The organism is Rhizobium terrae, from assembly GCF_003425685.1.
GTDB lineage: Bacteria > Pseudomonadota > Alphaproteobacteria > Rhizobiales > Rhizobiaceae > Neorhizobium > Neorhizobium terrae.
This window is the reverse complement of sequence record NZ_QJKM01000024.1, coordinates 1-53653: the sequence shown is the minus strand read 5'-3', so window position 1 is coordinate 53653 and position 53653 is coordinate 1. Positions and strand designations below refer to the sequence as shown.

The window sequence follows — 53653 nt, the reverse complement described above, 5'->3', positions numbered from 1 at the left end:
TGGTCGATCCAGACGGTGACCAGGATGACGAGGCCGATGATGATCTGCTGGGTGAAGGCGGAGACGCCGTTCATGTTCAATCCGTTGCGCAGGATGCCGATCACGAAGGCGCCGATCGCCGTACCGGAAATCGTGCCCACCCCGCCGATCAGCGACGTGCCGCCGATGACGGCGCTGGCGATCGCGTCGAGTTCGTACATCACGCCCTCGTTCGGCTGGGCGGTGACGAGGCGCGACATCAGCACGCAGCCGGTGAGGCCGGCGAGCGTGCCGGAGAGCACATAGGTGAAACTGACGATGCGGCTGACATTGACGCCGGAAAGCCGCGCCGCATCCGCATTCGAGCCCACCGCATAGATATGCCTGCCGAGCACGGAACGATTCAGCATGAAGGAAACGGCAAGCGCGATTAATATCATCAGGATGACCGGATAGGGGATGCCCGGAAAGACGACCGTCGGAAAACCGTCGTCGCCGATATTGACGATCCTGAGCAGGGAGCCGTTGCCGAGTTCGCCGAAGGATTCGCCGAGACCCGAGACGGCCCGCGCGCCGGTGATCTGCAGCGCCACGCCGCGGGCGATCATCATCATGCCGAGCGTGGCGATGAACGGCGGCAATTTCATCTTCGTCACGAGCAAGCCGTTGATGAAGCCGCAGATCGAGCCGGTCAGGATGCCGATGATCATGCCGAGCCAGACCGGCATGCCGTAATCCTTGACCGCAAGTGCCGCGACCACGCCAGCGAGCGCCAGCACGGAGCCGACCGAAAGATCGATGCCGCCGGTGATGATGACGCAGGTGGCGCCGATGCCGAGAAAGGCGATCGAGGTGACCTGCAGCGCTACCGTCATGCCGTTGTCGATGGTGAAGAAGGCGCTGCTGGTGGCGGAAAATACGGCGATCAGCATGAACAGGCTGCCGAGCGCCGCGAATTTCTGGATGATGTCCTTCTTTCGGTCGCTGAGCGCGCCGCTCTTCTGCTTGGAGACTTCGGTGATCTCAGCCATGGGCATTCCTCATTGCGCCCGCTGGCCCGTAGCCGGAGGCGTATCGCATGATCTCTTCCTGGGTCGTCTTTTTGGTCTCGAGCACGCCGGTGATGCGGCCCTGATGGAAAACCGCGACGCGGTCCGTCATGCCGAGGATTTCCGGCAATTCGGAGCTGATCAGCACGACGCCGATGCCGTTTGCGGCAAGTTCGTCCATGATCCGGTAGATGGCGAGTTTGGCGCCGACATCGATGCCGCGCGTCGGCTCGTCGAAGAACAGAACCTTCGACTGCCGGAACAGCCATTTGCCGATGATGATCTTCTGCTGGTTGCCGCCGGAGAGGAGCCGCACCGGCTGTTTCAGCGACGGCGTGCGGACGTTGAGGAGATCCACATACTCCTTGGCGACCTTGGCATGTTTGGCAAAGTCGATCAGCCCGAACCGGTTCGACACTGCTTCCGTGTTCGCCAGCGTCATGTTGGCGTCGACCGGCATCTTGATCGCCAGCCCCTGCGCCTTCCGGTCTTCGGAGAGATAGGCGATGCCAGCGGCGATTGCGTCGCGCGGGGAGGTGATCGACAGCGCCTGACCGTGCAGGGTGACCATGCCGGCATCCAGCGGATCGGCGCCGAAGATGGCACGGGCGACTTCCGTGCGCCCGGCGCCCATCAGCCCGGCAAAGCCGAGGATTTCGCCGCGGCGGAGCGTGAAGGAGACATCCCGGAAGACGCCGGCGCGGGTAAGCCTCTCGGCGGATAGGATGATTTCGTCGCCCGGCACCGAGGTACGATCGGGAAACTTCTCCTCCAGCGACCGGCCGACCATTTTCGAGACGATCGCATCGATGCTGGTCGCGGAAAAATCGTCGGTCGAGATGTAGCGCCCGTCGCGCAGCACGGTGACACGGTCGACGATCTCGGCCATCTCGTCCAGCCGGTGCGAGATATAGACGATGCCGACGCCCGAAGCCTTCAGGTCGCGGATCACCTTGAAGAGGAGCCGTGTCTCCTGCTCTGTCAGCGAGGAGGTCGGCTCGTCCATGATCAGCACTTCCGCGTCGAGCGACAGCGCCTTGGCGATCTCCACCATCTGGCATCGGGCAACCGAAAGGCCCCGCACCGGCCGGTCGGGGTCGATGTCGACTCCCAGACGGTCGAGGCAGCGTTTGGCATCGGCGCGCAGCTTCCTGCGGTCGACGAGAAAACCTTTTCGGGGTTCGCGGGCGAGATAGATGTTTTCCGCTACCGAGAGGTGTGGGATGAGGTTGAGTTCCTGATGGATGATGGCGATACCGGCCGCTTCGGATTCCCGCGTCGAGGAAAACTGCCGCTCGGCACCCTTGTAGACGATGGTTCCGGCGCTCGGCTGATAGACGCCGCTGATGATCTTCATCAGGGTCGACTTGCCCGCGCCGTTTTCACCGCAGACTGCGTGCACTTCACCGCGGCGCAGGTCGAAATGCACGTTGGAAAGCGCCCGGACGCCCGGAAATTCCTTGCTGATATTGTCGAGCCGAAGGAGAGGGACATCACCGGAAGCCGGCACGCCGTGGCCGCTCGCCATGGCGGCGCCATGCGCAGTCTGACGGGCATCGGCCGACCGATTTTCCATTCTTCCTCCCGTCCTTCCCCCTTGGGCACTCCAGCCCCAATCTGCCGACGGCTCCTCCCGCTGGCCTGACCAATCCGTAAACCGACACCATAAACTGGTCAAGCCAATTTTTATCGAAGGAGAGCGCGTAGAGCGCAATGCCTGCTGCGATGGCGAGGAAATCTGCAAAAAATGTTGTATTTCAACCCGGTGATTTACATCTTGCTCTCCAATATGACCATGTTATGGTAAGGCCACATTCTTGGGACTTCGAAAAAATCCATGAACAATACGATCAAGGCGGCGGAGCCGAGGCGGCTCTATCAGCAGGTGGCCGACCAGATCCGCGGGCTGATCCAGAGCGGCCAGCTCGTGCCGGGGGCACGGCTGCCGGCAGAGCGAGAGCTTGCTCAGCAGCTCGGCGTGTCGCGCCCGTCGCTCCGCGAGGCGCTGATCGCGCTCGAAATCGAAGGCAGCGTCGAGATCCGCATGGGTTCGGGCATCTATGTGACCGCCGAGCCCGACCGCCGCCAGTGGCAGACCGGTTCGATGGGCGAGAGCCCGCTGGAATTGATGCAGGCGCGCGCCACCGTCGAAGGCGCGGTGATCCTTCAGGCCGCGGCGAAAGTCACCGCCGACATGCTGAAGGCGCTGGGGCAGGTGCTCGACCAGATGCGGGTGGAGATCGCCGAGGGCCGCAAGCCCCTCGATCTCGATCGGCTCTTCCATCTGACGATCGCCAACCAATCCGGCAATTCGGTGCTGGCGCATATCGTCGGCGACCTTTTCGACGAACGGCACAGCCCGCTTTCGGCGCAGATCCGCGTGCGTTTCGAAACGCCGGAGACCTGGAGTTCCGCTCTTGCCGAACACGAGGCGATCTATGCGGCGCTCGAAGCCCGCAACCCGCTTCTGGCGCAGGCGATGATGCATGCGCATCTGGAGGAATCCAAACAGCGCTGGATGAATCACGAGACGCGCTTGTAAGGCCGGATCGTCTCGGGAGGACTTGAACATGGACATTGCAGCTACATCGCCCGTCATCATTCTCAATCCGGCCGACGACGTCGGCGTGGCGCGTCGTTCGATGCAGGCCGGCAGCCCGACCGGGTATGGCGATCTCGTCGCCCGCGAGCTGATTGGCCGCGGCCACAAGGTAGCGATCAAGGCGATCCCCGCCGGGTATGAGGTCAAGAAATACGGCCAGGTGATCGGTCTTGCGACTCAGGATATTGCCGCGGGCAGCCATGTGCATCTGCACAACCTCGCCATGTTGCCCTCCGAGCACGAGCACCAGTTCAGCATCGATATCGAGGAAAGGGGCATGTTGCCGCTTGCCGAGCGACGCACCTTCATGGGGTACGACCGCGGTCATGGCGGCGCCGGCACGCGCAATTATATCGGCGTCATTTCCTCGGTGAACTGTTCCGCCACAGTGTCGCGCTATATCGCCGATTATTTCAATCGCATGGGTGGGCTCGACGGCTTTCCGAACGTCGATGGCGTCGTGGCGCTCACCCATGGCGGCGGCTGCGCACTGAACTCCAAGTCGGAAGGCTATCGGCTCCTGATCCGCACCATCCAGGGTTATGCCAAACATCCGAATTTCGGTGGCATCCTGATGATCGGCCTCGGCTGCGAGACGAACCAGATTGCGCCCATCCTCGAACATTACCGCATGGAAGAGGGCGACCGGCTGCGCACCATGAACATCCAGCAGCATGGCGGCACGAAGAAGACCATCGATGCGGCGATCGCCATCATCAAGGACATGCTGCCAGGCGTGAATGCCGCGATCCGCACGCCGCAGCCGCTGTCGAAGCTGAAGCTCGCGCTCGAATGCGGCGGCTCGGACGGTTATTCGGGCATTTCCGCCAACCCGGCGCTGGGTTACGCCTCCGACCTGATCGTCCGCAACGGCGGGACCACCGTGCTCTCCGAAACGCCGGAGATCTACGGGGCCGAACATCTGCTCACCCGCCGCGCCGTAACCCCGGACGTGGCGCAAAAACTGCTGCAGCGGATCGACTGGTGGCGAGATTACACTGCCCGCAATGGCGACGAGCTGAACAACAACCCCTCGCACGGCAACAAGCTGGGCGGCCTGACCACGATTCTCGAAAAATCGCTCGGTGCCGTCGCCAAGGGCGGTTCGATGCCGCTGAAGGCGGTCTACGAATTCGCCGAGACGGTGACCGAGCCGGGTTTCGTCTTCATGGATACGCCCGGCTACGATCCGGTGGCCGTCACCGGCCAGGTGGCGGGCGGCTGCAACGTCATCTGTTTCACCACCGGCCGCGGTTCGGTCTCGGGCTTCAAGCCGGCGCCGTGCATCAAGATCGCCACCAACTCCGAAATGTATGAACACATGAAGGAGGACATGGACCTGAACTGCGGCGGCATCGTCACCGGCGAGGAGACGATCGAAGAGTCGGGGACAAGGATTTTCGAGGATGTGATCGCGGTGGCTTCGGGCAAGAAGACGCTGAGCGAGATCTACGACTACGGCGACAACGAATTCGTGCCGTGGCAGGTCGGGGCGGTGACGTAAAGGAGGGGCGCCTGCTCTGCGACCTTTAGGTTGGGTATAGGCAGCGAGCCAGCCCGCCGTCATCTTCGGCATTGTGCCGCGGATCTAAGCCATTTCAACACATTAGGTCGTGCAGATCCTCGAGACAGGCCCGAGGATGACGTAGAGGGCGTTGCGCCGCTCCTAAAAAACAATAAAGGCAACGGTCTGCACCGCTGCCTTTATTCTTACCTTGGGCCTCAAGCCGCCTTACCGGATGACCATCTGCTGCGGTGCGCCAGGCTTGGCCGGCTGCTGCACCTTGACCGGAGCATGCTGCTGCGACGAGGTGCCGAACAGCTTGTCGCGTTCGCGCCACAGGGCGGGGATCGACAGGAGGGCTATCGCGACGAGGGCTATCGCGGTCTTGGTCAGTTCGCTGAGCTCCGGCGTGCGTCCGTCGAAATAATAGACGAAATAGACGATCGCGACGTGCCATACATAGACGTAGAGCGAGTGGCGGCCGAGGAGCTGCAGGTATTTGATCGAGAACACCCAGGTGATGCCGGCGGCGATCTTGCGCACCCAGGCGGCCGGATGTTTCGGTCCGGCGACGATCAGCCAGGTGACGAGCACGGCGACGGCGGCGAAGTTCAACAGATAGACCGGGCCGAAATCGGCGCGGATTTCCATCGAGGCGAACTTGCCGATCATATGCGGCGGCATCAGCTCATGCGCGGTGATCAGGCGCAGCGGCAGGAAGAACATGACGAGCAACAGGGCAGCCTTCGGGATGAAGGTATTTTCCGGCGACAGGATCTTCGTCCAGTCGATCTTGCCCGAAGCCGTCAGCGCACCCAATACCAGGGCCGAATAAAACACGATCTGCCAGCCGAGCAGGTTGAACGACACACGGATGCCCTGGTCGTCGGCGCCCATGATCATCTCGTTGATCGGGGCGGTGACGAGCTGCTGAAGGCCGAGCTGGGCTGCCATCCACAGCATCACCGAGCCGGCGATGACATAGTGCCACTTGTCCTCCAGCACGAGCTTCACCAGCATCGGCGCAAAGAGCATGTAGACGATGTATTGCGGCAGGATATCCATGAAAGTCGGCTGGTATAGGAAGGTCGCGATCGACGCGAGACGCAGCGGATCGTCGAAGTTCGTATAGCCGAGCCAGTTGAACCAGATCGTATAGGCGCCGGGCAGCAGCATCTGCGCGGCCAATACAACCAGCACGATGCCCATCGCATAGCGATATAGTTCGAAGGCACGCGTGTAGATCGCCGTGCGGCCGGCCGCATAGCCGTTCTTCAGCATCTTCTTGGCATAGACCATGCCGATCAGCAGGCCCGACAGGAAGACGAAGCCCTGGGCGTCCTCGACGAAGGCGAGCTGGTTGTGATTGATCTTCACCAGGAAATAACCGCCGGCAAAGATGAGGTGGTTCAGCACCATGAACACGAGAAAGTATCCTCGCATTCCGTCAATGATATCAAAGCGTTTCATCGGTCGCGGTCTCCATCTCTGCCGGTCCCGATAGCTCTCGCCGCTCGGTCCGTAAGGCCTCTTCGGGCCAGGAAGTCACGCGCCTAAACGTTGCTGGAAGCCGGACGGTTCCGCCAGAGATAGGGGTGAACACAACCTTCTTAGGCAGTTTAGGCAACACGAAGCGTAAACTGTCCGTGATGACTCTCAGATGAACGGGGGGATAAACGGAATGTGATAAGCATGCTACCTATTCGGCCGCGACGCGTTTCAATCCTGCAACCTGTGTGAGGTAGGCGCGCATCGCCGCGGGCTTCACCGGTTTGTGCTGCACGCCGATGTCGTACCGTTCCGCCTCGGCCCGGACCTCGGGCGTGCGGTCGGCCGTGATGATCAGGGCGGGAATATCCGCCTGGTACTTCGCTCTGAGCTTCAGGATCGCCTCGATGCCGTTGCCGTCGTCAAGGTGATAATCGGCGATGATGATTTCCGGCGGCGGTTCGCGGCCGGCGACGATGTCGTCCAGCGCCGCGATCGAATCCGCCTGGCCAACGGTGCAGCCCCAGCCGGTGATGAGCAGCGCCATGCCTTCGAGAATTCGCGGCTCGTTGTCGATGCAGAGCACCCTGAGCCCGTTGAGCGGCTGCGAGCGTTTGCGGCGCTGCGGTTCGCCGACAGCGCGGGGCGCCTGCGCCATCGACACGTCCATCGGCACTTCGACGCGGAAGATCGTGCCGCGGCCGGGTGTCGAGGCGAGTTCCACCGGATGGCTGAGGACCCGCGAGATGCGGTCGACGATCGAAAGCCCGAGCCCGAGCCCCGTCGCCGTCCGGGCTCCTTCGTCCAGCCGTGCGAATTCCCTGAAGACGGTGCGGAACTTCGAGGGCGGGATGCCGATGCCGGAATCGAGCACTTCTATGACCACATGTTCGCCGCGCCGGCGCACGCCCACCAGCACCTTGCCGTCGATCGTGTATTTGATCGCGTTGGAGACGAGGTTCTGGATCAGGCGGCGCAGGAGGTTCGCGTCCGACCGCACCCGGAGCGAGGTCGGCATGACGACGAATTTCAGGTTCTTCTCGCGCGCCATCGGGGCATAGTCGGTCTCGATGCGCTTCATCAGGTCGTCGAGCGCCACCGACGTGATGCGCGGCTTCATCGCGCCGGTGTCAAGCCGCGAGATGTCGAGCACGGCGCCGAGAATGGCTTCCACCGATTCCAGCGCCGAATCGATGTTGCGCACCAGCGGGCCGTTGGCGTCGGAGCCACCGAGCCGCTCGACCAGCGCGGAGGAATAGAGGCGCGCGGCGTTCAGCGGCTGCAGGATGTCGTGGCCGGCGGCGGCGAAGAAGCGGGTCTTGCCGATATTGGCCTCGTCGGCGGAGGCCCGCGCCTCGCCGAGTTCGCGGTTGACGCGCGTGAGTTCCGCCGTGCGCTCGCTGACCCGCTGCTCCAGCGTCTCGTTGGCCTGCTTCAGCGCCTGGTCGGCGGCGACGCGCTCGGTAATGTCGGTGAAGGTCGCGACGATCCCCTTGTCGGGCATGGCGTTGGAGCGCACTTCGATGATCCGCTCGCCACCGGAGAGCACCAGCGAGAAGGGGGCATCGAGCGTATGGAAATGCTGGATGACGTTCGCCTGCTCGCTCTCGGCGATGTCGCCGCGCTCGCAGAGCAGGGCGACGATATCGGCAAGCGGAAAACCCACCTGTCCCACCTGTTCCGGCAGGTCGAGAAGGCTGCGGAAACGCCTGTTCCAGATCGTCAGCCGCTCGGAATTGTCGAACACCGCGATGCCCTGGTCCATCTGCGAAAGCGCCGTCTGCAGCATGTCCTGGTTATATTGCAGCGCCTCGCTTGCCTGGTCGAGCAGCCAGGCGGTGTCCGCATTGGTGTCCTCCGCCTTCTGCAGGATGAGCGACAGCACGAGGCGGGCCGAGGACGAACCGATCGCGCTGCCGAGCAGCTGTTCGGAAAAATGGATCATCGCCATGTCGGCGGGCTGTTCGTCGCGGAAGGTCCGTCCTGCGGTCCTTTCATAGTTGGAGAAGGAGCGCCGCATGCGTTCCTCGCCGAGATAGCGGGCGATGGCCGCCTTCAGGTCGCCGACGCTGACGCGGGTCTTCCAGCCTCGGGTCGCAAATTGCGAGCGAAGGTGCCGTTTGACGAAGATACCGGCCTGGATGCGCTCGACGGGCCTTGGGTTTCGCGATAGCGAACCGAGCACGAAGGCGAGCGTATTGAGCGTCAGGCTGAAGATCGTCGCGTTGACCAGCGGGTCGGTTTCCGGGCCGGTGAAGATGCCGGTGCCGGGGAACAGGAAGTTGAGGACCGCCGCCGCCACATGCGAATTGTCCGGCCCGCCGAGGCTCGGCACGAAGAGCAGATAGGCCCAGGCGAGGAAGCCGAAGGAAAGGCCGAGGATCGCGCCGCGCGCATTGGCCCGGTGCCAGATCAGTCCGCCGAACAGTGCCGGCGCCATCTGCGCGATCGCCGCGAAGGCGAGCAGCCCGATCGAGGCGAGGCCGGACTGGCTGTCGGCCATCCGGTAATAACCGTAACCGAGGATCAGCACCGCGAAGATCGCCAGGCGGCGGATATTGAGCAATGTGCGGGTGAAATCGGCGCGCTGGCCGGAGCGGGCGGCCATCAGACGCTGCCTGAGGAAGATCGGGATGGCGATGTCGTTGGAGATCATGATCGACAGCGCCACGGATTCGACGATCACCATGGCGGTCGCCGCCGAAAAGCCGCCGATGAAGGCGATCAGGGAGACGACCTTGAGCTCGCCGTGAAGCGGCAGCGTCAGCACGTAGAGATCTGCGTCGCCGATGCCGCCGAACGTGATGAGGCCTGCCATGGCGGCGGGCAGCACGAAGAGATTGATGGCGATCAGATAGAGCGGCAGAAGCGCGCCGGCGAGTTTGCGCTCGCGCGTCGTGCGGTTTTCGACCACGGTCACGTGGAACTGCCGCGGCAGCATGATGATCGCGAAGGCCGAGAGCCCGATCAGGATCAGCCAGCGGCTGAGCGGCGTCTCGTAGGCGAGGGCCGAGCTGACCAGCAGGTTTTCGGAGGCCTTGGAGAACAGGTCGGCCGGGCCGTCGAAGAGGATGAAGAGGACCGAGAAGCCGACGGTCGCGAAAGCGAACAGCTTGACGACCGATTCCATCGCCACGGCCAGGATCAGCCCGTCCTGATGCTCCGTCGCATCCGTGTGGCGCGTGCCGAATATCACCGCGAAACAGGCCATCAGCAGCGTGACGATCAGCGCGAGATCGATGAAATAGAGATTGCCGCTGCCGATGCCGTAATCCGACGGATTGACCATGGCGGCCACCGAACTGGAGACCGCCTTGAGCTGCAGTGCGATATAGGGAATGGCGCCCACCAGCGCGATGACCGCCACGATCATCGCCACGGTGGAATTCTTGCCGTAGCGGGCGGCGATGAAATCGGCGACCGATGTCAGCTTTTCGGCCTTGGCAAGCTCCACGATGCGCCTGACGATCGGCATGCCGAGGGTAAAGGCGAGGATCGGACCGATATAGATGCCGGTGAACTCGATCCCTCTTTGCGACGCGAGCCCGACACCGCCGAAATAGGTCCAGGAGGTGCAATAGATCGCCAGGCTCAGCGCATAGACGACCGGCCTGCCGCCCTTGGGCACGCCGAAGAGACGGCTTCGCCGGTCGCCATAGCTCGCCACCGCGAAAAGCAGCAGCACATAGGCGAAAGCCGAAACGAAAATGATCCAGCCTGGAAGCATGTCTCCTCCCCGCAAAAAATTGCGGCAGCGTGAACATTAGGGGAAAAGCATGGGCTTGAAAATCGGTCGCTTCTCGTCAAAAAGTCCAATAGACGATCGCGTTTAGGCCTTTTGAAGTTTGCGTCTTTTCAGCTTCGGCCGATGCGCTATGTTGGGTTGCGACGCTCATGAACCCGGGGGTAAGACCATGTCAGTTGTCAGCGAATTCCGCTCCTTCATCGCCAAGGGCAATGTCATCGACCTCGCCGTCGGCATCATCATCGGCGGCGCCTTCACCGGCATCGTCAACTCGCTGGTCAACGACATCGTCATGCCGATCGTCGGTGCCATCACCGGCGGCGGCTTCGACTTCTCGAACTACTTCTTCGCCCTTTCCGGCAACGTCACGGCATCGACGCTCGAAGAGGCGCGCAAGCAGGGCGCGATCTTCGCCTATGGCAGCTTCATCACCGTCTTCATCAACTTCCTGATCCTCGCCTGGATCATCTTCCTGATGGTCAAGGGCGTGAACAGGCTGCGGATGATGGAAGAAAAGAAGCCGGCCGAAGCGGCCCCCGCTCCGCCGCCGGCCGATATCCAGCTTCTGAGCGAGATCAGGGATATCCTGAAAACCAAATAACCCTACCGGGCGGAGTGATCTTTTGATCACGCCTGTTCGATTCATCAGCGGAATCGATTGCGGGCTCACGCATAATCATGGGATTCCCGGCTCTCCTTGCGGTAAGAGGGGTAAAACAGACCAAGGGAATCCCGATGTCGATCATCACCAGTCTCAGCCCCCGTGCCGTCGCGGCGCCCGAAAGCGGCATCGTCGAGGTCATCACCTATGCCCGCGGCCGTGAAGGATTGATTCCGCTCTGGGCCGGCGAAGGTGATCTGCCGAGCCCGGATTTCATCAACCGCGCCACGACCGAGGCGCTGATGGCCGGCGAGACCTTCTACACCTGGCAGCGCGGCATTCCGGAACTGCGCCAGGCGCTGTCGGATTATTATGCGCGGCATTTCTCGGTCTCGCTGCCGGCCGAGCATTTTTATGTGACCGGGTCCGGCATGCATGCGATCATGCTCGCCGTCCAGGCCGTCACCTCGCCGGGCGACGAGATGGTCTATCTTTCGCCCACCTGGCCCAACATCATCTCGGCGATCGAGATTTCCGGCGCCCGGTCGGTTGGCTTGCCGCTCGATTTTGTCGGCGGCCGCTGGTCGCTCGACCTCGCCAAGCTGGAAGCGAAGATCACGCCGAAGACGAAGGGCCTGTTCATCAATACGCCCGCCAACCCGACCGGCTGGGTCGCCTCGCTGGACGACCTCAAGGCGATCCTGGCGCTCGCCCGCAAGCACGGCATCTGGATCATCGCCGACGAGATCTATGCCCGTTATTATTACGGCGGCGCGGCCCGGGCGCCCTCCTTCCTCGACATCATGGAAGAGGGCGACCGTATCATCTTCGCCAATTCCTTCTCGAAGAACTGGTCGATGACCGGCTGGCGCGTCGGCTGGCTGGTCGCTCCGCCGGAAATGGGCCAGGTCATCGAAAATCTCGTGCAGTATTCAAACTCCGGCGTCGCCCAATTCCTGCAGCGCGGTGCCGTCGTGGCGCTGAACGATGGCGACGATTTCGTGCGCGCCAATATCGGGCGTGCGACCCAGGCGCGCGATATCCTCTGCGATGCGCTGATCGCCACCAACCGGGTCGAAACCCTGAAGCCGGAAGGCGCCATTTACGCCTTCGTCAAGGTGGACGGCATCACCGACAGCCGCCGGGCAGCGCTCGATATCGTCGACAAGATCGGCGTGGCGCTGGCGCCGGGATCTGCTTTCGGCAAGGGCGGCGAACTCTTCCTGCGTGCCTGTTTCCTGCGCGATCCCGGCCAGGTGGAGGAGGCGGCCGGCCGTCTCTCCGACTATATCAAGCGACTCTGACCCGTTCGGGGACGCAATCGGTAAAATTCGAGCGAATCCTTCAAGACCAGGTTTGCCGTATCGAAGGATAAACCCGGCGGAAACCCCGCCGGGTAAGCATTGCTGAAGCAGCCCTGTGTTTTTCTCCTGCAAAACATAAAGAGCAGGGAAGAATAACATGGCGGTTCTGGTTACGGGCGGTGCAGGTTACATCGGCAGCCACATGGTCTGGGCTTTGCTGGACGCGGGCGAGGACGTGGTGGTTCTCGATCGGCTTTCCACCGGTTTCCGCTGGGCCGTGCCCGGCGCGGCGCGGTTTTACCTGGGCGATGTCGGCGATATTTCCATCCTGAAACAGATTTTTGCCGAAAACGATATCGACGCCATCCTGCACTTCGCGGGCTCGATCGTCGTGCCGCAGTCGGTCGCCCATCCGCTGGATTATTACGAGAACAACACCAGCAAGACCCGTCTCCTGGCCGCCGCCGCGATCGATGCCGGCATCCGCCATTTCGTCTTCTCCTCGACGGCCGCCGTCTATGGCGACCAGAAGGACGATACGCCGGTGCTCGAAAACGTCACGCCGCATCCGAAGAACCCCTATGGCCAGTCGAAGCTAATGTCGGAGATGATGCTGCGCGATGCCGCGGCCGCCCATGACTTCCGCTTTGTGGCATTGCGTTACTTCAATGTCGCCGGTGCCGATCCGGCGGGCCGCACCGGCCTTTCGACGGAAGGCGCCACGCATCTGATCAAGATCGCCTGCGAGGCGGCCCTTGCCAAGCGGCGCCGCGTCGATGTCTACGGCACGGATTACGCCACGCCGGACGGCACCGGCATTCGCGACTATATTCACGTCACCGACCTGGTGAACGCGCACTTGAAGGCGCTGAGTTATCTGCGCCGCGGCGGCGAGCCGCTGATCGCCAATTGCGGTTACGGCAAGGGTTATTCCGTGCTCGAAGTGCTGGACGCGGTGATGCGGGTGAGCGGCCGCAAGTTCGAAATCAACTACGGCCCGCGCCGGCCGGGGGATGCGGCGAGCGTCATCGCCAATTCCACTCTGGCCCGCCGGCTGCTCGACTGGAAGCCGCGCCACGACGATCTCGACCTCATCGTCGAAACCGCGATTGCCTGGGAACGGGGTCTTGCCGGCCGCAAGGCGGAGGAGCCGAGGGCGCTGCAGAACCGCCTTGCCGCCATGCGGTTCTAGCGCAATTCCAGCAAAAGTGGGAACGGTTTTTGCGTCCGGAATTGCGTAAAAACAAAGAGATAGAGCATTGGAGGCGACTCCGTTTTCGCCGGATACTCTAGGCGCGGGATCACTAAATCGGCGGAGAAGATCTCTTTCATCATGCTTGGCCTCGGGCTGGATCCGAGGACAACGACGTAGGGTCTGTGGAGAGACCAAAACCAGCAACACCCGACCTTTTTGTTAAGAGCAGCATTCGGCCGCATGGTATTTTTAAGCATTTGGCGATAGAGCACGGGCAGATTCCGACCGGTATTCCATGCGTCCTATTGTTCTTTCTGCCGTCCTCGCGCTTCTGCCCTTTGCGGCCTCGGCCGAAACCGTCACGGCCTTTCCGCCAAAACCCGCAGCGCCCGTCCAGGCGATGGCGCCGCAATCGCCTGCCGCGCCCAAACGTGCCGGCGCCGGCCCGAAGCTTGTGGAGCCGCATCTGAACGTGGCGCGCTCCGGCATCGCCGCCCGCCCGCGTGTGGCACTTACTTTCGATGCCTGCATGGGGCAGGCCGACGAGCGCATCCTTCAGGTTCTGGTTCAGGAGCGCATTCCGGCGACGATTTTCGTCACCGCCCGCTGGCTGAGGACGAACCCGCAGGCCGTTGCGGTCTTCCTGCAGAACCTCGATCTCTTCGATATCGAGAACCACGGCCAGAACCATGTGCCGGCGGTCGATACGCCGACGCTGATCTATGGGATTGCCGCTGCCGGCTCACCCGAAGCGGTGCGCCAGGAAGTGGCGGGCGGCGCCGAGGCGATGCTGGCGGCCGGTTTTTCCCAGCCACGCTGGTTCCGCGGCTCGACCGCCAAATACGATGCGTCCGCCATCCACCAGATCCGCGCCATGGGATACCGGATCGCCGGTTATTCGGTGAATGGCGACGGCGGCTCGCTGCTCGGTGCGGAGGCCACGGAAAGGCGGATCGCCTCGGCCAGGGACGGCGACGTGGTGATCGCCCACATCAACCAGCCGACCCATGCGGCCGGCGAGGGCGTTGCTCGTGCGCTGCTGGCCCTGAAGCGCCGGGGCGTGGAATTCGTCCGTCTTTCGGAAGCGGCAGGCATCGGCGACGACGATACGACCCGGTGAGGGAGCTCACCGGGTCTGCGGCAGGCGCGCATCGACAAAAAGGGAGAGCCGTTGCCGGCCCTCCTTCATCAATCAGCACTTTATCTTCGGTTACTGGACGACTTGAACGACCGTGCGGGTCTGCGGGTCGACGATGACGCGCTGTTCGTTGACGACCGCATAGGCGTATTTCGGGCTGTCCGGAACCGGGGTCAGCACGACCGACTGCGGGATCGGCTTGCCGACCACGATCTTTTCCTTGACAACGACTGGCGAGGCCGGAGCCGGAGCGGTTTCGACATAGCTCACCACGCGCTGCGGCGGGGGATCGATGGCCGTGCCGGCGACGGCGCCCACCACGCCGCCCACTGCGGCGCCGACCGGGCCGCCGACGATCGCGCCGGTCACGGCGCCGCCGGCCGCACCGTTGACGGTGCTCTGCTGGGCGGAGGCGGCAGGGGCAAGAATGCCGAGGACTGCAGCGGAAAGAACGATGATCTTGGTCTTCATGAGAGTTCTCCTTGGGTTATGTTCGGAGCGATCGCAGCCTGCGCGTCGCCCGCTTTGGGTTGAGTTCGAATGTCCGATCGAGGCTGTCATTTCGTCGTCGGCGGGGGGGCCTCGACCTTCGGCAGGCTGACGTCGATGTTGACGTCGCGGCCACCGAGATAGCCTCCTTCGAAGAGGAGGAACCCGCCTGCGATGATCGTGATCAGCAGAATGACCGCGACGGCCCAGCCGCCGCTGCCACCCGTGTGGATCACTGTCGGTTCCCGGTCGCTCATGGTGTTCTCCTGTTGTTCGGCCGTCAGCTGGTCAGGATGTAGACGACTTCATGGGTCGACGGTTCGACGATGATGATGCGGCCGTCGGCCAGCACGAAGTATTCGTAGCCGCGATAGGCCGGCACGATTTCGACGATGCGCGGCGGCAGCGGGTGCAGCTCCACCGTGGTGGGAACGGCAACGCCGACGCTCACATCGACGTCCACATCAACCGGCTCGACCTTGTTCTGGACGAGGATGTTGCGCACCTCGGTCCGCTGTTCGGTGGAGATGTTGATGCTGCCGGTGGTCTCGTTCGAAGGCCGATCGGTGGCGGCCTGGTTCGTGTCGTTCTGAGGCGCGCCGCCGTTCGTCGTGCTATTGTTCTGGCGGGCGCTGTCGGTGGTCGTTGCCGGGTTGCGGGGGTCCTTATCCGCCGCACCGCTGCTGTTTGCAGTGTTGGAGCCGTCCGTCTGGCCGGATTTTTCCGCCGGCTGCTGCTGCGCGCTGTCGCCCTGCTTCTTCAGGCGCGGATCGGCGCTCTTGCCTTCGGCATTCATCGAACCGCTGCCTTGGGCCGAGCCCTGGCCCTGCGGCTGCTGAGTGGCGGCACCCTGCGACGGTTGGGCCTGGTTCTGCATGGAGCCGCTTCCGGAAGCCGCGCCGCCCGAAGAGGCGCCGGAGCCTGCGGCGCCCTGGCCGGGAATGATCGGCGTGGTGGCGCCTGCGCCGCCCTGACTGCCGCCCGAACCCGAGGTCTGGGCAAGGGCCGGTATGACCGAGAGTGTCGATCCTGCAAGAAGCGCAATCGCGAGCGTCTGTTTCGTAGAGAGTTTCATTGCTTGGGTTTCCTCATCTTTTCGTTTTTTCGTTTCGCTTGCGAGGCTCTGCTGAGCTGCAATACGTCCTCCCAACGTCACCTCCGGATGGTCGTTCCGGGTGTCGGGCTTCAGTCGGGCCGAGGCCGGACTTCCGGCCCGATGCGCTTGGGCCTTTGGTCCGATGAGGCAGGCGCAAAGGTCCCGGGGGGCGTGAAACCGAGGAACTCCGGCGTTAGGATGGGGTTGATCCTGGTCTTATCCAGGAGGTTCCGCCATGGACAACAGCGTTTTTCAGGCCCGCTGGCTTTTGATCCCGGTCGCCGGACTTTTCGTCTTCGTTACCACCATCGGGGTCATCGCGGCCTGAAGCCGCCGCGAAAGCTGAGAACCGGATCCTGCGCGATCACATCGGTCCCTTTCCGCGCAGAACCTTGCCCGCCGATCGCCGCGCGCGGTCGGCGGGGCCTTTCGAAGTTAAGGGACAAGGCCCGGCGCTCCGCAGGGAACCAACCGGTCGAACGAGGGTTTCCTCCCCGATGCGCGGCTCGGCCGGCCCAGGAAATGAGGATGCCAGGAGTTGGAGATGCCCACATGTAAACTGTCCTTTTTGAACGGTGCGTTGCTTGCGGCCACTTTCGCGGTCATGCCGTTCAAGATGGTCGTTGACAGCCATCATGCGCCTCGATTTGCGTCGCTTGCTGCTGCTGCGCAGGAAAGCAACGGCAGCGGGAACGGAAATGGCGGCGGCAATTCGGGTGCCAGCGATAACGGCGCGGGCAACGGTTCCGGCGGTTCCGGCAATGGTGCCGAAAGCGGCAACGCCGGAGAGGGCTCCGCGAACGGCAGTGCGGGAGGGAGCGGCTCCGGCGGCGCCAATAACGGCAGCGGCACCGCCGACGGATCTGAAACAGGCAATGGCAATGCCGCCGGCGGCGCAGATACTGGCAACGCTGGTGCAGGCGGCGCCCCGGGCGATCCGGGCAATGGAGCCGGAACGACCTCGGTCGGCGGAGCCGTGACCGATCCGGCAGCCGGCTCCGGCACGTCTCCCGGCCCTGACGTCGCTCCCGGCCCTGACGTCGCTCCCGGCCCCGGCGTCGCTCCCCGCGTGGGGCCGACCACTCCCTCGCTATCGAGCTTTCCGCCCGCGCCCCCTCCGCCCGGCGCCGAGGTCAATTCGCGTGGAAACTCGATCACCGTGCGCCATCACAACGGCACGATCGAAAGAATATCGCAGGGCCGTTATGAAATGCGCGATTCCCGCTCCCGCACCATCGTCAACCGGCAGGCAACCCCGTCGGATGCCTCAAGGCTGCAGTCGTTCGGTCGCTGATCGGTCTGCAGCATCGCGGAGCGCCAGCGCCGCTTCCGTCCGGTTCGTCACCTTCAGCTTGGAGAGGATACGCGTCATGTGATGCTTGACGGTCTTCTCGTGGAGGTCGAGTTCCCGCGCCACGCGTTTGTTGGAAAGGCCCGAGGCGACGAGGTTGAGCACTTCCTGCTCGCGGTCCGTCAATTCCGACAGGGGGTCGGGTCGTTCCGGCGTGTCGGCACCGGAAAGGCCGGCAATCAGCCGCGCCGAAAGGGCGGGCGAGACATAGCTTTCTCCCGCGGCCACGGTCCTCACCACGTCCGCAAGTCCCCGCGAACCGATACCTTTCAGGACATAACCCTTGGCGCCCAGCTTCAAGGCCGTGGCAATGTCGTCGCTCGCTTCCGACACCGTCAGCATGACGATCTTGAGGTCGGGGCACTCCTCCAGCGCTTCGCGGATCGCCTCAAGGCCGTTTCCCGGCATCGAGATGTCCATCAGCATGACGTCCGGGCAGAGATCCCGCACGATGCGCAGCGCGTCGTCCCGCGACCCGCCTTCGCCGACCATGTCGAATTCGGCGATCTCGCTGAACGAGCGCATGACGCCCTCCCTGAAGAGCGGATGATCGTCGACGACCGCTATCTTGATCCCAGTCATTAAGCCTGCTCCATTTCCTGCACGTTCAGAGACATCCGCACGGTGGTGCCGTGCTTTGATGTCGAGATGTTGAATGTCCCGCCGAGGCTTTCGATCCGTTCCCGAAGGCCGGCGAGGCCGATCCCCTCCGGGCGCATCGATGCCGGATCGAAGCCCGGGCCGCGGTCGGCCACTTCGATAACGACATGGCCTCCGTCGAAGATCTGGCGGACGCTCTGGTCTGCGCCGCCGCCATGCCGGAATCCGTTGTTGAGGGCCTCCTGGACGAAGCGGTAGATGCAGATCTTGGCCGACGGCGAAAGCGGACGCGAACGGTCGGCCATCGACAGCGCGACGTCGAGGCCGGTGCGCTGCCGGTGCGCATTGACGGCGCGCCTGAGCAGGTCCGGCAGTTCGGCGGTTTCGATCTGCGGCAGCACCAGGCCGCTGCAGATGCTGCGGATTTCGTCCATCGCCTCGTCCAGCCGGGCCTTGATCGTCGTCACCTCCTCCTCGCGTTTTCCCGGTGGCGTGCCGGGATCGGTCAGTACGTCGCTGTCCACGCGGAGCGCCGCATAGGCGACGAGTTGCGCCGGTCCGTCATGCAGGTCGGCGCCGAGCCGGCGCAGATAGCTCTCGTTGAGCGCGGTTGCGCGCTGCGAGGCGCGTTGCGCCCGCGCGTGCAGCGCCTTGTTCTGGGCGAGCAGTTCGGAAAGTTCGGCGATGCGTTGCGTCAGGGCCTGCCGCTGGTTGTCGATCGTCCGGCTGCCGCGGAAGACGATCGCCGAGAGAAGCAGGAAAAAGGCGAGCGTCACGCCGGCGACCGCGAGCCAGCTTCGAAGCTGTGCTTGATAGAGGCTTTGCTGAAAACCCTCCGCGACCTCGTAGAACTCCGAGACCGCGACGACTTCGCCGGACCAGGGCTGCAGGATGGGGTTGTAGATCTCCAGAAGCGGTACGCCGGAAGCCCGCTCGAATTGGCTTTCCGGATCGTTGGTCAGTCCGAACTGCGCCACCATCTGTCCCGAAAAGGCGTTCTTCAGGTCGTCGCCCGGTTCGAACCGCTTGCCCACCATGGTTTTGTCGGTGGCGTAGAGGACCGTGCCGTCCAGGCGCCAGAGCCGGAAGGAAACGACCTTGCCGCCGAGCGCGCCCTGGCCGAACGTCTCGTCGAGCGCACGTGTGGTGATGTCGTCGAGCGTCTTGGTGGTCTTCATGTCGGGAAGCAGCGGCGCGATGATGCTGTCGACATAAAGCGCCGTCGAGGCGGCGGAATTGCGTGTGACGGCGGCTTCGATCAGGCTGGCGACGTAAGCGCCGACCAGCATCATTGCGGCGAAGGACACCATCCCCCCGGCGAGCAGGAATTGCCTGGCAAGCGATTGATTGTTCCAGCGATCGAAGATTCCACGCAGCTGCAAAAGGGCACCAGTCATCGTTGTCCGAAGGCTCGCAAAGCGAACCGATGCCCGGCAACGCACAAAGGTGCCAACCCGTTGCATTGGCGGATCAAATTATCCGACACTCGGAAAACATGCCTCAGCCGCAGGACATTTTAAGCGGAAGGACCGTGATGTCGGGAGGAAAAATGGTGCTGCTAGAGAGATTTGAACTCTCGGCCTCTCCCTTACCAAGGGAGTGCTCTACCCCTGAGCTATAGCAGCTTTCGGCCGGCGCGAAGAACCCGCGTCGTCGGCAGCGGCCTATTGCCATAGGTTCACCCATAGCGCAAGCAGCAAATTCCAAGTTCTTGCCGCGCAAATGCAGAAAACGTCGCTTCCGCTTTCGTTTGCGAGGCTTTTTGGTTATGGAAAACCATGGCGAGTAACGACGAACTGCCCGATTCGCATCGAAAAGAGGTCGCAGAAGCCCGCGGCGACCGCGCCCGCAAGGCCGCGGAGGCCCGCGAGGCGGAGCGCAAGGCCAAGGCTGCGGCCAAGCTTCGCGAGAACCTCATGCGGCGCAAGACGCAGGCGCGCGCCCGCCGGGCCGGCAGCGCGGACGAGACGCAAGGGCTGCCTGCCGCAAAAACGGACGAATCATCCTGATCTGTTTTTTGTGGACAGCCCATATGGATAACCCAAGGAAGCGGCGGCGGATTTCGTCCAACGACTGACATTCGCGCTTGCACGAGAAAAGTGAGAACTTATGGATCGCATCAGAATTTCCGGCGGCAATGAGCTGAGGGGCAGCATTCCGATTTCCGGAGCGAAGAACGCCGCCCTTCCCCTGATGATCGCGTCCCTTTTGACGAGCGACACGCTGACGCTCGAAAACGTGCCCCACCTCGCGGATGTGGAACAGCTCCTGCGCATCCTCGGCAATCACGGTGTCGATGTCGCCGTCAACGGCCGGCGCGAGCGCCAGGAAGAGGGTTATTCCCGCACCATCAACTTCACCTGCCGCACCATCGTCGATACGACCGCGCCTTACGAGCTGGTCTCGAAGATGCGTGCCAGCTTCTGGGTCATCGGCCCGCTGCTCGCCCGCGAAGGCCAGGCCCGCGTCTCTCTGCCGGGCGGCTGCGCCATCGGCACGCGTCCGGTCGATCTTTTCCTCGAAGGCCTGCAGGCGCTCGGCGCCACGATGGAAGTCGATGGCGGATACGTGAACGCCACGGCTCCCAAGGGCGGCCTTGTCGGCGCCCGTTACGTCTTCCCGAAGGTTTCGGTCGGCGCGACACACGTGATGATGATGGCCGCGACGCTGGCGAACGGCACGACGGTCATCGAAAATGCCGCCCGCGAGCCGGAAATCGTCGATCTTGCCAAATGCCTTACCGCCATGGGCGCGAAGATTTCCGGCGCCGGCACCAGGACGATCACCGTCGAAGGCGTTGCCTCGCTGTCCGGCGCCCGTCACCGCGTCCTGCCGGACCGCATCGAGACCGGCACCTATGCCATGGCGGTCGCCATGGCCGGCGGCGACGTCACGCTGGAAGGCACCGAAGCGGCTCTTCTCGACAATGCGCTCGATACGTTGCGCATGGCCGGCGCCCACATCACCGAGACGGCAACCGGCCTGCGCGTCGTGCGCAACGGCAACGGCATCCAGCCGGTCGACATCACCACGGAGCCCTTCCCGGGCTTCCCGACCGACCTGCAGGCGCAGTTCATGGCGCTGATGACGCGTTCTTCCGGCGTTTCCAACATCACCGAGACGATCTTCGAAAACCGGTTCATGCATGTGCAGGAACTCGCCCGCCTCGGCGCCAGGATCTCGCTGTCCGGCCAGAAGGCGAGGGTGGAGGGCGTGCCGCGGCTCAAGGGCGCGCCGGTGATGGCGACGGACCTTCGGGCTTCCGTTTCGCTGGTCATCGCCGGCCTTGCGGCCGAAGGCGAGACGATGGTGAGCCGCGTCTACCACCTCGACCGGGGTTTCGAGCGGCTGGAGGAAAAGCTCACCCGCTGCGGCGCGATGGTCGAGCGCGTCAGCGACTGATTTTTTCAAGCGTCGAGATTTGCCAGGGACGGCAGGGCCCACCCTTGCCGTCCTTTTTTGCGTGACTATGTTGCTTGGGCATATCATTTCCCTTCCGCCTCATTTCCTGATCCGGCTTTTTACGGAGATTTCCCATGGCCGATGTTTCTTCCCCTGTCTGGTTCATCACCGGCTGTTCGACCGGTTTTGGCCGCGAACTCGCCAAACTGACCCTCGAGCGGGGTTGGCCGACGGTCGTGACCGCCCGCGGCAAGGATCGCGTCGCCGATCTCGCCGGAGGCAGGGACAATGCGCTGGCGCTCGATCTCGACGTCACCGACATGGGCCAGATCACCGCCGCGGTGAAGGCCGCGGAAGAACGGTTCGGTCGTATCGACGTCCTGGTCAACAATGCCGGTTACGGCTATCAGGCCTCGATCGAGGAGGGCGTGGAAGATGAGATCCGCGCGATGTTCGACGCCAACGTCTTCGGCCTCTTCGCCATGACCCGCGCCGTGCTGCCGGGCATGCGCGCCCGCCGCAGGGGCCACGTCATCAACATCACCTCGATGGCCGGCTTCATGGGGCTGCCAAGTTCAGGTTATTATGCCGCCAGCAAACATGCGGTCGAAGGTTTTTCCGATGCGTTGAGCATCGAGGTCGCGCCGCTCGGGCTCAAGGTCACCTGCGTCGAGCCCGGCGGGTTCCGCACCGACTGGGCCGGCCGCTCGCTGAAGCAGACGCCGAGCAGGATCGCCGATTATGCCGACACGGCCGCCGCGCGCATGGCCGCCACGGCCGCCTACAGCGGCAAGCAGCCGGGCGATCCGGTGCGCGCCGGGGAGGCGATGATCGCCGCAACGGAGGCCGAGGAGGCGCCGCGACACCTCATCCTCGGCGCGACCTGCTACAACAGCGTCACCGCGAAGCTGAAGGAACGGCTGGCGCAGATCGAACTCTGGAAGGAAATCAGCCTTTCGGCGGATTTTCCGAGCTGAAGCATGTCGCGCAAAGTATTGAGCCGTTTTGCGCCACCGACATGCGTAAAGACAAGAACCTGAAGCGTGGCAGGCGAATCTGAAAGATCGCGCCACGCTTGGCCGCCCCGGAGGAGCCAGGGCGGGGATGAATTGTGGCCGTCCGGCTTGTCCGGACGAACGTTTTCAACCACTTGGCATTTTTTCCATCCCCACATCGTCCCCGGTTTGGCGGCCTCTGTCATAATCGTCTCGTCATCGGATGGGAGCCGGGTTCGCGAACCGGTCGCCTCCTCGGGTTCTGAGAAGCCGGTTCCGGTGATGGTCGCAATGGATGGCGGCGGAGGGCTCGGAAATCCTCCTTGAAACCATCCGGAACGATCGGGGCAGGCAAGACCTTGATCTGCATACCTTGAATACCCGCCTGCCCCTCCCAGCCTCAACCGCACCGGACCGACGTCCGGCGCGGGCAAAGGGCGTTCTTTCGGTTTGGCGATGCCGGTTATCCAGACTCTGTTGCTTCTGCCCCTCCGGCATCCTATTTCCAGTCTCAGGAACATTTGCGTGGACACGCATTCTGGATGGATAAGGGAACCGATGACCGAGCTGAAGCTGCTTGCCCTGGATACGGATGACCTGGGCGTGATCTCCGCCCATATGCAGGACGCGGTCTTCAAGGTGGGCGACGTCCACTGGTCGCCCGCCGAACGGAATTTCGCGCTTGCCGGCAATCGGTTCGTCTGGGAAACCGCGGTCCGCAAACGCAAGGGTTTCGAGCGCCGCCGCTCCGCCCTGGTGTTCAAGCGCGTCGAGGCGGTGCGTTCCACCGGCATCGATCGCAACAACAGGGACGAGGTGCTTTCGCTTCTGGCGGTCACCTTCACCCAGAAGGGCGAAGGCCCGGAAGGCACCGTGGAACTGGTGCTTGCCGGCAATGCGACGATCGCGCTCGATGTCGAATGTATCGAAGTGGCTCTTGCAGATGTCGGCGGCGCGTGGGAAACCGCGTCGAAGCCCCGTCATCCATAGGATCCCCGGCATACGGCCTCCGGATCCCGAACGGGATCGCATCTTCGTGTGAGTTGGAAGGAATATCCGCTTGGCAATCTGGCTTGAGCAGGCATCGCAGGATTTCGAGGAAAGATTTTCCGCTTTCCTCTCGACCAAACGGGAAGTCTCCGAAGATGTGAACGCGGTGGTGCGTGCCATCATCGACGACGTGCGTGCCCGTGGCGATGCGGCTCTGATCGATTATTCGGCCCGGTTCGACGGGGTGGATCTTTCGAAGGCCGGTATCCGGGTTAGCGAGACGGATATCGACGCCGCCGTCGCCGAAACGGATGCGGCGGTCCTCGATGCCCTGAAATTCGCCGCCGAGCGTATCGAGCGCCACCATGTCCGCCAGATGCCGAAGGACGATATCTACGAGGATGCGATCGGCGTTGGGCTGGGCTCCCGCTGGACGGCGATCGAGGCAGTCGGCCTCTACGTTCCGGGCGGCACCGCAAGCTATCCGAGCTCCGTGCTGATGAACGCCGTGCCGGCAAGGGTCGCCGGCGTGCCGCGCGTCGTCATGGTCGTGCCGGCCGGCGGCGGCAGCATCAATCCGGCCGTGCTGGCCGCGGCCCGTATCGCCGGCGTCACGGAAATCTATCGCGTCGGCGGCGCGCAGGCCGTGGCGGCGCTCGCCTATGGCACCGAAACAATCGCGCCGGTCGCCAAGATCGTCGGCCCGGGCAATGCCTATGTCGCTGCCGCCAAGCGCCAGGTTTTCGGAACGGTCGGCATCGACATGATCGCCGGTCCGTCCGAAGTGCTGGTGATCGCCGACGGGGAAAACGATCCGGACTGGCTGGCGGCCGATCTCCTGGCCCAGGCCGAGCACGATGCCGGCGCCCAGTCGATCCTGATCACCGACGATGCGTCGCTCGGCAAGGCCGTCGAAGCCGCCGTCGAGCGCCAGCTGAAGACGCTTTCCCGTTCCGGCACCGCCGCCGCCAGCTGGCGGGATTTCGGCGCGGTCGTTCTCGTGCCGGACCTTCGGGCCTCGCTGCCGCTCGCCAACCGCATTGCCGCCGAACATCTTGAGCTTGCGGTTGCCGATCCCGATGCGCTGCTGCCGGGCATCCGCAATGCCGGCGCCATCTTCATCGGCCGCCATACGCCGGAGGTCATCGGCGATTATGTCGGCGGCTCCAACCATGTGCTGCCGACCGCGCGTTCGGCGCGGTTCTCCTCCGGCCTTTCGGTGCTGGATTTCGTCAAGCGCACCTCGATCCTGCGCCTCGGCCCCGATCAGCTCCGCCAGCTCGCCCCTGCGGCGATCACGCTGGCGCGCTCCGAAGGCCTCGATGCGCATGCCCGTTCCGTCGCCATTCGACTTAACGACGGGGGCTGACGGATGGCGGGAGGTGACTACCGGCTCTCTGACGTCGTTCTGGACGATTCGATCGGGCGCTCGACGCCCGACGTGGAGCATGAGCGGGCGGTCGCCATCTTCGACCTGATCGAGGAAAACCGCTTCGAACCCGCCGGCCATGCGGGCGGCCCCTACAGGCTGAAGCTTTCGCTGGTCGATTCGAAGCTCATCCTCGCCGTCACCACCGAGGCGGGCGCCGACGTCGTCACCCACATCCTCTCGCTCACCCCCTTCCGGCGGATCATCAAGGACTACTTCATGATCTGCGAGAGCTATTACGAGGCGATCCGCTCCTCCACCCCGAGCCGCATCGAGGCGATCGACATGGGCCGGCGGGGCATTCACAACGAGGGCTCGCAGACCCTGATGGACCGGCTGAACGGCAAGATCCATATCGATTTCGATACGGCGCGGCGGCTTTTCACCCTGGTCTGCGTGCTTTATTGGCGCGGCTGACCATGGAGAGCGCCGTTCCGCCCGAAGGACATGCCGGGAGTGCGGGCGCCAGGCGGCCAGGTGCCGTCCTCTTCATGTGCGGTTTCAACGTCATCCGTTCGCCGATGGCCGAGGCCATTGCAAAAAACCTCCTGCCGCACGATATCTATGTCCAGTCGGCCGGGGTGCGCTCCGGCGAGCGCGATCCTTTCGTGGATGTGGTGCTGGAGGAGGTCGGCTTGACGATCGGCCGGCACCAGCCGCGCGCACTGGAAGAACTGGAAGACGATTTTTTCGATCTGATCGTGACGCTGACGCCGGAAGCCCATCACGCCGCGCTCGAACTGACCCGTTCCAACGCGATCGACGTGGTATACTGGCCGACCATGGATCCCACCGCCGTGACCGGCACGCGCGACCAGATGCTGAATGCCTATCGCGAGGTGCGCGATCATCTCTGGCGGCTGATCGACGAGCGCTTTTCGGGCCTGCGCCGGCACCCGGCGGAGACGGCCTGAACGGACTTTGAGAATCGTTCCCAAGCGAGGTTCACAAAGCGGACATGATTGTGTAGTTTCCGCCCAAATTTCCGGGCGGCGGATATCGTTTCGCCGGTCCCGCATCCAAAACAGGAAGAAAACCCTTAGATGGCAAAAGAAGAAGTCCTTGAATTCCCGGGCATCGTCACCGAACTCCTGCCCAACGCGACCTTCCGCGTAAAGCTCGAAAACGAGCATGAGATCATCGCCCACACCGCCGGCCGCATGCGCAAGAACCGCATCCGCGTTCTCGCCGGCGATAAGGTGCTCGTCGAAATGACGCCCTACGACCTGACCAAGGGCCGCATCACCTACCGCTTCAAGTAATCTCATCCTTCGCGGCGGGCTCTCATGGCGCTGGAACAAAAGCTGATACTGGCCTCCGGTTCTCCGCGCCGCCTCGATCTCCTCAACCAGGCCGGCATCCGGCCGATGCGGCTGATGCCGATGGATATCGACGAGGCGCCGAAGAAATCCGAACATCCGCGCTCGCTCGCCCGCAGGCTTTCCACCGAGAAGGCCGAGGCCGCGTTTGCCGCGGTGAAGGGCGATCCGGCCTGGCGCCACAGCTATATCCTCTCGGCCGATACGGTGGTCGCCGTCGGCCGGCGCATCCTGGAGAAGACCGAATATACGCAAGAGGCTTCCGCAGCGCTGAACCTGCTCTCCGGCCGCGGCCACTGGGTCTATACCGGCATCTGTCTCGTCACGCCGGGCGGGCAGTTCCGCCAGAAGGTGGTCGAGACGAAAGTGCGCTTCAAGCGGCTTTCCATCCGCGAGATCGAGAACTACATCGCGTCCGGCGAATGGCGCGGCAAGGCCGGCGCCTATGCGATCCAGGGCATTGCCGGATCCTTCGTCCAGAAGCTGGTCGGCTCCTACAGCAATGTCGTCGGCCTGCCGCTCTACGAGGTGACGACGCTTCTTTCCGGCGAAGGCTTCGATGTCGCGGCCGCCTGGCCGGAAGGCTGAAATCAGGATCGAGGCCGAATCCCGGCCGGGCCTGATACCCGAAGATCCAAACGGCTCAGGGCAGGGCGCAAAGCCGATCCAGGGCCGATCCTGGGCCAACCCGGGACAGCCGGCCCGTTGGACATCGCTGGCGACCGCAAATATCCACGCCCTTCCAGAGAAAGGAGTGCTTGGCACATGGCATCCGAACCCATCAAGACCGGCGGCAAGGTCGAGCCGCTCAGAAAAACGAGGCCTTGCCCCGAATGCGGCAAGCCGTCCGCGCGCGAACATTATCCCTTCTGCTCCGACCGCTGCCGCACGCTCGATCTTTCCCGCTGGCTGAACGGCTCCTACGCCATTCCCGTCGCCGAAGACGAAACGAAGGCGGGCGGGGGCGACGAGCGCGAATAACGTCGCTGCGCATGTCGGCGCCCGCGCCTGCTGTTTTTGTTGGGGAATTTGCGACTTTCGCAAACCTGTCAAAAAAGTGGGCGAGGGTGCTGGACATGGCCGAACAAGATGTTATAACCCCGCTCGCTTCCGGGGGAGATACCCCCGCCGGCTTTCGCCGGAAGGCTTTTGGAGCCTCGATGCCCGGATAGCTCAGTTGGTAGAGCAGCGGATTGAAAATCCGCGTGTCGGTGGTTCAAATCCGCCTCCGGGCACCATATTTTCCTAGCAAGTTCAATTACTTACGGCGCGGTACGGTAGCGAAGGCGCTGTAACTTCAGGTGTGTCTGACGACCTATACCGTTTCCATACCGTTTTCGGTTTCATGAGGCGGTGCCAGTGTTTGTCCACAAACTTGAGACCTCAGGCCATACCGTTTTCCATACCGTCGCCATCTGAGCACGGTCATCTGCAAGATTCGAGACGTCCCTCGTTGACTTGCGATCGTCCTCTCACTCAGATCGGGGACATCATCCGACCCGGGAGCGGCGAGAAGAATGGCAAAACTGAATTTCAACGTGCGCGGCTTCATGTACCAGTCAGGCATCGATTGTCTTCGAGATAGTTTTGCCGCAGCCGCCAAGGGTATCCAAGATCAAATACGGGAAGAGTCGGAGGCTTGGGACAGCCAGTCTGGCGACTATGCGGAGGAGCCTCAGTGCGCGGAGGACGGATCAACGCTCTTCGATCCAGGGGACATCTATAGCTATAAGATGGAGGTCCTGCAGGAGGCTTATGCAGAACTCCGGAAGGCATTCGCTATCACGATCTATCATTACTGGGAACGTCGGCTCCGGGTATATGCCAACCTCCCTAATGGAAACCATAAGAAGCTGACGGCGGCATCAGAAAGCCTCGGCTATGCGATACCTCCCGAATTCGCCCGGGTACATCGCCTCGCAAACGCTCTGAAGCACAACAACGCAGAGTGCTTGAACAAGCTGCACCTCGTTTGGCCGGAAGTCAGCGGCGTCTTGTTTAAGGCTGAGGGGAACCGCGACTGGTACTCGGGGATAGAGCTCGACGACGACGCCGTTTACCATCTGCTCGATCTGACCAAGTTAGCGGGACCATCGGTCAAGAAACTAGAGAGTGAACCGAAGAGCCTTGCAACGACTCCCTGTTCCTGACGTCGCGTAAAAGACTCCGCTTGACTCTGATCGCTACGAGAACAAAATAGGAACAAATTCGTTGACGCGGATAACATTCCTATGGAGGCTCTGATGGCTCAGCAACTCGCACTCGACATCCCCATCGTTAAGACTGACACCCAGTCACCCGAGTCGGTCGATCTGGCCGTATCTGTACTCAAGGCAGCAGGCGGGGATCCACTCGTTGCGATCCGCTCTCTGCTCGCCGACGCCGATTTCCTCAGGGACCAGCTCTGGATCGCATCCAGCCTGATGTCCAAGGGAATCGGTCGAGGCTGGAAGCCGCAATACGAGCGGGTCTCGTGAAACACCGCCGCGGCATCGACATCGTTCGCGATGGCGCCGATGTCGGCTATACCGTCGGCGAAGGCAGCCGCCGCGGTGGATCCGAGCCGCCTGAGGCTCCATACCGTGTCGAAGTCTGGTCGGACGCGCCTGAGGCTGGCGGCCAGCTCTTGGAGACGATATCCCGCTCGACCGTCTTCGCGGTGTCCGTCGCCGCTCTCAAGGCAGCCGTTCGCGAGCGTCCAGGGAAAGTCCTCGTCCATCTGAATCAGCGGCACCGTATGACGATCGCGCTTGCCCCGGATCCACCTGTCCCGGAGTCCAGGCGGCCGCTCCTCAGTTGGGGTCGGCCGCCGAAGAAACTCTTGATCGACTTCCTGAATGGTACTTCCTCGTCGGCACCTGTCCTTCATGCCGCAGGAGTGGCCCTGTCGAACGCAGGGATGTGATCCGAGTGCTCGGACGGAAGGCCATCCTCAAAGCGATCCCCGCCAAGCTGAGATGCCAAGGCTGCACGAACAAGGTCGGCAACAAGATGGTAGCGAAGAAGCTGCCGCGCTGAACTCACGGATATCTCCGCGAGTACGATCGCACTCTCTTAACTGTTCCTGGAGATCTGGGGCTCCCAAACGAATCGGGTCCGTGTACCGATGATGTCCCGAGTTCAGAAGGAGTGCCGCGAATGACGATCTTTACCTCCCGCGATCCCGCTGCCCGCGCTGCAGGCGAACTCACCCTCCTCCTCGGCGGCCTCGCGTCGACCATGTCGGCCGCTCACGCTGCAGGCAAGCGCGCAGCCGATGAGCGCAAGGAGCGCCGCGCTGCATATCAGTATGCCACCGAGCTGATCGAAGCCCGAGGTCGTGCTGATGATCTCGGCCGCGTTGCTATGCGAGCCGTCCGTCATGTCGCATCTCTGGAAGCCGAAGTCCGCCGTCTTCGGGTAGCTCTCAGCCAGCGCCAGGCACATATCGATCGCAATCGTGGAGCTGCCTGATGAATCCGAAGACAGATCTCTCCGATGAAGCGATGGCGGTGCGCTGGGGGCATGTCCTGAACGAGATCCCTGAGCTGTGGGACGCCCTCAGGAAGTTCGAAATCGAAAACCGCCCGGCGGTGGTTGCGGGCGGCTTCAACGTGAAGTCCGACGTGATCTCAGTGAACCGTGGGTCCAGGGGTATGCTTCGGTTCAAGGTTGGGAACGCCCGGAGCATGGAACAGCTCGCGGAAGTGCTTCGCGACTAGCTGCCGCTTCCACTCTTCATAGTCTTCTTCATCAGCGCTCGCGGTCGACAGGACTGCGGGCGCTTCTGCTTCGGGTCGAGGTTTGCGATATGCAGGCTGGACGCTCCGAGCCTGAAGGCTCCTTGCACACGCTGCCTCCGTAGACATCCCAAGCAAATCGAGATCCTCGTCGGAAAGGTTGAGGAGCCAGTCCTGGCCCTCGAGGTCGAGCACAGATAGATCCATCGTCGATCGTGTGTCCTCGTCGGCCCGGGCGTAGGCTTTGACGACATCCGCAGGCGACATTTGCTCCATGATGGCATCTATCGCTTCTTCGGTTTCGCGAGCGGATCTTGCCTCATCTTCGACGTCGCCCGTGCTGATGTTCTCAAATCCTCCCGTCTGCGGTGGCGACGCGAGCCCAAGGAATCTCAGCAGCGGGCCGAAAATTGCGGCAAGCCACACGAATGGATTCAGTAGATCCAGTAGCGATTTCGGTTTCGTTTGCATTCGACATCTCCTGTTGTGTTGACACCAGGATCTCGTCGTCGGCCGAAACCGACAAATGGCGAAAGCGCCGGCGGAAAACTCACGGACAAATCTGTGGACATGGTGTGTGATTTCCTGATGTCGTTAAGCTAAGCAATTGTTGACAATAGGTTTTCTTGTGCGCCCCCTTGCATGTGTCCTGAGTTGGACACACCATTTCCTCAACGGCGAATGTTTGTCGAGGAGTACTAGAATGGAACTACAAATCGAAATCGAGCCGCAGTCGCGTGGCGCTTACTACCGTATGCCAGTCGGCGAAGTCGTCGTCGCATTCCGCGATGCCGAAGCCTTGCTCGCCTCCCACGGCACCACGCGTGACCAGGCCGCTGCCGAACTGGGACTGTCGCCAATAACCCTGAAAGCCTATTCGCGCGGTGGCGCTACTGTGTCACATCGGACGATTCCTGCCGAGACGCTCGACCGGATCCGGGATCTGGCAGTGGACGCATACTGGCGCGCTGCAGCGTGGCCGTACCGCATCAAAGTCGGTGGCGTGGAAGCTTATCTGACGCCCGTGTACACCGCGCACGACGACACCGGGCTGGTACGCGACAGGCATTCGCACCCGCTCCGTATGCGCGAAGTCGCTGACAAGCTCGGCGGCAGCGTCAGGGTGACTTGGTCGGTTAATCCGCGCGTGACCGAAGTCCCACCTCTCGATGCCGCCGCCGCTCTCCGGAGCCGCTGGCGTGTCGGTGCCTGGCAGCTTCGCGATCAGTTTGAGCACATCGGACGTTCCGATGCGGATACTGTCCTCTGTGAGCTCGCTGACTGCTGCAGATATACGCTCTGGACGCTCAGCACCGAATACAAGGCGTGGCAGACGCAGGTCACGACATCAATGGTCGAGCGTCTCGAAGCGGCTGTCACGGATATCGAACTCGGCGACGAGATTCAGCCTTGGGAATCCGCTGTAGTCCGGGCGATGGCAGATCTGGAGGATTTCTGAGATGGCGCGCGTGATGAGAGACACGACTGTCGAGGCGCTCGCTAAGAAGCTCTTCGAAACGTGCGGGACTTCCTGGCTCGACGACAGCTACCTGCAATGGTCGGCCGCTGTGAGGGCGTGGTCTGTAGGCTCAACTCGTCCGCTGCATGAAGAAGACCGACAAGCGATCGTTTACGCGATCCAGAGGCTCGATGATGCCGAGATGGAGAGAGTTAGGGGCATCGAAGCTGCAGAGGACGCGGAGAGAGAAGCGGCTGCGCTAGATAGCCTCAACGGCGTTCGATGGTTGAAGCATGGCTGGGATTGCGAGCAGGATTGTCTCGTTACTGAGTACGCCCTCGAACGGCAGTCCGGGACGGGTTGGTATCGCGAGGGGTCAATCGACGAGATCGAGGCGCGCGAGAATGCGGGGCAGCGGGAGCTGTTCTGAGACATAAAAGGCCCCGAGAAATCCCTCTCGGGGCCTTTGTCCATCCTCAGATGGTACTTGAAGCTGTGCGTCTTATCATATCCCATATAGACCCGGTACCGGGTGCGCTAATCGCGGGACTTCAGAGAAGCTGCCTCGTCCGCGACACCAGATGATAGTGTGTGTCGGCGGAGCCGAATGCAAGATAGGAGCATTTATGTCGAACGAAATGAACAGACTAATCCAGCGAGGACTTAGTCCGTTGACTGCGATGTTCGTTGTGGAAGGGAAACGCGATGAGGAATTCGAGGTAACGCTTGCCGATGTAGAGAAGCAGTGCTGTAAGTGGACCGAAACCCTTGAAAGGCCGCCGTCCGATCTGAAGGCTGAATGGGATCTGGATCGGGCACATTTCTATCTGGCACACGATGGAGAACATCCTGCTCTCCATCCCGGAAATGACTATGCGCTGATCGAAGTTGCCGTCGCGGATGTTCATGAAAAGCTGACGTATCAATCTAGCCGCGACAAGGACTCGTGGGATGAGCAGTACAGAGGCCGTAGCCTTGGCACTGCATTCCGGTGGTTGAACGGGTTGCCTGTAACGCCTCCGTTGATTGCCCGCGTCGGCGACGAGATTGCGATCGTCGGTGGCAATCACCGTTACCACCTTGCGCACTATTACCAGACCAAGCGGATGCCGTTCTTGGTGCTTAAGGAGAACCTCGCTTCCGTACTAGATCTTCTCCCGAACGCCGTCAGGATTGAACCAGCCGCCTGACAGCCGCCAGCTTCGTGCGGCAGTCCTCACCGGCAGCCGCCAGCTTGACGAGGTATTGAGCGACATCTCGCTCCCGGATCCACGTCGATCCCGCCACAGGCTCTGCGGAGCACGACAGCAGGCTATTCGGTACCTCGATCTTCCGCTCGACCACCTTCTCGATCACGATCTCTTTCGGAACGGACTGGCACCCAGTCAAAATAATCGCGATAGCAAGGGGTATCCACAAGCCGATTGGCCACATGAAAATCATGTCCGACCTCCGAACCGCTTCGCGCGGAGCTTTTCAAGCAATGGCGACACCGGGCCATCTTCTTCATCCGGAGCCAACAGGATCTCCCTAACGGTTTCCAGATCCCGCGCAGCCGCAGCCTCGATCTCGGCATGCGCGGCTTCCAATTCGGCGACGACGCGCAGCCTGTCCTGGTCAGCCTTGGCGGCGGCCTGGGCATTTCCGTTAGCCGTCGAGATGGCCGCATCGCGCTGGCTCGTTAGGATAGTGTTGGCGGCCTCAGCAGCCTTCAGGTCGGCGACGACGGATGTGTGGTGCCAGTATCCGAAGCCGACGGCGGCGAGCACGGCGACGATCCCGGCAATCTTGAGATATCCGATCATTCGGCTGCTCCTTTCTTGTTCCGGAGATCGAGCAATCCAGAAGCAACCCAGCTCCTCAGATCGAGATGGCCGACGCCGATGTAGAGGGCGATGTGTGCTATGGCCGCGCTGCCGACGACGGTGATGACATCCGCGCCGATCCCGTAGAATGCCAGGGCAAAGATTCCGACGAGCGACCAGGCGGTCAGCTTCTTGGAGTACGAGCGGGATTTCTGTGTTGATGGCTTGGTCATGCGGCTACCTGCAGATTGACCCGCAGGCCGATGGCTTCGGAGATGGCGGAGAGCATGCGGAAACCCAGCGGCTCGAGGTCATGCAAGTTTCCGGTTTCCCGATCCGCGTCGATCGTTCGGATGAAGACGTTGTCGTCCATGTCGATCTCAATGATCAGGGCACCGATCTGATGTTCCTGCAGAGACTTCAGCCCAGCCTCCTGCGTGACGTAGTTCGGTACGGTGCAGCAACCCGTCGTCCACATCATCACCGGGTCATAGGACCTGGGACGCGGCACGCTTTCGACAGCTCTCTTCGGGTGAGCGAAGATCGAGGTCTTTCCCCTGACGTAGTCTGTCAGGCCGACGAGCGGGTTCTGCTTGGTCGGACGCATGTTCATCTCGAAGCAGGCCTGTACCGTCGAATGCAGGTGGCGCCTGTCCCGGCAAACCTTATCAACGATCATTGCCGACCATGGAGCGACCTCAAGGAGGTCCTTCTTCCGCCTCTTGGCGAAGACGCTCTTTCCGTAGGTGAAGCCACCGATGTCCGAAAATTCGAGACCGCGTGCGGCGGCGAGCGCATGGAGGTTGATGACGAATGGGCCGTGCGCTGGAGTGAGAGACTGCGCCGAGGTCGTGATGAAACCGCGTTTGAGGCTGCGTTTTGGAGCTGGCACGTTCGGACTGATCCAGATGTCTTCCACCGTCTTCGGTCCATTCCATTCGTCCGGCCAGAGAACGCCTGGATCAACTTTGACCCCAACAAGCTGCTGTTCGCCGTTCTCGTCCGTCTCATAGATGTCCTGCGGCTGCCCGGCTTCGCGATACCAGCCGTCGCCCAGCCAGTTGCTGAAAGGCACGGTCAACTCGTCGGTAGCGATCCGCTCGCGAATGTCGTCGGAGGTCGGCTGCGGCGTTGCGATCTTGATCTTCGTGGGTTTGGGAGACTTGGGTGCCGGAGCGGATGGCTCGACGGCGGGGGTCGGAGTGGTTCCGGACTTCATCTGAGCGCGGATCCGGGTGAGTGTGCGAGGTGGGATGCCGAGGATTTCGGCGATTTCTTGGCGGCGTTTGCCTTCCGAGAGGAGAGATTGGATTGCTGCTATCGTGTCTGCAGAAGACTGACCTGGAGAGGTCGATGCGATGTGTGCGTTCATGGGACTATCCTTCATATGCCACCTCTTTGCCGGGCGGTCTGAAAGGATGGTTTGCGTTGGCGGATTCGGACGCAAGCTGTCAACACACTGTTTTTCAACACCTATTCGACAGTTTGTTGACGGCATCAGACACCGCCTACGATTATGCGCCGAAGATTTTTTTGACGTAGTCGCCGACGAAAATCCAAAATACGCCGGCAGCCGCTGAAAGTGCAGAGATGTAGGCCAGCGTTGCGCGGCGCTGTGCTTTGATCTCGGCAATGTCGGTCTTTACTGAGCCGATATCGGACTTGAGACCGTCGATCTCAGTCTTCATGGCTAGCTGGGCCGAAAAAAATTGATCGAGCTTGGTCTCAAGCCTGGCTTGGCCTTTGATCAGCTCAAGGATTTCGCTGCTCGGCAGAAGGGTGTCGGTCATAAGGGGCTGGTCTCGCGCACTGGGTGTCAATTCCTTCAGCAGAACTGACAACGCTGCAAGATTCGAGGCGAAGTGCTTGCGAAAATGACGTGTGAGGTGTCATCTGGACACAATTTTAGGGCGCTGAGTCGTGGGGGTGACATGGTCGAGGAAGTTGTGGCAGTCGAAGCGAAGCAGCCTCGGTATGAGCGGTACATTGAGGAGATCTCGGAAGACATCGCGAACACAGTCGACGAGTTCGGGTGTCAACCAATCCTCTTCATCGGATCCGGTCTCGCGAAGCGCTATATGGACGCCCCGAACTGGGAGGAGCTGCTAGGACACCTCGCAGACAAGTGCTCAGTGATTGACAAGGGTCTCGGGTTCTACAAGCAGTCCTTGGTGTCTCCGATCAAGATCGGCCAGGAATTCGCGCGGCTTTACCACGAGTGGGCCTGGGGAGCGGGTAACAACGAGTTTCCGAAAGAGCTGTTCAACGATGACGTTCACGCTCAGTCCTACATCAAGTTCAAGATTGCCGAATATCTCACCAGTCTCATGCCGCAGAATACCGCCGGGCTGAAGGCTGAATACATCGCTGAGATCGAGGCGCTTTCGAAGATCAAGCCTCACGCGATCATCACGACGAACTATGACCAGATGATCGAGCTGATCTTCCCAGACCACGAGCCGATCATCGGCCAACAGATCCTCAAGGGGCAGCAGGTCTGCGTCGGCGAGATATATAAGATCCACGGATGCGTGACCGATCACGACAGCATCGTCTTCACATCGGACGACTACGACGAGTTCATGAAGCGCAAGAAGTTCCTCAGCGCCAAGCTGCTGACGTTCTTCAATGAGCATCCGCTGGTTTTCGTCGGCTACAATGCGGGTGATCCGAACATCCGCGCAATCCTGTCCGACATCGACGAGGCTTTGCCTGAAAAGGGTGGCATCATTCCGAACGTCTTCATCCTGCAGTGGGACGGCTCCCTTGCTGAGGATAGCTGGCCACCGCGAGAGAAGGTGATTCCTACTGAAGAAGATCGTAGCGTCCGGGTCAAGATGATCGTTGCCAACGATTTCTCGTGGGTTTTCGACGCCTTCGCAGCCAATCCTGCCCTAACGCATGTGAACACCAGGGTGCTCAGATCCCTGATCGCAAGATCTTACGAACTCGTACGCCACGACATCCCCAAGATGACCGTGGAGGCTGACTTCAAGATGCTCAACGACGCAGTGGAAAACTCGGAAACGTTCGCCAAACTATTCGGCATCGCCAACATCCACGACTACAGCTCCGCCGGGGCGCACCACTGCTATAGCCTCACTCAGGTCGGCAAGGCCCTCGGTCACAAGGGCTGGCATTCCGCAGATCATCTGATCACGCGGGTTGCCAATGAAACAGGCATCAACATAAAGAAGTCAGACAACAGGTATCACCGGGCGGAGAAGGTCAACAAAACCGTTTTCCACAAGTACTCCCAGGACCTGGTCGACCTGTTTGCGAAAGTTCAGAAAAACGAAGAATACAAGGTTGATCTTGGAGTTCCGGAGGTCAAGAAAGCGGTCTGATCATGCGGGTGCCGTGAACGGAATATTCGTCGAGATCAGGCAGCTACCCGCATCAATCGGCTGCTCCGACCCGATGACCAGCCCACTCTCGTTGTCGACATCCCAGCGCGCCATGACATCGAGGGTCACCGTCCTCGGCCGCCCGTCAACTTCCGAGCGGATCCGCTGCTTCACGAAGCCGTTGAAGCTCGAAATCAATTTCTGCGACATCACGGCTCTCCCAAATCTGGTCTCAGGTTGATCTGCTTCGGCAGCGATGGCGGCAGGCACGTCAGCCGCTGGGGATCCGTCGCAGCCTCGTGGGACAACGACAACACGGATTCCGCTGGCGAGTGCTTCATCGACGAATTCTTTGTCCAGTTCAGCCGTCAGTGGCCCATTTTCGACGGCCCCCATGACAGCCAGATCGGTCGCATGCTCGTGTCCATGTCGCGTCACTTCATGGATCCGTTGCCTGGATCAAGCACGTTTGAAATCGGCAAGCGCGCTTCCGGGTCGCAGTTTGCTCAGCTTCATTGTTGGGGCGACAGCCCCGAATGGTGCCTGACGCAGCGCGCCCAGGCGATTTCGATCTCGGATCTCATCCTTGATGACGCTCGCGCGGGTTCCGGTCTGTCCGGCGGAGGTCTCCTCAAGATGCTCGGCTCCGACTGCCTCATCACGGGTCGCGGAGTGCAGTGGGCGAACGACAACATCAAGGGAATTCAGCTCGGACAAGGCACCGACATTGCTGAGCGTAACAGGATCACGATGCTCCTGACATCGGTGCCTGCAGTAGCGATCGACTTCTCCGCGGATGCGCGAATGAATTTCCCCTGATCAGCGCCGACCGCGATGATGTCGATGAGAACTGTGCCGGACTCGTAAACGTCGGCATCGGCCTTCACGGTGGCGACATCAATCGAGCGCTCGATGTCGGAGGCGTAGGACAGTACGAAAATGCCGTTCTTCTGCTTCTGGCGGAAATAGGCCATGGGTGTGACTCCTGTGTCAGGCCTTCCGGCCGTTGAGATTTGCGTAAATCGAGCGCGCTGATGGGAGCTGCTCGGTTGGGGTCGCGCTGCGCTTCGCAGGCTGGACAGCGGCCGGGGCTTCCGGTGTCGATGCCATGCCACGCTTCATGACGGCCTCACGGACGGCGGAGCGGATCTGAGCTGGCTTCGCGCGGAGACCGGAAAGGTCGTCGACCATCTTCACGAGGCCGTAGGTCTTCGCAATGCTGCGGACAGCTTCGACCTCCTTCTTCTCCGCCTCCGTCGGCTCATCGTCGTCGCCTTCAGCACGTTCGCCGTCGGTCTTCTCATCCGTCGCGGCGCCGGTGTCTTCTTCGGCCTTGGCACCGCGGAGTGTCCGGATGCGCTCGACGAGGTCTTCCGGGATTGCGTCCTCGGCTGCGCCGATGGCTTCCTCTGCGGATGCGACCGCTTCTTCTGCAGCCTTAACGAGGGCTTCTATGTCCATTTTCTTCTCCTGAGGTTTCGGGGTTTCCGCGCTCCGGACAGACGGCTGTGCCGGTGACCCATGGAAGGAGCGGATGAAGGAATTCGGGTCGGCGCCGACGGGCAGGAGACTGCCCTCTGTCAGGAGCCAGCGCTTAACGAGCAGCAGAGGCACATCGCCTTCGCGCTCGACGACCTCGGCATCGCGGCGGAGGTCGTAGTCGTAGCCAGCCGAGATCTGGCCGAAATAACCGTCGATGATGTCGGGCAGCAGGTTAGCATGCTTGCGAGCGAGAGATGCCCGGCCTACGACGGCATCACCCTCGACACGCACGTCGTCGATCTTTCCAAGGATCTTGCCGATGCCCGAGTACGTGTCATGGCAATCAACCAGCGGCATGCGAGGCGCGCGCGACAGGTCAACTCCGGATGCGATCAGAACTTCGTCGAACTCAACATATGAGCAGTCGACATTGTCCGGGATCGGATGCGCCTGTCGAGGATCCGGGAGCAGCCGTCGAACGGGATGTTCCGTCGTGATCACGATGTCGAAAGACCGCGTGGCTTCGTCGACCGAAGTCGGCGCTCCGGCAAACGCGCGCATCGAGCCAGGGCGCGGGGCGCGCTGGTCGGCAGGCTGCGATGTCGTGGGTTTTGCGGGCATTCGCTCTCGTCTCAGATCGTTGTCTGAGAGGAGCGTGCCCAGGCCGTCTGCAAGATTCGAGACGGACTGCGAAGAAAAATGAAAGCCCCCGGTTGAGGGGGCTTCAGGGATCAGAGCCTATTCGGACTCTTCTTCCTCGACGATGTCTCCGTTCTCGTCGACTCCGGCAATCCACCGAAGGAATCCCTTCCACTCGTCGGAGTCCAGATACTCGATAAGATCACCGCGCGTCTCCACGCCTTCGGCATGGATGTCGATCCACTCGATGACTTCGTCATCACCGAGATCGAGGGGGAGACACACGGACCAGTGCCCTTCGCTATCTCGGCAAGCCGCCAATGCAAGCTGTGGCCGCTGATCGTACGGCATCGGCTCGGACATGCGGTCGCGATAATGCTCGATCAGGTAGTCGAAGAACGCAGCGCTGGCGGCAACGATTTCTGCGTGTGTCGGTGTGTACGTCGGCGCGAACATCAGATTGCTAATCATGCCGACACCTCCTTCGTCCCGGCGGCAATCGTGCGATCCTCACCCATCGAGACATTCAGAATGAAGCGCTCGAACGCCTCGTGGGAGACGCGTTCGAGCTTGATCTTGCCGGAGCGTAGATCCGCCGAGACGTAGAAGCGATCACCTTCGAAGGTGACGAAGTCGGAGAGGTACACTGTACTAGCCCTTTCTGTCGTTGAGTACGACACCAGGAAACCGGACCCCATCAAATCCGTCAACACAGTTTGCGCGGCAAGCCGTCGGAAACACGGCTGGAATACCCGTTTTCTGTCAGGGACTTGATTTGTGTTGCAGACACGCACTCACAGATTTATCCGTGGGTTTTTTGACCGGCATCGGCCCTTGTTCGGTGTTCAGTTTTGCTGAGCAATGACACCATTCTGCGTCTGGCTTGCCGCATCCTGCTGAGCAGCTTCAAGCTGGCTGCCTGCGAGTACCGTCCCGAAATCCATCCCTTCGAGGGCTGGATACGCGCCGTACTGCAGACCCAGAATCTTGGCGCGCTCCTGGTCTCGAGCGTTCTCGGCGTCGATCTCCTCGATATCTTCCCCAAAAGAGGCAGCCACTCGCTTGCGGGATGTGAAGCCGTTACGGATACCCACGCAGCGCCACGGTCTCGGTCGGCTTTCTCGACTGCAGGCATTCCTTGATCGAGGTATTTCATCACCGTGTTCCGGTCTCGATTGAGGAACGTGGCGAGCTGCTTCAACGACATATGCCTTGCAGACGTCGAGGTTCGTGCATTTCTGCCGGGTGCTGAATCTTCGGCGATCGGTGCTGGAGGGTGCGACCCGGTCTCTGACGATTTCAGCACTGGATCGGATCTAGCTTTGCGCGGCGCCATGAAAGAAGTCCCTGTGTTCGCTGGGACTAGGAGGCGTTAGGCCCCTGCAAGATTCAATTCGAGGTCGGAGGGGTGTTGATGTTGACGCAACTTTTTCAAAATTTGTCGGAGCGGTCGACTGGGGTCGCGAATTACCCGCACTGGGGTGGCGCCCTCAGGAGCCTCCGGCTGCCTCTGCTGCCCAACGTAAACGCCGGCGAAAAATCATGCGACAGCTTCCTTTCAGGATCGGAGAATGGTAGCCGACCCTTCAAGCAGGAGGTATGACCCGTGAACGAGTGGGATGCTTACAGGATCAGAATTCCGAAGCCGGGAGAGCGAGAAAGCGGCGTGTCTACTCTCGAAGAGATCTATCATGTAGTTCATCCGCCAGAAGCTCGACGAATTCTCGAACTGGGAAAGATATCGGCCGGGATAGTCTATGACGAGAGCCGCCTGAATGTGACCCGCACTCATGTGGCCTGGCTTTCTGCGAACCGATGGGGACCGGGATCCATATACGGCACGGTAGAGTTCACATTCCCATGGCTGCCGCTGATCGCTGGTCGCCGCTTCTACTGGGTTGAGGCGATAACGACCTACAATCCTCCGGCATACAGAATTCTGGCGACTGACAAGGACGTCAGCAATTTGACTTTCCTTAAGCCTTACGATCCCTCTGTGGACAAAGGGCCTCTGCGCGAAAGGAATGGCTCATGGTATTGGGACCATGAAGACACCTCTGAATTCCTGATCGACCGGGACCTGGATCTCTCGGAATGTGTGAACTTTCAAGGAACAGCCCACAGGCGAGACCGCTGTCGAATGCATGGACGGCAGTGCCGTGAACTCGAGACGCCTCATTATACTACAGGCGGCCGAATGCTATCCTTCATCATAAGCCATGACATCCACTGCATTGATCATGTTTTCAAGAGCCGCGTGCCGCCAGGGATCGATCGGCCTCTTTCCTACGAGTTCTCGAATGGCATCAGCGGGATCTGGTTCGCTTTTACAGTTCACAAGGACGCTCGATTTAGTGGCGATGTCACAAACAGGAAGTCGAGCAAAGCAATCGTAAAAGGTGCATTGGCTTTACACGGAGCGGACCAGGAGGATGCGGCACGCCAGCTCACACGAATGCTAAAAAATGAGGAAACCTTCCTTTCTGCTCTTCAGGAAGTGGTCAACGACCATTTCGGCATCTCTGGCTGGACCTACTCTTGACCGGCAGCGCTTCACGCATGCAAAAGCCGCCCGTGAAGGCGGCTCTGGGTGTCGGTGTGGATGTGTCAGCGGAGGCTACGCTGCTCGGACCGGCTTCGGCATCAGTGCATATCTGTCCAGCCAGTCCTGCAGATAGAACTCGGCCAGGCTGCGCCCCTCATTAAGGTTGTCGACTTCCTCCGTGAACGGGGTGCTGCCGTAGCGCTCGAATCCTGGGAACTCCTGGTAGGCAACAAATTCCCATTGCCCGCCCTTGATCGGTCTCAGGCGGCAAATGAGGTAACGACCACGATGTCCGTCCAGGACTTTGTAGGAGGTGCCGCCGAAGTCTACCTCGTGCCAGACAATCGCGCTCATGCCCCAACTCCCGCCATCGCCTGCTGCCTGATCACCAACCGCTCAACCTCCCGGGCGAACGCCACCACGTCCTTGTGCTCGATGACGTCGAACTTCGTCCCCGACTGCGCCGTCAGCACGTGATTGCGGTGCCGCTCAGCGATCTGCAGGATCCGTTCGTCTGTCAGAGCAGGCTGCCCGGCGGCCGCATAGAGAACGTCCCAGCCTCCGGGGATCTCGATGTCGACCCAGTCGCCAGGCTGCGGTGTTCTGACTTCGGTGTCGGTCATGCCGCGGCTCCCATCTTCGGCAGAGCCGTGATCATGCCGTAGTCGTTGATCAGTTCCAGGCTGTCAGACGTGACCGGGATATCGTCGTCGCCGAAAACGCGGAAATAGGCCTTGGCGGGTTCGAGCAGCGCCTGAGCCAGGCGCCTGCAGGCATCCTCAGACCACACCATGAACTGCCTCGTCTCGTCGAAAGTCCCTTCGCGCTGGCTGATAGCTAGATGCGTCAGCTTGGGGTCGACAACACTAGAATTCGCCATTTTCGGCAGCATGTTGAGAATGCAGAAATCGAAGGGTTTGCCGTCGTGGTTGTGTCTGAGGGTCTCACCCTTGACGTAGAGGCTGCCAAGCATCTCGCCTTGAGGGCCGCCGTCGTGTTCGCCGAAAAACGAGAACACGGTACCAGGTGGCAGCGCGAGCATCTCTGTGTGGGTTACGATCTTCATCATCATCCTCCTCATGTATGGATACGAGAATGGTGTGCTCGACGTCCGCCCGACGCAAACGCCGGCAGCTTTCGGGCTTATGTAAACGTGTGGTAGGTGTCGCTACTCAATCAGGCATGGGGTTCGGCTATGGGACGTATGAAGCAGTACATGATGGAGCAATGGGAGAGCCAAGAGGTTGTCGAACCCACTGAACTCGAAGTTGGTTTTCTGTGCCCCACCTGTGGACATCCTGCGGCAGCTTGGGTGCATTTCCCCGGCGACGAGGAGGAGTATTCTGCCGAAGTAAGTTGCCTCAATCCAGATACTGAGGATCATTACTGGTCCGTCAGCATGTCACGTTCCAACGACGAGTATACCGCGACATTAGATGGGCACCCCGACATCCATGTCTCCGTCAAAGCGCTGGATATGTCTGATGACTGGGATGAGCCTCTTCCGGAGCCTGGTGCCTTCGGCATCTTCATGGACGCGATGGAAGAGTGGAGATCTAACGTTGACGCTATCGCTCAGCCGCAAGGAGATAGCAGCCGAAATCGAATGCTGTTCAGCATCTTGTATTCGATCGTCGAGGCCTATTTCTCCGACACCATTGTCGGGGCTGCGATAGCGGACACCTCTGTGCAGCGGCAAATGCTGAAGCTCGATGCGCTAAAGGACAAGCAGGTAAGTTTGGAGACGATCCTCGATCAGCCGGATATCGTTCGAGAGATGGTCAAGGCGACGGTCCAAGGTCTCTCGTTTCATAACCTGCCTCTTGTTAATGGGATCTGTCACCGAGCATTCGGCGCGTCCATCCTGCCACAAGACAAGGAGGATCGAGCCTTAGTCGTTGCTTCTGTCAACAAAAGGCATGACTGCGTGCACAGGAATGGCGTTGCCAAGGACGGCACCAAACACGTCGACATCACGGATGACTATCTTCGCAAGATAGGCACTCTTTTCGATGGAATGGCGGTGGCTCTGGAAGATGCGATGAGCGATGCGAAGGTGCGGAAATTCTTAGAAGATTTCGGTCCCGCGACTGCTGACAAGCCGTAAACGACAACGGCCCTTATCGGTCTTGTGAAGCGATGAACGAAATTTGCATGACGCGATCCCTACACTTATCATGCTCTCGGGCCCGGCCCACGAGGTCGCCTGAGCGGCCGGAGAATAGCCTCGGAGAGATCCGGGGTTTTCTTTTGTCCGGCAGCCGTTCCAAACGCAAACCGCCGCCGAGCTGATGAGCCGGGCGGCGGTCGGATGAGACGGATACGCTTCTCGCAGTCATTGTCCATGAGATCGGTGTGTGCTGTCGACTAAAGGATCAAGCGCCGCTGAAAATCCAGGTAGACGGATTTCCTAGAGACTTGTCATCGCATCGGTTTTGGCGACATTGTGCTGTCAGAAAGGTGGGGCTATGGCAAAATATTCTGCAACAAGAAGTGCCAATTGGAGGGCGATATTTTCTGCGATTACGGTCTTATACCTTGTGGTGGTGTTCGTATTACCAGTCGTTTTGCAGCAGTTTCAGGAACAGTTAGGGTTCGCCGACGGACTTGGTGTTTTCATCGATAATGCGAAACTCAACAGCCTTGCCGACTTCATCGCTGGAATATTTGCTCCTCTCGCATTTTTCTGGCTTGTAGCCGCAGTCATGATCCAGTCCGACGAGTTGAAGCTCCAGAGAGAAGAGATCGCGGAAAATCGTCAGGTAATGAAAGAACAGGCCAACGCCTCAGAGGCGCAGGCCGAATTCATAAGAGTTCAGACAGAGTTGCTTCGAGAGCAGGGAACGGCAAATAAGCGCATTGCTGAGGCGAATTATCGAGCAACTCAGTATGATCGAAGACTAAAATTGCATGGGGAACTGGCTAATCTGTTGGAAGTCATCGGCCATGAGAACGAGTGTACGCGTGATATACTAGATCAGTTCGCCAGAATACATGCTCAGTGCGAATACGTTTTCAGTCAGGAAATCGCCGATGCCATATATCAATCCCAAAGGAACTACGCACTTGCCGTTCGCGCCGTGATTTTGCGGTCGAAAATTGCGGATGCGGAATATCCTGATGACTGGCTACTTAACTGGGTGAAAGACATAAACGAAGAGTTCGGTCTCGACTACGCACGAGAGGAGTTGATTGATTTCCTTGAATTGTATTGCCTTGAGCAGCAGGATTTTGCACTAGAACTTCTAGTGTGGGGCGGGATCTTTACAAGAATGTCCGAAGAAACCAGGTTGGAAAGCAAGCTTTTCAACGACCTTCCAACTGATCAAAGAAGTGAGCCAGCAGCGACGTGGGGTGAAGCTTCCTGAGGCCGCCGCCGAGCTGATGAGCCGGGCGGCGGGTCTTACGAGACGGATACGGACGTCTCCGAGAGTTAGGAGACGACGGCGGACGACTTGGCCGTCAGAAGCGACGATGAGCGGCGGTCAGATTCTTCAGCAGCTTCTCGGCATCTCCGGCAGTCCCCCGGAGCGTCTTCGTCTCGCCGTTGATCGAGATCTCGATGTCGAGGTATCGCTTGCTCAAGGATTTGCCGCCAAGCTTGAAGAATGCGACTGCACGCTCGCCTACGAGATCCCTGACCTCTTCGAAGCTGTTGTACTCGCAACGCGATAGGAAGAAGCGCTTCATGTGCTTGCGGAACTCAGCGCTGATGTCGCTACCTGGGTGGATCTCGTAGCGGTCATCCTTGTTCTTCCGCACGATGATCACTGAGGCTGCGTGCTCGGAGGAATCTACGCCATGATAGCCACCGCCGACGGTCTCCTGCCAGGTAATCAGGTCGTAGCCCTGCAGTTCGCGTTTGATCTTGTGCTTTTCGTCCGGTCAGTTCGTATGTATAGAAACCCACCCTAGTGCCGTCGGTCTGAGTGTCTGCGGAAGCGATGACGATCTTGTCCTCCGGATCCGTGATGTCGAACATCCAGTCGTCGATGCCAACACCGTCAGGCAGCGTCGTCCACGTGCCTGGCGACATCTGATCCTGATCATCCTCGATCGGCTTCTCCACGAAGTCGGCTGTCGGCAGCCATCCGCGCTTGTGATGCCAGGCGACACTCACGCTCTTTTCCGGGTGTAGGGCATGTTCATGACACATCCGTTGAATCATGATCCCTTCCTTCAGTCGCTCTCGAAGAGCGTAGACCGTATCGATGTTTGCATCGATCATGGCGAGGTCGCCAATCTTGCAGATGTCCATCCCGTAACGACCGTCGTTTTCGTTCGGCGATCTGTAACGATCTTCCCAGTTCTTCATCAGACGGATGCGCTGCTCAACGAGAGCGTCCACTACTAGATTAGCCTCGTAGTCTTCGAGTTCCAAAATCACCGGCATCACATCCTCCTTGTTAGGTGCCCATTAGGATGGTGTGCGCTGGCGACGACTGGCGCAAACGCCGGCAGGATTCGACTTGCTGTAGAAGTTGCCGCTGGCTAGTCTCCGCACAACTACTGGGGGACTGGATGTCGTACTTCTCGGACACGAAGGGCTGTAAGCTCGTCAACAACTTTACGCTTCATCACGCTGACAAACTGACGAGCGGTCGTCCCTTCATGTCCACATGTGTGCCGCATGGTATCTGGGTCGATCTCACCGATATCGAGATCGTGCATTCGGTGGAATGGCAGCACGGCGGTTTCGAAAAGCTGCCTGCTGGCTCCGCGGACTACAAGGTCGGCTCTCGGCTCGTTGCGAAAGGCACCTTCAAGGACACGATCACCGTCTTCACGGTGCCGGGCGGCCGCATCGCCGACTTCCGCGAAATCAGCATCCATATCAGGCCGACGAAGAAGGGTACCGTGGGCGGCGAGACGAAAGCCACGACAACGGACGGGATTGCGTACTCTGGGATGTCATCCACCAATGTCCCTGATGAAGGCCTGATGACCGGGGATCCCGGTACCTTGGCGTACATCGATCCCACGAAAGATAGCTGGCCGTCCGACGAGAAGAAGCCCTACCTGATCCTGGAGGGCTACATCGACGAGGCAGAGTTCTCGAGCCTCATGCAGCGGATGTCGGTCACCGCGGCGCCGATCCGCAAGGGCATGCTGCGCATGGTCGCCGAGCTGTTCCAGAACGAAGTCGATGCCAGCCTTTCAGAGCCGTACCACGCACATGACTACGGTTTGCTCCTCCGCGGGGAGGACACGACGTACGGCATTACCAGGGCACGATCAGAAAGCGTGTCCGTTGCCTACAAGCTGGCAATCATCCCTCCTGAGCCGGATCGCCTGGATAGGCTCGTCGAAGAGAACAAGAAGTCGGAGGCCATATCCATGGATAACCTGCCTCCGGATCTCGTCGCGAAAATATCCAAGGACATGCTCGTGAAGATCGAGCGGCGTCTCGGCGCGCTCACCGGGATCGTCGGTTTCGCGGCGGCGGCCATCGTCGGCAAACTCCTGCTGGGATGACCTAGTACCGCTTCATGATGGTGGCCAGCTCAAGGTCGAGGCCGAGATCCTTGAATCTCTGAGGGTAGATGATCTGTCCGATCCGGAGGGCGGCGATGCCGACCTGCGCGGTGGTCTTCAAAGCGAGATCGAGAGGCAGGCCGTCGCTGTGGAGATAGATGGCCTCGATGTGCACGTCACCGTTCTCTCTCCGAATGTTCGACGACATCGAGAAGCCTTTCTCGTTCGGGTGCGCGCCGAAATCGATCAGGCGCTCATAGAGGATCTCATACGCCTTCGCAACCGATGCATCGGCAGCCTGCAGCTTCTTCTCCACCTTGGCAGCCGTGAATTCCTTCCTGACAGCCTTCCGATGTTCATCGCTGTCGTGTCGGCGCATCCAACGCTCCCACATCGCTGTGTCGCCGCCAATGTAGTGCCCATAGCCGGCGTGCTCTAGGCAAAGTCTGAGACAAGCCTGGGCCTCGTAAAGCTGCCCGGCCATCACGGCTCCCGCCGCTGCGCGGTACGCTGAATGTGCTCGGAGCAGAAACGTCATCGGGACGAACGGTTTCGGATCCCGCGCTCCTTCCAGCAGCCGTTTCAGCATGCCGTCGATTGCAATGAGGTCGGCGACCTCGTCAGGCTTCCCAACGAACGCCGCGAACTGGTTGTTGCGATAGTCGTCGAGATATGAAGTGAGTGTGTCGTCGCCCCATCCATCCGGAGCACGCTTCTGTCTCTTGCCGATCATCGAATCCTCCACCTAGGCATTCTAACATCACCAATGTGGATCTTATGGAAAAGCCGCCCGGAGGCGGCTGGATGTCAGGCAATTCGCACCCACTCCAACTGGTCGGCGGGCACAGGCATTCTGTTGTTATACTCCCAGCACGTCCATCTTCGGTCTGGGAATTGCATATTTTTAAGCAACCTCTCTGCATCAGCGTAAGGGAAAACCCACCGGGCGCGCCATTTGATGCGTTCATCGCCCATTCCGGTTGTTTCATTTACGTAGAAGGGGACATCGGATTCGAGGTTTGTCCAGCATGAGTTTTTACGGATCCCGTCCGGCCACTTCTCGGGCGAATAATGGAAGATGTGGGCGCCTGGTAGGCGTTTACGGATCGCATCCGTGTCGGCCTTCGGCTCTCCATCAACGGTCTTGAGAGCGTGATGGAAGTAGTAGTCACTGAAATCAATTGGCATAGTTCCTCCTGCGCGAACCACCCAAGTACCTCGCAATCCTTTGCTTTCTATTCAGGAAATGCGGAAAATTCGCGGGATTGGTCTACTTGTAGCTATCGAGCACGTTCTACGATCTGGCCATCGTACTGCGCCCGGATCCGGCCGCGGTCGAAGCGATATCCGAAAAGGATCGGCAGCTCGACGGCATACAGCTCATCGATCTCCGACAGCGTGAATCCTTCCGCAGTCTTCTCCGCAACGAATTCCACGACGGCCGGCTCGACCACGGCAAGGCGGGTGCGGACAGCATCACGGATGGCGATCTCGTCTCTGTTCTTCGGTGTCTGCCCAGCAACGGTCACAGGATTCGGGATGTAGTTGATGACCGGCTGCTCGATGATTGGTTCGGCGACGACGGCGGGATCGGCGACGGGTTTCGGCTTGCGGGGTGCCATCACGCGTCCTCTCTCAGCTTCACGACGCTGTCCGCAGCCAGCTTCCCGATGTCATCGATCACTCGGTACATCGCCCGGGCTTCGTCCCGATCCACTGCAGGCGGCGGTGCATCGCTGTTGCGGACGTATTCGCGAGTGGCGGCATCCCAGACATGCAGTTCGGGAGCGTGGTCGTCTTCCAGGAACTCGGCGAGTAGATCGAATCCTTCGCGCAGTGCGGATAGGTGCCGCTTGTCGGTGGAGACGACGCCGTCCCTGACGAGGACGAGAGGCTGCCGAAGGGCATTGCCGACAAGGCGGCGATAGAGCTGCCACATCACTTCGTTGTCATCCGGCAGCGCGAGGAGATCGAGCCGGGCTGTGACCTGACGGAAAAGGTACCGCTGCCAAAGATCGACCATCTTGCGGAGATCGTGCTCGTAGCCGATGCGGATCCAGTCAGTGCGCCGGGCGGCCTGGTGCTGGGCGCGGACTGCCCAAGTGGGGAATCGTTCGATGGTGTTTCCGGCTGCGAGCATGACAATCTCCTCCTGATGTCTGGAGATAATTGTTTGTGCCGGCGGAGCCTGAAGCAAGTCAGTCGTCGTCGTAGCCGTCCGGCCTCCACATCTCGTCTGTGTTGAGTGCGGGCGGCGACAGGCGGCCGTCGTCCTCCGGGTACGGGTCGAAGTCCTGAGCGGCCTTGTCCGCGAGATAGGCCTCCTCGTTGGTCTTGTGCGGTAGTCGCGGCGTGAGGATGCGATTTCGTGAGATGGTAGGCACCGGGCTGTGCAGGAGATCGCCGATAGTCCATTTCGGCGTCCATTTAGATGGCCGTCGCGGGAACAATGGCGGAGGCCGCTTCTTCCGCGCCTTCTCGCGCTCTTTCTCACCCTTTTCGATAGCTTTCTCGACGGTAGACTTCGGTCGCAGCATGGCTGCATAGAGCCGCAACGCCGCTCGCATGTCTGACTTCTGTTCGACTTTGAACGGCTTCTCCACCTTGGGGTCTCGTTTGTCGGCAGGCAGCTCTTCATTTCGATCCCATGCCTGTTGCATGCGATCGAACACGCGGTCGAGCATGGCGACTTCGATGTCAACATCTGGATACGTCCTGGCTTCGAGCAGTTTTCGAGCGCGATTCACGCGGGAGCAGACGTTATCGATAGAGCGGTCTTCTAGGTCAGTTGTTTTCCTTAGGTATGCCCCGAAGACCTTGTTGACCTTCACGAACGACTTCTGTTCGTGGCGTTCCCGGATCGCCTTGGCGATGTAATAGGCGAAAGCAGGAGGAACCGCGTTAGCGATCATTTGATCGACGTCGGCAATCGCTATTGTGCCATGCCGCGGCTGCCACCTGAAGTTTCTCGGAAAGCCTTGGAGCCTTGCCATTTGCTGCTGCGTCAAAACCTGCGCTGCCGTCGCGTGGATCGGATCCTTGGGGTTGTCGTTGACCTTGTGCTTCCCGTAGGGCGGCTCACGAAATGTGGAATTTACTCCTGGTGCTGGCTTGTCGATACTCCGGACACCAGCTCCGTCACTGAAGCCTCGGCTGTAGTAGTATCCAATCTCGAGCAGACGAGCGTCGTCTGGATCACGCGGATCAAGGATGCTCCTGACCGTCCGCTGTTCTTTCGAGGCTGCCTGCCGCACAGCATCATCGAGAAAACCGCAGGCCTCTCCATGGCGTCCAACAACGATCAGCCGTTCTCGAGCTTGAGGTACGCCATAGTAGGAGGCATCCAAGAACAGCTCTGTCAGTCCGTATCCGGAAGTTTTCCAGATCTTCCTCGCCTGAGCATACTCTTCGCTTTTTGCAGCATCCGGTACGTTCTCAAAAACGAACCATTGCGGCCTGGCTGTCGCTACCAGCAATGCGAACGATCTTGTGAACGCCGCGTTCTTGCCTGCCTGCTTATTCCCCGCGACCGAGAAATCCTGACACGGCGGGCCACCTATAATCATCTCCAGACCGCAACGATCAAGGTCGCCGCCGAACCGCGTTAGATCGGACGCATCAGCCCACTGATAGTAAATGCCGTTCGCGGTTCGCACGTAGCCGACACGATCCCAGGAATCGACGCCGCCGCTGACTTGGATGCCTGCAGCCTCGAACCCGATGCCCATGCCGCCAACGCCGCTGTAAATCTCGAACGCTCTCATGTCCCACCTCAATCACGGATATCTCCGTTCATAGTGTGGGACCGTTTCGAGCCCGTAAACGCCGCCGGCGGGATCAGCCGCCGTTGAGCTTCCTGAGTGCGCGCGTGATCTCCGCCTGGTACAGCTTAGCCGGATCCGAATCCTTGATGCTGGCTGAGATCGTCGTCCCACCGGAACGTCGGCTTGTACGTCGCAGTCTCCGACATCCGAGCGAGTAGCGTGAGCTTGTAGTCGCCGTCACGCTTCGCAGCGCGCTGCCAGTATCCTTTCTTGCCATCGATCTGACCGAAGAAGATGCCAGGCTTTCCAGACGAGTTGTTCGACGCCCAACTCGCGGCAGCCGTGGACTTGCCAGCGGCGCGCAGCTTGTCGCGTTTCGCCGCGAGCCTGGCGCGCTTCGTCTTCTCTGCACGGCCTGCCTTGCGATCCGTTTTAGGTAGCCGCGCTTCAAGTTTCCGAATGCGTTCTTTTCGCTGTCGGGGGCGTCGGTGAGAACATCGAACGGAGTCGCGCCGACATCGCCAGCTTTCCGGGTGCCGCCGTTGATCAGGAGCGTCATGTACCCAGCCTGCAGCGGCTGGATCCGAACAGTTGCTTCCAGCGATCCCGGCGTGGCCTTGTCGACCACAAATCCTCGCTTGGTCCACGCCGTCGGCTTTCCCTGGATGGTCGCGTCGGCATGCTTGAGCAAGGACTTGCGGGCACCGAAGGCGATGCCGTTGAGAAACCCTGCCTGCGCCGTCGGCAATATCGTCTTCTCGATCTTCGTCATGTCTTTCGTGAAGCCGCGCAGGTCGAATTCGAAGATGTCATCCTTGGCCATGCGTCACCTCGTCAAAAAGAAACCCCGGAGCGCGGTTGTTCGCGCATCACGGGGCAAGTCGGAAGGAACCGAGAACAAGAAATTCGCGGTAGATGAATGTTGTGCGGCTGCCGCCGTCGGCGCAAGAAGATTCATGCCCGGGTCCTGTGCGACGAGGCTCGGCTGCGGACGAGATCCGGGAGAGCGGTCGCTGCCTGAGTGAGCGTGTAGAATTCCTCGAGCACCGTCTGCTGCATGACGATCTCCGCGGCGAGGTCGTTGCCTGCAGAGATGTCGTTGGGGTCGCCTGTGACGTCCATCGCGAGATCGACGAGCGTCTCGTAGCCGACGACGTACTGAGCAACGGCAGCGCGCAGCACGTGCGGAGGGACGTGCTCGCCGCCGAGATATGCGCAGACGGCTTGGCGCGGCGTGAGATCAGTTTCGGTCATGACGCAGTCTCCAACGCGTTCACGCGGCTGCGCAGGGAATCGATTTGAGACTGGAGGCCTGCAATCGTGGTCTCCATCTGGGATTGATAGGTTGTGAGATTGGATTGGACGTCGCCGACGGCTCCCTCGACCTGGGTCGCGAGTTCTTCTAGGTTTGTTCCGACGTCTTCGATGCGGTCGATGATTGTCCAGTCACCGACGTACTCAACGTCTCTGAAAATCGCCGTCATCAGATTGATGTTCGCGGTGCGCAGCGAGTGGACGTATCCGGAATTCGGTGCGCCGAAGATCTCGGTGGCGAGGGTGCTGTTGCCGTTTTCTGGTCCGTACTGCCAGCGGGTTTCGGACTGTGGAAAGAGCCAGCCGTAGAGGCCTTTGCCGTCCTGACATTTCAGTGCCCCTGCGGAATCGTTCCCGAACACGGTCAGGTGCATCGACATCTCATTGGGGCTGTCGGGTCCGTATATGAGGTCCGTGGCCGTCCATGGCTCGTCTCCCCACGTCGCCGATGCTTCGGCTCCAGTGAGAGTAGCTTGCCAGAGCTTCTCGTCGGTCGTGCCACCGGAACCGCCGAGGTGGTTTTTGAAATACGCAACCCAGTTCTCAAGTTCATGGATTCGAGGTGCGAGCGTTTGGATGTCGGCTGCCTTGTCGGCCATGTGGATCTCCCAGGTACGAGATCCATGGTCGCCCCGAGTGAGTGAAAGATTCAATCGCCGGCGGACGTCGTGACTGAATCGGGAGTCCGCAATTTGAGATGGGTTACAAGAAGGCGCCTTGCGCGATCCTCGATGCCTGGCGCCTGTACCGTGCGGCCATCGATATGACCTCCGCGTATGTGGATGGATTCCGAACGACAGCGACAACGCCTAGGGCGGCTAGGGCGTGACCCTTACTGCTGTCGGCCTTCGAGAACCCACGACCGTTTCGCGCCTTGGCGTAGTCCGCATCCTCGGACGCCACTGCGGCGAGAACGAGCAGGGCCTCGCGGGCTTTGGGATAGCGCGGGTCGTCCCCACGAGGTGGAGGATCGAATTTTCTCACGATGCGACTCCCGGATCACTACCGAAACCCTCAGATCGGCGATTCTGAACAAGGAAGTAATGGGGAGAAGTCGGAATTGAATCGGTCATGATAGTGGGGAGTGTCAGGAATTTCGTGTACGGGGTGCATAATGGGTATGAAGGAGATTCCCATGGCACGACGGAAAGAGCCGGTTATCCCGGACGCGATATTGGACCAATTGCTTGGCGGGTCTGACGCCAAGACTGCCTTTGATGGCGGCGGGCTGATCGATCAGTTGAAGAAGGCGCTTGCGGAACGGGCTCTGAACGCGGAGATGGATCACCATCTCTCCAGCGAAGGTTCCCAGGGCAACAGCCGCAATGGCTATGGCAAGAAGACGGTTCTGACGGATGACGGGTCTCTGGAGCTGTCGATACCGCGAGACCGGCAATCGAGCTTTGATCCGCAGCTCCTGGCGAAATACCAGCGGCGGTTTCCCGGCTTCAATGACAAGATCATCTCGATGTATGCGCGAGGTATGAGCACCCGCGAGATCGTTGGTCATGTGCAGGAACTCTACGGTGTGGACGTCTCTCCCGATCTGATCTCGGCGGTGACGGATGCCGTTCTCGAGGAGATTGCAGCCTGGCAGTCACGACCGTTGGAGGCCGTATACCCGCTGGTTTTCTTCGACGCGCTTCGGGTCAAGATTCGCGACGAAGGCACGGTGCGCAATAAGGCGGTCCACGTGGCGCTCGGCGTGCGCGGTGACGGAACCAAGGAAATCCTCGGGCTTTGGATCGAAACCAACGAGGGGGCGAAGTTCTGGCTGCGCGTCATGAACGAGCTGAAGAACCGGGGCGTGGACGATATCCTGATTGCT

At 60.7% G+C, this 53653-nt stretch carries 65 protein-coding genes and 2 tRNA genes (1 of these 67 cut by a window edge); 31 read left to right on the top strand and 36 right to left on the bottom strand.

The features are described from left to right. Together DMO26_RS29980 and DMO26_RS29975 are read right to left on the bottom strand one after the other, a co-directional pair. On the bottom strand, positions 1 to 1010 hold the 5' portion of the coding sequence (locus DMO26_RS29980) for an ABC transporter permease (RefSeq protein WP_117195982.1). 19 nt of this gene lie to the left of the window's left edge; 1010 of the gene's 1029 nt are visible here — the first part of the coding sequence; its start codon is at positions 1008 to 1010; the stop codon falls past the left edge of the window. Continuing rightward, positions 1003 to 2556, bottom strand: a complete 1554-nt coding sequence (locus DMO26_RS29975; RefSeq protein ID WP_117195996.1) for a sugar ABC transporter ATP-binding protein — start codon at positions 2554 to 2556, stop codon at positions 1003 to 1005. Before DMO26_RS29975 ends, DMO26_RS29980 begins: the two co-directional genes overlap by 8 nt. A gap of 309 nt (positions 2557 to 2865) precedes the next feature. On the opposite strand from DMO26_RS29975, the gene DMO26_RS29970 reads away from it, so the two are divergent. Together DMO26_RS29970 and DMO26_RS29965 are read left to right on the top strand one after the other, a co-directional pair. After that, on the top strand, positions 2866 to 3570 hold the full coding sequence (locus DMO26_RS29970; RefSeq protein ID WP_117195981.1) for a FadR/GntR family transcriptional regulator: 705 nt from the start codon (positions 2866 to 2868) through the stop codon (positions 3568 to 3570). A 28-nt stretch (positions 3571 to 3598) separates the two neighbouring features. Then, on the top strand, positions 3599 to 5134 hold the full coding sequence (locus DMO26_RS29965) for a UxaA family hydrolase (protein ID WP_117195980.1): 1536 nt from the start codon (positions 3599 to 3601) through the stop codon (positions 5132 to 5134). Positions 5135 to 5362: 228 nt separating this feature from the next. Here the strand turns inward: DMO26_RS29965 and DMO26_RS29960 are convergent, their stop codons facing one another. Then, entirely contained in the window at positions 5363 to 6604 is a 1242-nt protein-coding gene (locus DMO26_RS29960; protein WP_117195979.1) for an OpgC family protein, read from the bottom strand. Between the two features lie 229 nt (positions 6605 to 6833). Next, positions 6834 to 10349 carry a PAS domain-containing hybrid sensor histidine kinase/response regulator gene (locus tag DMO26_RS29955; protein WP_117195978.1) on the bottom strand — a complete coding sequence of 1172 codons (3516 nt, stop codon included), beginning with the start codon at positions 10347 to 10349 and terminating at the stop codon, positions 6834 to 6836. Positions 10350 to 10536: 187 nt separating this feature from the next. Here DMO26_RS29955 and mscL point away from each other — a divergent pair, with 187 nt between their 5' ends. The 3 genes from mscL (at position 10537) to galE (ending at position 13464) form a co-directional block, all read left to right on the top strand. Further along, positions 10537 to 10968: a large conductance mechanosensitive channel protein MscL gene (gene mscL / locus DMO26_RS29950; protein WP_117195977.1), complete on the top strand. Its 432-nt coding sequence runs from the start codon at positions 10537 to 10539 to the stop codon at positions 10966 to 10968. A 134-nt stretch (positions 10969 to 11102) separates the two neighbouring features. Beyond that, entirely contained in the window at positions 11103 to 12272 is a 1170-nt protein-coding gene (locus DMO26_RS29945; protein ID WP_117195976.1) for a pyridoxal phosphate-dependent aminotransferase, read from the top strand. 157 nt (positions 12273 to 12429) lie between these two features. Further along, positions 12430 to 13464 (top strand): UDP-glucose 4-epimerase GalE, encoded by a 1035-nt coding sequence (gene galE / locus DMO26_RS29940; RefSeq protein WP_117195975.1) that lies wholly within the window; start codon positions 12430 to 12432, stop codon positions 13462 to 13464. Here the strand turns inward: galE and DMO26_RS33945 are convergent. After that, entirely contained in the window at positions 13461 to 13607 is a 147-nt protein-coding gene (locus tag DMO26_RS33945) for a hypothetical protein (protein WP_162895110.1), read from the bottom strand. The two genes, galE and DMO26_RS33945, sit on opposite strands and share 4 nt — an antisense overlap. 155 nt (positions 13608 to 13762) lie before the next feature. Here DMO26_RS33945 and DMO26_RS29935 point away from each other — a divergent pair, with 155 nt between their 5' ends. Beyond that, on the top strand, positions 13763 to 14587 hold the full coding sequence (locus tag DMO26_RS29935; RefSeq protein WP_117195974.1) for a polysaccharide deacetylase family protein: 825 nt from the start codon (positions 13763 to 13765) through the stop codon (positions 14585 to 14587). A gap of 90 nt (positions 14588 to 14677) precedes the next feature. Here the strand turns inward: DMO26_RS29935 and DMO26_RS29930 are convergent, their stop codons facing one another. The 3 genes from DMO26_RS29930 to DMO26_RS29920 all read right to left on the bottom strand — a co-directional run bounded on the left by DMO26_RS29930 (position 14678) and on the right by DMO26_RS29920 (position 16169). Next, positions 14678 to 15076, bottom strand: coding sequence for a DUF1236 domain-containing protein (locus tag DMO26_RS29930; RefSeq protein WP_117195973.1), 399 nt, complete (start codon positions 15074 to 15076; stop codon positions 14678 to 14680). Positions 15077 to 15162: 86 nt separating this feature from the next. Continuing rightward, positions 15163 to 15351, bottom strand: coding sequence for a hypothetical protein (locus tag DMO26_RS29925; protein WP_117195972.1), 189 nt, complete (start codon positions 15349 to 15351; stop codon positions 15163 to 15165). A 23-nt stretch (positions 15352 to 15374) separates the two neighbouring features. Further along, on the bottom strand, positions 15375 to 16169 hold the full coding sequence (locus tag DMO26_RS29920; RefSeq protein ID WP_117195971.1) for a DUF1236 domain-containing protein: 795 nt from the start codon (positions 16167 to 16169) through the stop codon (positions 15375 to 15377). 565 nt (positions 16170 to 16734) lie between these two features. Between DMO26_RS29920 and DMO26_RS29915 the strand changes: the two genes are divergently transcribed. After that, on the top strand, positions 16735 to 17484 hold the full coding sequence (locus DMO26_RS29915; protein ID WP_226951469.1) for a hypothetical protein: 750 nt from the start codon (positions 16735 to 16737) through the stop codon (positions 17482 to 17484). Here DMO26_RS29915 and DMO26_RS29910 read toward each other — a convergent pair. From DMO26_RS29910 to DMO26_RS29900, 3 genes are all read right to left on the bottom strand, one after another. Then, positions 17458 to 18123 carry a response regulator gene (locus tag DMO26_RS29910; protein WP_117195970.1) on the bottom strand — a complete coding sequence of 222 codons (666 nt, stop codon included), beginning with the start codon at positions 18121 to 18123 and terminating at the stop codon, positions 17458 to 17460. The two genes, DMO26_RS29915 and DMO26_RS29910, sit on opposite strands and share 27 nt — an antisense overlap. Then, complete coding sequence (locus DMO26_RS29905) at positions 18123 to 19538, bottom strand: sensor histidine kinase (RefSeq protein ID WP_117195969.1); 1416 nt, start codon at positions 19536 to 19538, stop codon at positions 18123 to 18125. Before DMO26_RS29905 ends, DMO26_RS29910 begins: the two co-directional genes overlap by 1 nt. 153 nt (positions 19539 to 19691) lie before the next feature. Next, a tRNA-Thr gene (locus tag DMO26_RS29900) sits at positions 19692 to 19766 on the bottom strand. Between the two features lie 153 nt (positions 19767 to 19919). Between DMO26_RS29900 and DMO26_RS29895 the strand changes: the two genes are divergently transcribed. The 15 genes from DMO26_RS29895 to DMO26_RS33940 all read left to right on the top strand — a co-directional run bounded on the left by DMO26_RS29895 (position 19920) and on the right by DMO26_RS33940 (position 29729). Next, complete coding sequence (locus tag DMO26_RS29895) at positions 19920 to 20150, top strand: hypothetical protein (protein WP_117195968.1); 231 nt, start codon at positions 19920 to 19922, stop codon at positions 20148 to 20150. Positions 20151 to 20250: 100 nt separating this feature from the next. Then, positions 20251 to 21543: a UDP-N-acetylglucosamine 1-carboxyvinyltransferase gene (gene murA / locus DMO26_RS29890; protein WP_117195967.1), complete on the top strand. Its 1293-nt coding sequence runs from the start codon at positions 20251 to 20253 to the stop codon at positions 21541 to 21543. A 134-nt stretch (positions 21544 to 21677) separates the two neighbouring features. Further along, positions 21678 to 22520: an oxidoreductase gene (locus DMO26_RS29885; protein ID WP_117195966.1), complete on the top strand. Its 843-nt coding sequence runs from the start codon at positions 21678 to 21680 to the stop codon at positions 22518 to 22520. Positions 22521 to 23096: 576 nt separating this feature from the next. Continuing rightward, positions 23097 to 23528, top strand: coding sequence for a DUF2948 family protein (locus DMO26_RS29880; protein ID WP_117195965.1), 432 nt, complete (start codon positions 23097 to 23099; stop codon positions 23526 to 23528). Between the two features lie 70 nt (positions 23529 to 23598). Next, positions 23599 to 24897, top strand: a complete 1299-nt coding sequence (hisD, locus tag DMO26_RS29875; protein ID WP_117195964.1) for a histidinol dehydrogenase — start codon at positions 23599 to 23601, stop codon at positions 24895 to 24897. 3 nt (positions 24898 to 24900) lie between these two features. Beyond that, on the top strand, positions 24901 to 25374 hold the full coding sequence (locus DMO26_RS29870; RefSeq protein ID WP_117195963.1) for a UPF0262 family protein: 474 nt from the start codon (positions 24901 to 24903) through the stop codon (positions 25372 to 25374). A 2-nt stretch (positions 25375 to 25376) separates the two neighbouring features. Then, positions 25377 to 25871 carry an arsenate-mycothiol transferase ArsC gene (locus DMO26_RS29865; protein ID WP_117195962.1) on the top strand — a complete coding sequence of 165 codons (495 nt, stop codon included), beginning with the start codon at positions 25377 to 25379 and terminating at the stop codon, positions 25869 to 25871. Positions 25872 to 26000: 129 nt separating this feature from the next. Then, positions 26001 to 26219, top strand: coding sequence for a translation initiation factor IF-1 (gene infA, locus DMO26_RS29860; RefSeq protein ID WP_007759621.1), 219 nt, complete (start codon positions 26001 to 26003; stop codon positions 26217 to 26219). 24 nt (positions 26220 to 26243) lie between these two features. After that, positions 26244 to 26864, top strand: coding sequence for a Maf-like protein (locus DMO26_RS29855; RefSeq protein WP_117195961.1), 621 nt, complete (start codon positions 26244 to 26246; stop codon positions 26862 to 26864). Positions 26865 to 27041: 177 nt separating this feature from the next. After that, positions 27042 to 27257, top strand: a complete 216-nt coding sequence (gene yacG, locus DMO26_RS29850) for a DNA gyrase inhibitor YacG (protein WP_117195960.1) — start codon at positions 27042 to 27044, stop codon at positions 27255 to 27257. Between the two features lie 181 nt (positions 27258 to 27438). Then, positions 27439 to 27514, top strand: a tRNA-Phe gene (locus tag DMO26_RS29845). Between the two features lie 279 nt (positions 27515 to 27793). Continuing rightward, positions 27794 to 28426, top strand: coding sequence for a hypothetical protein (locus tag DMO26_RS29840; protein WP_117195959.1), 633 nt, complete (start codon positions 27794 to 27796; stop codon positions 28424 to 28426). A gap of 93 nt (positions 28427 to 28519) precedes the next feature. After that, positions 28520 to 28753 carry a hypothetical protein gene (locus DMO26_RS29835; RefSeq protein WP_162895119.1) on the top strand — a complete coding sequence of 78 codons (234 nt, stop codon included), beginning with the start codon at positions 28520 to 28522 and terminating at the stop codon, positions 28751 to 28753. Beyond that, positions 28750 to 29181: a hypothetical protein gene (locus DMO26_RS29830; protein WP_117195957.1), complete on the top strand. Its 432-nt coding sequence runs from the start codon at positions 28750 to 28752 to the stop codon at positions 29179 to 29181. The genes DMO26_RS29835 and DMO26_RS29830 overlap by 4 nt, the downstream gene beginning before the upstream one ends. 233 nt (positions 29182 to 29414) lie before the next feature. Next, a complete protein-coding gene (locus DMO26_RS33940; protein ID WP_162895118.1) occupies positions 29415 to 29729 on the top strand; it encodes a hypothetical protein in 315 nt (104 codons plus the stop codon). A gap of 158 nt (positions 29730 to 29887) precedes the next feature. On the opposite strand, the gene DMO26_RS29820 is transcribed toward DMO26_RS33940, so the two are convergent. Continuing rightward, positions 29888 to 30466: a hypothetical protein gene (locus tag DMO26_RS29820; protein ID WP_117195955.1), complete on the bottom strand. Its 579-nt coding sequence runs from the start codon at positions 30464 to 30466 to the stop codon at positions 29888 to 29890. A gap of 232 nt (positions 30467 to 30698) precedes the next feature. Between DMO26_RS29820 and DMO26_RS29815 the strand changes: the two genes are divergently transcribed. The 3 genes from DMO26_RS29815 (at position 30699) to DMO26_RS29805 (ending at position 32644) form a co-directional block, all read left to right on the top strand. Continuing rightward, the gene (locus tag DMO26_RS29815) at positions 30699 to 31454 is read left to right on the top strand and encodes a hypothetical protein (RefSeq protein ID WP_117195954.1); all 756 of its coding nucleotides are present in this window, start codon (positions 30699 to 30701) and stop codon (positions 31452 to 31454) included. A 1-nt stretch (position 31455) separates the two neighbouring features. Further along, positions 31456 to 31884 (top strand): hypothetical protein, encoded by a 429-nt coding sequence (locus DMO26_RS29810; protein ID WP_117195953.1) that lies wholly within the window; start codon positions 31456 to 31458, stop codon positions 31882 to 31884. Positions 31885 to 32125: 241 nt separating this feature from the next. After that, entirely contained in the window at positions 32126 to 32644 is a 519-nt protein-coding gene (locus DMO26_RS29805; protein WP_162895117.1) for a hypothetical protein, read from the top strand. Here DMO26_RS29805 and lysC read toward each other — a convergent pair. The 5 genes from lysC to DMO26_RS29780 form a co-directional block, all read right to left on the bottom strand. Then, positions 32622 to 32897 carry an Rz1-like lysis system protein LysC gene (gene lysC / locus DMO26_RS29800; RefSeq protein ID WP_117195951.1) on the bottom strand — a complete coding sequence of 92 codons (276 nt, stop codon included), beginning with the start codon at positions 32895 to 32897 and terminating at the stop codon, positions 32622 to 32624. The two genes, DMO26_RS29805 and lysC, sit on opposite strands and share 23 nt — an antisense overlap. Continuing rightward, positions 32894 to 33259: a hypothetical protein gene (locus DMO26_RS29795; protein ID WP_117195950.1), complete on the bottom strand. Its 366-nt coding sequence runs from the start codon at positions 33257 to 33259 to the stop codon at positions 32894 to 32896. The genes lysC and DMO26_RS29795 overlap by 4 nt, the downstream gene beginning before the upstream one ends. Continuing rightward, entirely contained in the window at positions 33256 to 33492 is a 237-nt protein-coding gene (locus tag DMO26_RS29790) for a hypothetical protein (RefSeq protein ID WP_117195949.1), read from the bottom strand. Before DMO26_RS29790 ends, DMO26_RS29795 begins: the two co-directional genes overlap by 4 nt. Further along, complete coding sequence (locus tag DMO26_RS29785) at positions 33489 to 34631, bottom strand: helix-turn-helix domain-containing protein (protein WP_117195948.1); 1143 nt, start codon at positions 34629 to 34631, stop codon at positions 33489 to 33491. The genes DMO26_RS29790 and DMO26_RS29785 overlap by 4 nt, the downstream gene beginning before the upstream one ends. Positions 34632 to 34773: 142 nt before the next feature. Further along, positions 34774 to 35049, bottom strand: coding sequence for a hypothetical protein (locus DMO26_RS29780; protein ID WP_117195947.1), 276 nt, complete (start codon positions 35047 to 35049; stop codon positions 34774 to 34776). Positions 35050 to 35205: 156 nt separating this feature from the next. On the opposite strand from DMO26_RS29780, the gene DMO26_RS29775 reads away from it, so the two are divergent. After that, positions 35206 to 36606 carry an SIR2 family NAD-dependent protein deacylase gene (locus DMO26_RS29775; RefSeq protein ID WP_162895116.1) on the top strand — a complete coding sequence of 467 codons (1401 nt, stop codon included), beginning with the start codon at positions 35206 to 35208 and terminating at the stop codon, positions 36604 to 36606. On the opposite strand, the gene DMO26_RS29770 is transcribed toward DMO26_RS29775, so the two are convergent. From DMO26_RS29770 to DMO26_RS29745, 6 genes are all read right to left on the bottom strand, one after another. Next, positions 36607 to 36816, bottom strand: a complete 210-nt coding sequence (locus DMO26_RS29770) for a hypothetical protein (protein ID WP_117195945.1) — start codon at positions 36814 to 36816, stop codon at positions 36607 to 36609. A 494-nt stretch (positions 36817 to 37310) separates the two neighbouring features. Continuing rightward, positions 37311 to 37580: a hypothetical protein gene (locus DMO26_RS33935; RefSeq protein WP_162895115.1), complete on the bottom strand. Its 270-nt coding sequence runs from the start codon at positions 37578 to 37580 to the stop codon at positions 37311 to 37313. 16 nt (positions 37581 to 37596) lie between these two features. Beyond that, a complete protein-coding gene (locus tag DMO26_RS29760) occupies positions 37597 to 38709 on the bottom strand; it encodes a hypothetical protein (protein ID WP_117195943.1) in 1113 nt (370 codons plus the stop codon). 117 nt (positions 38710 to 38826) lie between these two features. Then, the gene (locus DMO26_RS29755; protein WP_117195942.1) at positions 38827 to 39198 is read right to left on the bottom strand and encodes a hypothetical protein; all 372 of its coding nucleotides are present in this window, start codon (positions 39196 to 39198) and stop codon (positions 38827 to 38829) included. Continuing rightward, positions 39195 to 39374 carry a hypothetical protein gene (locus DMO26_RS29750; protein ID WP_117195941.1) on the bottom strand — a complete coding sequence of 60 codons (180 nt, stop codon included), beginning with the start codon at positions 39372 to 39374 and terminating at the stop codon, positions 39195 to 39197. The genes DMO26_RS29755 and DMO26_RS29750 overlap by 4 nt, the downstream gene beginning before the upstream one ends. 198 nt (positions 39375 to 39572) lie before the next feature. Then, positions 39573 to 39821 (bottom strand): hypothetical protein, encoded by a 249-nt coding sequence (locus DMO26_RS29745; protein ID WP_117195940.1) that lies wholly within the window; start codon positions 39819 to 39821, stop codon positions 39573 to 39575. Between the two features lie 512 nt (positions 39822 to 40333). Here DMO26_RS29745 and DMO26_RS29740 point away from each other — a divergent pair. Further along, entirely contained in the window at positions 40334 to 41269 is a 936-nt protein-coding gene (locus DMO26_RS29740; protein ID WP_117195939.1) for a hypothetical protein, read from the top strand. Between the two features lie 75 nt (positions 41270 to 41344). On the opposite strand, the gene DMO26_RS29735 is transcribed toward DMO26_RS29740, so the two are convergent. Genes DMO26_RS29735 through DMO26_RS29725 form a run of 3 tightly spaced genes read right to left on the bottom strand, consistent with a single transcriptional unit; the run spans position 41345 to position 42338 of the window. Then, positions 41345 to 41626: a hypothetical protein gene (locus DMO26_RS29735; protein ID WP_117195938.1), complete on the bottom strand. Its 282-nt coding sequence runs from the start codon at positions 41624 to 41626 to the stop codon at positions 41345 to 41347. Continuing rightward, positions 41623 to 41895: a hypothetical protein gene (locus tag DMO26_RS29730; RefSeq protein ID WP_117195937.1), complete on the bottom strand. Its 273-nt coding sequence runs from the start codon at positions 41893 to 41895 to the stop codon at positions 41623 to 41625. The genes DMO26_RS29735 and DMO26_RS29730 overlap by 4 nt, the downstream gene beginning before the upstream one ends. After that, positions 41892 to 42338: a hypothetical protein gene (locus DMO26_RS29725; protein WP_162895114.1), complete on the bottom strand. Its 447-nt coding sequence runs from the start codon at positions 42336 to 42338 to the stop codon at positions 41892 to 41894. Before DMO26_RS29725 ends, DMO26_RS29730 begins: the two co-directional genes overlap by 4 nt. 129 nt (positions 42339 to 42467) lie before the next feature. Here DMO26_RS29725 and DMO26_RS29720 point away from each other — a divergent pair, with 129 nt between their 5' ends. Both DMO26_RS29720 and DMO26_RS29715 read left to right on the top strand, forming a co-directional pair. Continuing rightward, the gene (locus tag DMO26_RS29720; RefSeq protein WP_162895113.1) at positions 42468 to 43379 is read left to right on the top strand and encodes a hypothetical protein; all 912 of its coding nucleotides are present in this window, start codon (positions 42468 to 42470) and stop codon (positions 43377 to 43379) included. Between the two features lie 361 nt (positions 43380 to 43740). Beyond that, positions 43741 to 44640: a hypothetical protein gene (locus DMO26_RS29715; RefSeq protein ID WP_162895112.1), complete on the top strand. Its 900-nt coding sequence runs from the start codon at positions 43741 to 43743 to the stop codon at positions 44638 to 44640. A 94-nt stretch (positions 44641 to 44734) separates the two neighbouring features. On the opposite strand, the gene DMO26_RS29710 is transcribed toward DMO26_RS29715, so the two are convergent. Together DMO26_RS29710 and DMO26_RS29705 are read right to left on the bottom strand one after the other, a co-directional pair. Next, complete coding sequence (locus DMO26_RS29710; protein ID WP_162895111.1) at positions 44735 to 45034, bottom strand: hypothetical protein; 300 nt, start codon at positions 45032 to 45034, stop codon at positions 44735 to 44737. After that, complete coding sequence (locus DMO26_RS29705) at positions 45015 to 45665, bottom strand: hypothetical protein (protein WP_117195932.1); 651 nt, start codon at positions 45663 to 45665, stop codon at positions 45015 to 45017. The genes DMO26_RS29710 and DMO26_RS29705 overlap by 20 nt, the downstream gene beginning before the upstream one ends. A 128-nt stretch (positions 45666 to 45793) precedes the next feature. Between DMO26_RS29705 and DMO26_RS29700 the strand changes: the two genes are divergently transcribed. Then, a complete protein-coding gene (locus DMO26_RS29700; RefSeq protein WP_117195931.1) occupies positions 45794 to 46747 on the top strand; it encodes a hypothetical protein in 954 nt (317 codons plus the stop codon). A 1-nt stretch (position 46748) separates the two neighbouring features. Here the strand turns inward: DMO26_RS29700 and DMO26_RS29695 are convergent, their stop codons facing one another. From DMO26_RS29695 to DMO26_RS29660, 8 genes are all read right to left on the bottom strand, one after another. Beyond that, complete coding sequence (locus tag DMO26_RS29695) at positions 46749 to 47480, bottom strand: hypothetical protein (RefSeq protein ID WP_117195930.1); 732 nt, start codon at positions 47478 to 47480, stop codon at positions 46749 to 46751. 74 nt (positions 47481 to 47554) lie between these two features. Continuing rightward, a complete protein-coding gene (locus tag DMO26_RS29690) occupies positions 47555 to 47935 on the bottom strand; it encodes a hypothetical protein (protein ID WP_117195929.1) in 381 nt (126 codons plus the stop codon). Between the two features lie 92 nt (positions 47936 to 48027). After that, the gene (locus DMO26_RS29685; RefSeq protein ID WP_117195928.1) at positions 48028 to 48369 is read right to left on the bottom strand and encodes a hypothetical protein; all 342 of its coding nucleotides are present in this window, start codon (positions 48367 to 48369) and stop codon (positions 48028 to 48030) included. Next, on the bottom strand, positions 48369 to 48887 hold the full coding sequence (locus DMO26_RS29680; RefSeq protein WP_117195927.1) for a hypothetical protein: 519 nt from the start codon (positions 48885 to 48887) through the stop codon (positions 48369 to 48371). Before DMO26_RS29680 ends, DMO26_RS29685 begins: the two co-directional genes overlap by 1 nt. 58 nt (positions 48888 to 48945) lie before the next feature. Next, positions 48946 to 50511 (bottom strand): DNA cytosine methyltransferase, encoded by a 1566-nt coding sequence (locus tag DMO26_RS29675; RefSeq protein WP_117195926.1) that lies wholly within the window; start codon positions 50509 to 50511, stop codon positions 48946 to 48948. Positions 50512 to 50584: 73 nt separating this feature from the next. Continuing rightward, the gene (locus DMO26_RS29670; RefSeq protein WP_117195925.1) at positions 50585 to 51334 is read right to left on the bottom strand and encodes a hypothetical protein; all 750 of its coding nucleotides are present in this window, start codon (positions 51332 to 51334) and stop codon (positions 50585 to 50587) included. Between the two features lie 131 nt (positions 51335 to 51465). Beyond that, the gene (locus DMO26_RS29665) at positions 51466 to 51765 is read right to left on the bottom strand and encodes a hypothetical protein (RefSeq protein ID WP_117195924.1); all 300 of its coding nucleotides are present in this window, start codon (positions 51763 to 51765) and stop codon (positions 51466 to 51468) included. Then, entirely contained in the window at positions 51762 to 52424 is a 663-nt protein-coding gene (locus DMO26_RS29660) for a hypothetical protein (RefSeq protein WP_117195923.1), read from the bottom strand. The genes DMO26_RS29665 and DMO26_RS29660 overlap by 4 nt, the downstream gene beginning before the upstream one ends. Before the next feature lie 536 nt (positions 52425 to 52960). Between DMO26_RS29660 and DMO26_RS29650 the strand changes: the two genes are divergently transcribed. Then, positions 52961 to 53653: IS256 family transposase (locus tag DMO26_RS29650; RefSeq protein WP_117195994.1), on the top strand; the 693-nt coding region annotated here is incomplete at its 3' end.

What these genes read in the sequence shown, in the direction of transcription:
- DMO26_RS29975 (WP_117195996.1), bottom strand. Translation starts at nt 2,556, where the DNA reads ATGGCGAGCGGCCACGGCGTGCCGGCTTCCGGTGATGTCCCTCTCCTT.
- DMO26_RS29970 (WP_117195981.1), top strand. Translation starts at nt 2,866, where the DNA reads ATGAACAATACGATCAAGGCGGCGGAGCCGAGGCGGCTCTATCAGCAG.
- DMO26_RS29965 (WP_117195980.1), top strand. Translation starts at nt 3,599, where the DNA reads ATGGACATTGCAGCTACATCGCCCGTCATCATTCTCAATCCGGCCGAC.
- DMO26_RS29960 (WP_117195979.1), bottom strand. Translation starts at nt 6,604, where the DNA reads ATGAAACGCTTTGATATCATTGACGGAATGCGAGGATACTTTCTCGTG.
- DMO26_RS29955 (WP_117195978.1), bottom strand. Translation starts at nt 10,349, where the DNA reads ATGCTTCCAGGCTGGATCATTTTCGTTTCGGCTTTCGCCTATGTGCTG.
- mscL (WP_117195977.1), top strand. Translation starts at nt 10,537, where the DNA reads ATGTCAGTTGTCAGCGAATTCCGCTCCTTCATCGCCAAGGGCAATGTC.
- DMO26_RS29945 (WP_117195976.1), top strand. Translation starts at nt 11,103, where the DNA reads ATGTCGATCATCACCAGTCTCAGCCCCCGTGCCGTCGCGGCGCCCGAA.
- galE (WP_117195975.1), top strand. Translation starts at nt 12,430, where the DNA reads ATGGCGGTTCTGGTTACGGGCGGTGCAGGTTACATCGGCAGCCACATG.
- DMO26_RS33945 (WP_162895110.1), bottom strand. Translation starts at nt 13,607, where the DNA reads ATGATGAAAGAGATCTTCTCCGCCGATTTAGTGATCCCGCGCCTAGAG.
- DMO26_RS29935 (WP_117195974.1), top strand. Translation starts at nt 13,763, where the DNA reads ATGCGTCCTATTGTTCTTTCTGCCGTCCTCGCGCTTCTGCCCTTTGCG.
- DMO26_RS29930 (WP_117195973.1), bottom strand. Translation starts at nt 15,076, where the DNA reads ATGAAGACCAAGATCATCGTTCTTTCCGCTGCAGTCCTCGGCATTCTT.
- DMO26_RS29925 (WP_117195972.1), bottom strand. Translation starts at nt 15,351, where the DNA reads ATGAGCGACCGGGAACCGACAGTGATCCACACGGGTGGCAGCGGCGGC.
- DMO26_RS29920 (WP_117195971.1), bottom strand. Translation starts at nt 16,169, where the DNA reads ATGAAACTCTCTACGAAACAGACGCTCGCGATTGCGCTTCTTGCAGGA.
- DMO26_RS29915 (WP_226951469.1), top strand. Translation starts at nt 16,735, where the DNA reads ATGCCCACATGTAAACTGTCCTTTTTGAACGGTGCGTTGCTTGCGGCC.
- DMO26_RS29910 (WP_117195970.1), bottom strand. Translation starts at nt 18,123, where the DNA reads ATGACTGGGATCAAGATAGCGGTCGTCGACGATCATCCGCTCTTCAGG.
- DMO26_RS29905 (WP_117195969.1), bottom strand. Translation starts at nt 19,538, where the DNA reads ATGACTGGTGCCCTTTTGCAGCTGCGTGGAATCTTCGATCGCTGGAAC.
- DMO26_RS29895 (WP_117195968.1), top strand. Translation starts at nt 19,920, where the DNA reads ATGGCGAGTAACGACGAACTGCCCGATTCGCATCGAAAAGAGGTCGCA.
- murA (WP_117195967.1), top strand. Translation starts at nt 20,251, where the DNA reads ATGGATCGCATCAGAATTTCCGGCGGCAATGAGCTGAGGGGCAGCATT.
- DMO26_RS29885 (WP_117195966.1), top strand. Translation starts at nt 21,678, where the DNA reads ATGGCCGATGTTTCTTCCCCTGTCTGGTTCATCACCGGCTGTTCGACC.
- DMO26_RS29880 (WP_117195965.1), top strand. Translation starts at nt 23,097, where the DNA reads ATGACCGAGCTGAAGCTGCTTGCCCTGGATACGGATGACCTGGGCGTG.
- DMO26_RS29870 (WP_117195963.1), top strand. Translation starts at nt 24,901, where the DNA reads ATGGCGGGAGGTGACTACCGGCTCTCTGACGTCGTTCTGGACGATTCG.
- DMO26_RS29865 (WP_117195962.1), top strand. Translation starts at nt 25,377, where the DNA reads ATGGAGAGCGCCGTTCCGCCCGAAGGACATGCCGGGAGTGCGGGCGCC.
- infA (WP_007759621.1), top strand. Translation starts at nt 26,001, where the DNA reads ATGGCAAAAGAAGAAGTCCTTGAATTCCCGGGCATCGTCACCGAACTC.
- DMO26_RS29855 (WP_117195961.1), top strand. Translation starts at nt 26,244, where the DNA reads ATGGCGCTGGAACAAAAGCTGATACTGGCCTCCGGTTCTCCGCGCCGC.
- yacG (WP_117195960.1), top strand. Translation starts at nt 27,042, where the DNA reads ATGGCATCCGAACCCATCAAGACCGGCGGCAAGGTCGAGCCGCTCAGA.
- DMO26_RS29840 (WP_117195959.1), top strand. Translation starts at nt 27,794, where the DNA reads ATGGCAAAACTGAATTTCAACGTGCGCGGCTTCATGTACCAGTCAGGC.
- DMO26_RS29835 (WP_162895119.1), top strand. Translation starts at nt 28,520, where the DNA reads ATGGCTCAGCAACTCGCACTCGACATCCCCATCGTTAAGACTGACACC.
- DMO26_RS33940 (WP_162895118.1), top strand. Translation starts at nt 29,415, where the DNA reads ATGACGATCTTTACCTCCCGCGATCCCGCTGCCCGCGCTGCAGGCGAA.
- DMO26_RS29820 (WP_117195955.1), bottom strand. Translation starts at nt 30,466, where the DNA reads ATGCAAACGAAACCGAAATCGCTACTGGATCTACTGAATCCATTCGTG.
- DMO26_RS29815 (WP_117195954.1), top strand. Translation starts at nt 30,699, where the DNA reads ATGGAACTACAAATCGAAATCGAGCCGCAGTCGCGTGGCGCTTACTAC.
- DMO26_RS29810 (WP_117195953.1), top strand. Translation starts at nt 31,456, where the DNA reads ATGGCGCGCGTGATGAGAGACACGACTGTCGAGGCGCTCGCTAAGAAG.
- lysC (WP_117195951.1), bottom strand. Translation starts at nt 32,897, where the DNA reads ATGATTTTCATGTGGCCAATCGGCTTGTGGATACCCCTTGCTATCGCG.
- DMO26_RS29795 (WP_117195950.1), bottom strand. Translation starts at nt 33,259, where the DNA reads ATGATCGGATATCTCAAGATTGCCGGGATCGTCGCCGTGCTCGCCGCC.
- DMO26_RS29790 (WP_117195949.1), bottom strand. Translation starts at nt 33,492, where the DNA reads ATGACCAAGCCATCAACACAGAAATCCCGCTCGTACTCCAAGAAGCTG.
- DMO26_RS29785 (WP_117195948.1), bottom strand. Translation starts at nt 34,631, where the DNA reads ATGAACGCACACATCGCATCGACCTCTCCAGGTCAGTCTTCTGCAGAC.
- DMO26_RS29780 (WP_117195947.1), bottom strand. Translation starts at nt 35,049, where the DNA reads ATGACCGACACCCTTCTGCCGAGCAGCGAAATCCTTGAGCTGATCAAA.
- DMO26_RS29770 (WP_117195945.1), bottom strand. Translation starts at nt 36,816, where the DNA reads ATGTCGCAGAAATTGATTTCGAGCTTCAACGGCTTCGTGAAGCAGCGG.
- DMO26_RS33935 (WP_162895115.1), bottom strand. Translation starts at nt 37,580, where the DNA reads ATGGCCTATTTCCGCCAGAAGCAGAAGAACGGCATTTTCGTACTGTCC.
- DMO26_RS29760 (WP_117195943.1), bottom strand. Translation starts at nt 38,709, where the DNA reads ATGCCCGCAAAACCCACGACATCGCAGCCTGCCGACCAGCGCGCCCCG.
- DMO26_RS29755 (WP_117195942.1), bottom strand. Translation starts at nt 39,198, where the DNA reads ATGATTAGCAATCTGATGTTCGCGCCGACGTACACACCGACACACGCA.
- DMO26_RS29735 (WP_117195938.1), bottom strand. Translation starts at nt 41,626, where the DNA reads ATGAGCGCGATTGTCTGGCACGAGGTAGACTTCGGCGGCACCTCCTAC.
- DMO26_RS29730 (WP_117195937.1), bottom strand. Translation starts at nt 41,895, where the DNA reads ATGACCGACACCGAAGTCAGAACACCGCAGCCTGGCGACTGGGTCGAC.
- DMO26_RS29725 (WP_162895114.1), bottom strand. Translation starts at nt 42,338, where the DNA reads ATGAAGATCGTAACCCACACAGAGATGCTCGCGCTGCCACCTGGTACC.
- DMO26_RS29720 (WP_162895113.1), top strand. Translation starts at nt 42,468, where the DNA reads ATGGGACGTATGAAGCAGTACATGATGGAGCAATGGGAGAGCCAAGAG.
- DMO26_RS29715 (WP_162895112.1), top strand. Translation starts at nt 43,741, where the DNA reads ATGGCAAAATATTCTGCAACAAGAAGTGCCAATTGGAGGGCGATATTT.
- DMO26_RS29705 (WP_117195932.1), bottom strand. Translation starts at nt 45,665, where the DNA reads ATGCCGGTGATTTTGGAACTCGAAGACTACGAGGCTAATCTAGTAGTG.
- DMO26_RS29700 (WP_117195931.1), top strand. Translation starts at nt 45,794, where the DNA reads ATGTCGTACTTCTCGGACACGAAGGGCTGTAAGCTCGTCAACAACTTT.
- DMO26_RS29695 (WP_117195930.1), bottom strand. Translation starts at nt 47,480, where the DNA reads ATGATCGGCAAGAGACAGAAGCGTGCTCCGGATGGATGGGGCGACGAC.
- DMO26_RS29690 (WP_117195929.1), bottom strand. Translation starts at nt 47,935, where the DNA reads ATGCCAATTGATTTCAGTGACTACTACTTCCATCACGCTCTCAAGACC.
- DMO26_RS29685 (WP_117195928.1), bottom strand. Translation starts at nt 48,369, where the DNA reads ATGGCACCCCGCAAGCCGAAACCCGTCGCCGATCCCGCCGTCGTCGCC.
- DMO26_RS29680 (WP_117195927.1), bottom strand. Translation starts at nt 48,887, where the DNA reads ATGCTCGCAGCCGGAAACACCATCGAACGATTCCCCACTTGGGCAGTC.
- DMO26_RS29675 (WP_117195926.1), bottom strand. Translation starts at nt 50,511, where the DNA reads ATGAGAGCGTTCGAGATTTACAGCGGCGTTGGCGGCATGGGCATCGGG.
- DMO26_RS29670 (WP_117195925.1), bottom strand. Translation starts at nt 51,334, where the DNA reads ATGGCCAAGGATGACATCTTCGAATTCGACCTGCGCGGCTTCACGAAA.
- DMO26_RS29665 (WP_117195924.1), bottom strand. Translation starts at nt 51,765, where the DNA reads ATGACCGAAACTGATCTCACGCCGCGCCAAGCCGTCTGCGCATATCTC.
- DMO26_RS29660 (WP_117195923.1), bottom strand. Translation starts at nt 52,424, where the DNA reads ATGGCCGACAAGGCAGCCGACATCCAAACGCTCGCACCTCGAATCCAT.